The organism is Streptomyces sp. ISL-87 (assembly GCF_018614095.1).
Classification (GTDB): Bacteria; Actinomycetota; Actinomycetes; order Streptomycetales; family Streptomycetaceae; genus Streptomyces.
In genome coordinates this window covers 1-52,689 of record NZ_JAGGOY010000011.1, presented here as the reverse complement: position 1 = coordinate 52,689, position 52,689 = coordinate 1, and the positions used below count along the sequence as shown (strand labels likewise).

General features: G+C 70.1%; 70 protein-coding genes and 2 pseudogenes (1 of these 72 only partly in view). 29 read left to right on the top strand and 43 right to left on the bottom strand.

The window, feature by feature from the left end; translation table 11 throughout:
- From J7I97_RS03845 to J7I97_RS03800, 10 genes are all read right to left on the bottom strand, one after another.
- On the bottom strand, positions 1–89 hold the beginning of the coding sequence (locus tag J7I97_RS03845; protein ID WP_214930944.1) for an RNase adapter RapZ. Its footprint begins 331 nt before the window's first position; 89 of the gene's 420 nt are visible here — the first part of the coding sequence; it begins with the start codon at positions 87–89; its stop codon lies beyond the left edge, outside the window.
- An 86-nt stretch (positions 90–175) separates the two neighbouring features.
- Positions 176–349 (bottom strand): hypothetical protein, encoded by a 174-nt coding sequence (locus J7I97_RS03840; protein WP_214930943.1) that lies wholly within the window; start codon positions 347–349, stop codon positions 176–178.
- A complete protein-coding gene (locus J7I97_RS03835) occupies positions 349–819 on the bottom strand; it encodes a hypothetical protein (RefSeq protein ID WP_214930942.1) in 471 nt (156 codons plus the stop codon). The genes J7I97_RS03840 and J7I97_RS03835 overlap by 1 nt, the downstream gene beginning before the upstream one ends.
- On the bottom strand, positions 819–1,634 hold the full coding sequence (locus tag J7I97_RS03830) for an Lsr2 family protein (protein WP_214930941.1): 816 nt from the start codon (positions 1,632–1,634) through the stop codon (positions 819–821). Before J7I97_RS03830 ends, J7I97_RS03835 begins: the two co-directional genes overlap by 1 nt.
- Before the next feature lie 11 nt (positions 1,635–1,645).
- A complete protein-coding gene (locus tag J7I97_RS03825) occupies positions 1,646–1,822 on the bottom strand; it encodes a hypothetical protein (protein WP_214930940.1) in 177 nt (58 codons plus the stop codon).
- Positions 1,823–1,862: 40 nt separating this feature from the next.
- The gene (locus tag J7I97_RS03820; protein WP_214930939.1) at positions 1,863–2,537 is read right to left on the bottom strand and encodes a GGDEF domain-containing protein; all 675 of its coding nucleotides are present in this window, start codon (positions 2,535–2,537) and stop codon (positions 1,863–1,865) included.
- A gap of 91 nt (positions 2,538–2,628) precedes the next feature.
- The gene (locus J7I97_RS03815) at positions 2,629–2,925 is read right to left on the bottom strand and encodes a hypothetical protein (protein ID WP_374195433.1); all 297 of its coding nucleotides are present in this window, start codon (positions 2,923–2,925) and stop codon (positions 2,629–2,631) included.
- A gap of 99 nt (positions 2,926–3,024) precedes the next feature.
- Positions 3,025–3,327, bottom strand: a complete 303-nt coding sequence (locus J7I97_RS03810) for a hypothetical protein (RefSeq protein WP_214930937.1) — start codon at positions 3,325–3,327, stop codon at positions 3,025–3,027.
- 36 nt (positions 3,328–3,363) lie between these two features.
- The gene (locus J7I97_RS03805) at positions 3,364–3,573 is read right to left on the bottom strand and encodes a hypothetical protein (RefSeq protein WP_214930936.1); all 210 of its coding nucleotides are present in this window, start codon (positions 3,571–3,573) and stop codon (positions 3,364–3,366) included.
- Positions 3,570–4,022: an ATP-binding protein gene (locus tag J7I97_RS03800; protein WP_215076788.1), complete on the bottom strand. Its 453-nt coding sequence runs from the start codon at positions 4,020–4,022 to the stop codon at positions 3,570–3,572. Before J7I97_RS03800 ends, J7I97_RS03805 begins: the two co-directional genes overlap by 4 nt.
- A gap of 132 nt (positions 4,023–4,154) precedes the next feature.
- On the opposite strand from J7I97_RS03800, the gene J7I97_RS03795 reads away from it, so the two are divergent.
- A complete protein-coding gene (locus tag J7I97_RS03795) occupies positions 4,155–5,438 on the top strand; it encodes a hypothetical protein (protein ID WP_214930934.1) in 1,284 nt (427 codons plus the stop codon).
- A 205-nt stretch (positions 5,439–5,643) separates the two neighbouring features.
- On the opposite strand, the gene J7I97_RS03790 is transcribed toward J7I97_RS03795, so the two are convergent.
- The 24 genes from J7I97_RS03790 to J7I97_RS03675 all read right to left on the bottom strand — a co-directional run bounded on the left by J7I97_RS03790 (position 5,644) and on the right by J7I97_RS03675 (position 21,774).
- Positions 5,644–6,321 (bottom strand): hypothetical protein, encoded by a 678-nt coding sequence (locus tag J7I97_RS03790; RefSeq protein ID WP_214930933.1) that lies wholly within the window; start codon positions 6,319–6,321, stop codon positions 5,644–5,646.
- Between the two features lie 96 nt (positions 6,322–6,417).
- Positions 6,418–6,798 carry a hypothetical protein gene (locus J7I97_RS03785; RefSeq protein WP_214930932.1) on the bottom strand — a complete coding sequence of 127 codons (381 nt, stop codon included), beginning with the start codon at positions 6,796–6,798 and terminating at the stop codon, positions 6,418–6,420.
- A gap of 107 nt (positions 6,799–6,905) precedes the next feature.
- Positions 6,906–7,565 (bottom strand): hypothetical protein, encoded by a 660-nt coding sequence (locus tag J7I97_RS03780; protein ID WP_251058449.1) that lies wholly within the window; start codon positions 7,563–7,565, stop codon positions 6,906–6,908.
- Positions 7,562–8,044 carry a Pycsar system effector family protein gene (locus J7I97_RS03775; RefSeq protein ID WP_214930931.1) on the bottom strand — a complete coding sequence of 161 codons (483 nt, stop codon included), beginning with the start codon at positions 8,042–8,044 and terminating at the stop codon, positions 7,562–7,564. The genes J7I97_RS03780 and J7I97_RS03775 overlap by 4 nt, the downstream gene beginning before the upstream one ends.
- Before the next feature lie 93 nt (positions 8,045–8,137).
- Positions 8,138–8,524, bottom strand: coding sequence for a hypothetical protein (locus J7I97_RS03770; RefSeq protein WP_214930930.1), 387 nt, complete (start codon positions 8,522–8,524; stop codon positions 8,138–8,140).
- Between the two features lie 112 nt (positions 8,525–8,636).
- On the bottom strand, positions 8,637–9,089 hold the full coding sequence (locus J7I97_RS03765; RefSeq protein ID WP_308369314.1) for an RRQRL motif-containing zinc-binding protein: 453 nt from the start codon (positions 9,087–9,089) through the stop codon (positions 8,637–8,639).
- A gap of 260 nt (positions 9,090–9,349) precedes the next feature.
- Positions 9,350–9,691 carry a hypothetical protein gene (locus tag J7I97_RS03760; RefSeq protein ID WP_214930929.1) on the bottom strand — a complete coding sequence of 114 codons (342 nt, stop codon included), beginning with the start codon at positions 9,689–9,691 and terminating at the stop codon, positions 9,350–9,352.
- 217 nt (positions 9,692–9,908) lie between these two features.
- Positions 9,909–10,073, bottom strand: coding sequence for a hypothetical protein (locus tag J7I97_RS03755; RefSeq protein WP_214930928.1), 165 nt, complete (start codon positions 10,071–10,073; stop codon positions 9,909–9,911).
- A 17-nt stretch (positions 10,074–10,090) separates the two neighbouring features.
- Positions 10,091–10,549, bottom strand: coding sequence for a hypothetical protein (locus J7I97_RS03750; protein WP_251058448.1), 459 nt, complete (start codon positions 10,547–10,549; stop codon positions 10,091–10,093).
- Complete coding sequence (locus J7I97_RS03745) at positions 10,546–12,723, bottom strand: type IV secretory system conjugative DNA transfer family protein (protein ID WP_214930926.1); 2,178 nt, start codon at positions 12,721–12,723, stop codon at positions 10,546–10,548. The genes J7I97_RS03750 and J7I97_RS03745 overlap by 4 nt, the downstream gene beginning before the upstream one ends.
- Positions 12,724–12,733: 10 nt before the next feature.
- A complete protein-coding gene (locus J7I97_RS03740; protein ID WP_214930925.1) occupies positions 12,734–13,126 on the bottom strand; it encodes a hypothetical protein in 393 nt (130 codons plus the stop codon).
- 11 nt (positions 13,127–13,137) lie between these two features.
- The gene (locus J7I97_RS03735; RefSeq protein WP_214930924.1) at positions 13,138–13,608 is read right to left on the bottom strand and encodes a hypothetical protein; all 471 of its coding nucleotides are present in this window, start codon (positions 13,606–13,608) and stop codon (positions 13,138–13,140) included.
- Positions 13,609–14,332: 724 nt separating this feature from the next.
- Positions 14,333–14,548: a hypothetical protein gene (locus tag J7I97_RS03730; RefSeq protein WP_251058447.1), complete on the bottom strand. Its 216-nt coding sequence runs from the start codon at positions 14,546–14,548 to the stop codon at positions 14,333–14,335.
- A gap of 1 nt (position 14,549) precedes the next feature.
- The gene (locus tag J7I97_RS03725; protein WP_214930922.1) at positions 14,550–15,182 is read right to left on the bottom strand and encodes a hypothetical protein; all 633 of its coding nucleotides are present in this window, start codon (positions 15,180–15,182) and stop codon (positions 14,550–14,552) included.
- 248 nt (positions 15,183–15,430) lie between these two features.
- Positions 15,431–15,595, bottom strand: a complete 165-nt coding sequence (locus J7I97_RS03720; RefSeq protein ID WP_214930921.1) for a hypothetical protein — start codon at positions 15,593–15,595, stop codon at positions 15,431–15,433.
- Positions 15,596–15,654: 59 nt separating this feature from the next.
- The gene (locus tag J7I97_RS03715; protein WP_214930920.1) at positions 15,655–17,679 is read right to left on the bottom strand and encodes a hypothetical protein; all 2,025 of its coding nucleotides are present in this window, start codon (positions 17,677–17,679) and stop codon (positions 15,655–15,657) included.
- An 89-nt stretch (positions 17,680–17,768) separates the two neighbouring features.
- The gene (locus J7I97_RS03710; RefSeq protein WP_214930919.1) at positions 17,769–18,134 is read right to left on the bottom strand and encodes a hypothetical protein; all 366 of its coding nucleotides are present in this window, start codon (positions 18,132–18,134) and stop codon (positions 17,769–17,771) included.
- Between the two features lie 102 nt (positions 18,135–18,236).
- Entirely contained in the window at positions 18,237–18,425 is a 189-nt protein-coding gene (locus J7I97_RS03705) for a DUF5999 family protein (protein WP_308369320.1), read from the bottom strand.
- A 215-nt stretch (positions 18,426–18,640) separates the two neighbouring features.
- A complete protein-coding gene (locus J7I97_RS03700; RefSeq protein WP_214930955.1) occupies positions 18,641–18,820 on the bottom strand; it encodes a hypothetical protein in 180 nt (59 codons plus the stop codon).
- 143 nt (positions 18,821–18,963) lie between these two features.
- Positions 18,964–19,308 (bottom strand): hypothetical protein, encoded by a 345-nt coding sequence (locus tag J7I97_RS03695; protein WP_214930917.1) that lies wholly within the window; start codon positions 19,306–19,308, stop codon positions 18,964–18,966.
- The gene (locus tag J7I97_RS03690) at positions 19,305–19,814 is read right to left on the bottom strand and encodes a WhiB family transcriptional regulator (protein WP_251058446.1); all 510 of its coding nucleotides are present in this window, start codon (positions 19,812–19,814) and stop codon (positions 19,305–19,307) included. The genes J7I97_RS03695 and J7I97_RS03690 overlap by 4 nt, the downstream gene beginning before the upstream one ends.
- Before the next feature lie 223 nt (positions 19,815–20,037).
- Positions 20,038–20,955, bottom strand: a complete 918-nt coding sequence (locus J7I97_RS03685) for a hypothetical protein (protein WP_214930915.1) — start codon at positions 20,953–20,955, stop codon at positions 20,038–20,040.
- 287 nt (positions 20,956–21,242) lie between these two features.
- Positions 21,243–21,524 carry a hypothetical protein gene (locus tag J7I97_RS03680; protein ID WP_214930914.1) on the bottom strand — a complete coding sequence of 94 codons (282 nt, stop codon included), beginning with the start codon at positions 21,522–21,524 and terminating at the stop codon, positions 21,243–21,245.
- Between the two features lie 46 nt (positions 21,525–21,570).
- Positions 21,571–21,774, bottom strand: a complete 204-nt coding sequence (locus J7I97_RS03675) for a helix-turn-helix domain-containing protein (protein ID WP_308369315.1) — start codon at positions 21,772–21,774, stop codon at positions 21,571–21,573.
- Positions 21,775–21,933: 159 nt separating this feature from the next.
- Here J7I97_RS03675 and J7I97_RS03670 point away from each other — a divergent pair, with 159 nt between their 5' ends.
- From J7I97_RS03670 to J7I97_RS03655, 4 genes are all read left to right on the top strand, one after another.
- On the top strand, positions 21,934–22,473 hold the full coding sequence (locus J7I97_RS03670; RefSeq protein ID WP_214930912.1) for a GntR family transcriptional regulator: 540 nt from the start codon (positions 21,934–21,936) through the stop codon (positions 22,471–22,473).
- Positions 22,474–23,238, top strand: coding sequence for a GntR family transcriptional regulator (locus J7I97_RS03665; RefSeq protein WP_214930911.1), 765 nt, complete (start codon positions 22,474–22,476; stop codon positions 23,236–23,238).
- A gap of 166 nt (positions 23,239–23,404) precedes the next feature.
- The gene (locus tag J7I97_RS03660) at positions 23,405–24,442 is read left to right on the top strand and encodes an AAA family ATPase (protein ID WP_214930910.1); all 1,038 of its coding nucleotides are present in this window, start codon (positions 23,405–23,407) and stop codon (positions 24,440–24,442) included.
- A complete protein-coding gene (locus tag J7I97_RS03655; RefSeq protein WP_214930909.1) occupies positions 24,439–25,008 on the top strand; it encodes a guanylate kinase in 570 nt (189 codons plus the stop codon). Before J7I97_RS03660 ends, J7I97_RS03655 begins: the two co-directional genes overlap by 4 nt.
- Positions 25,009–25,015: 7 nt before the next feature.
- Here J7I97_RS03655 and J7I97_RS03650 read toward each other — a convergent pair whose 3' ends face one another.
- Both J7I97_RS03650 and J7I97_RS03645 read right to left on the bottom strand, forming a co-directional pair.
- Positions 25,016–25,855 (bottom strand): NAD(P)-dependent oxidoreductase, encoded by an 840-nt coding sequence (locus J7I97_RS03650; RefSeq protein ID WP_214930908.1) that lies wholly within the window; start codon positions 25,853–25,855, stop codon positions 25,016–25,018.
- Between the two features lie 7 nt (positions 25,856–25,862).
- Positions 25,863–26,513, bottom strand: a complete 651-nt coding sequence (locus J7I97_RS03645; protein WP_308369316.1) for an HAD family hydrolase — start codon at positions 26,511–26,513, stop codon at positions 25,863–25,865.
- Positions 26,514–26,841: 328 nt separating this feature from the next.
- Here J7I97_RS03645 and J7I97_RS03640 point away from each other — a divergent pair, with 328 nt between their 5' ends.
- The 5 genes and pseudogenes from J7I97_RS03640 (at position 26,842) to J7I97_RS03625 (ending at position 31,911) form a co-directional block, all read left to right on the top strand.
- Complete coding sequence (locus J7I97_RS03640) at positions 26,842–27,105, top strand: DNA-binding transcriptional regulator (RefSeq protein ID WP_214930906.1); 264 nt, start codon at positions 26,842–26,844, stop codon at positions 27,103–27,105.
- A 1,139-nt stretch (positions 27,106–28,244) separates the two neighbouring features.
- Positions 28,245–30,329: a hypothetical protein gene (locus J7I97_RS03635; protein ID WP_308369317.1), complete on the top strand. Its 2,085-nt coding sequence runs from the start codon at positions 28,245–28,247 to the stop codon at positions 30,327–30,329.
- Positions 30,326–30,655, top strand: a pseudogene (locus J7I97_RS39790) (DUF721 domain-containing protein); the annotation flags it as partial. The gene J7I97_RS03635 and the pseudogene J7I97_RS39790, both read left to right, overlap by 4 nt.
- A gap of 70 nt (positions 30,656–30,725) precedes the next feature.
- On the top strand, positions 30,726–30,959 hold the full coding sequence (locus J7I97_RS38090) for a hypothetical protein (RefSeq protein ID WP_251058463.1): 234 nt from the start codon (positions 30,726–30,728) through the stop codon (positions 30,957–30,959).
- 118 nt (positions 30,960–31,077) lie between these two features.
- Positions 31,078–31,911: a PIG-L family deacetylase gene (locus tag J7I97_RS03625; RefSeq protein WP_214930905.1), complete on the top strand. Its 834-nt coding sequence runs from the start codon at positions 31,078–31,080 to the stop codon at positions 31,909–31,911.
- Positions 31,912–32,060: 149 nt separating this feature from the next.
- On the opposite strand, the gene J7I97_RS03620 is transcribed toward J7I97_RS03625, so the two are convergent.
- The 5 genes from J7I97_RS03620 to J7I97_RS03600 all read right to left on the bottom strand — a co-directional run bounded on the left by J7I97_RS03620 (position 32,061) and on the right by J7I97_RS03600 (position 35,871).
- A complete protein-coding gene (locus J7I97_RS03620; protein WP_214930904.1) occupies positions 32,061–32,204 on the bottom strand; it encodes a hypothetical protein in 144 nt (47 codons plus the stop codon).
- A gap of 123 nt (positions 32,205–32,327) precedes the next feature.
- On the bottom strand, positions 32,328–33,335 hold the full coding sequence (locus J7I97_RS03615) for a hypothetical protein (protein WP_214930903.1): 1,008 nt from the start codon (positions 33,333–33,335) through the stop codon (positions 32,328–32,330).
- 77 nt (positions 33,336–33,412) lie between these two features.
- A complete protein-coding gene (locus J7I97_RS03610) occupies positions 33,413–33,811 on the bottom strand; it encodes a hypothetical protein (protein WP_214930902.1) in 399 nt (132 codons plus the stop codon).
- Entirely contained in the window at positions 33,808–34,662 is an 855-nt protein-coding gene (locus tag J7I97_RS03605) for an IS5 family transposase (RefSeq protein WP_308378339.1), read from the bottom strand. Before J7I97_RS03605 ends, J7I97_RS03610 begins: the two co-directional genes overlap by 4 nt.
- A gap of 645 nt (positions 34,663–35,307) precedes the next feature.
- Positions 35,308–35,871 carry a dihydrofolate reductase family protein gene (locus J7I97_RS03600; protein ID WP_214930900.1) on the bottom strand — a complete coding sequence of 188 codons (564 nt, stop codon included), beginning with the start codon at positions 35,869–35,871 and terminating at the stop codon, positions 35,308–35,310.
- A 281-nt stretch (positions 35,872–36,152) separates the two neighbouring features.
- Between J7I97_RS03600 and J7I97_RS03595 the strand changes: the two are divergent.
- A pseudogene (locus J7I97_RS03595) lies at positions 36,153–36,712 on the top strand (XRE family transcriptional regulator).
- Positions 36,713–37,362: 650 nt separating this feature from the next.
- Entirely contained in the window at positions 37,363–38,022 is a 660-nt protein-coding gene (locus tag J7I97_RS03590) for a GPP34 family phosphoprotein (protein WP_214930899.1), read from the top strand.
- 43 nt (positions 38,023–38,065) lie between these two features.
- On the opposite strand, the gene J7I97_RS03585 is transcribed toward J7I97_RS03590, so the two are convergent.
- Together J7I97_RS03585 and J7I97_RS03580 are read right to left on the bottom strand one after the other, a co-directional pair.
- Positions 38,066–38,251, bottom strand: coding sequence for a hypothetical protein (locus tag J7I97_RS03585; RefSeq protein ID WP_214930898.1), 186 nt, complete (start codon positions 38,249–38,251; stop codon positions 38,066–38,068).
- A 276-nt stretch (positions 38,252–38,527) separates the two neighbouring features.
- Positions 38,528–39,052 carry a SigE family RNA polymerase sigma factor gene (locus tag J7I97_RS03580; protein ID WP_214930897.1) on the bottom strand — a complete coding sequence of 175 codons (525 nt, stop codon included), beginning with the start codon at positions 39,050–39,052 and terminating at the stop codon, positions 38,528–38,530.
- A 310-nt stretch (positions 39,053–39,362) separates the two neighbouring features.
- On the opposite strand from J7I97_RS03580, the gene J7I97_RS03575 reads away from it, so the two are divergent.
- The 17 genes from J7I97_RS03575 (at position 39,363) to J7I97_RS03495 (ending at position 52,544) form a co-directional block, all read left to right on the top strand.
- Complete coding sequence (locus tag J7I97_RS03575) at positions 39,363–40,718, top strand: YcaO-like family protein (RefSeq protein ID WP_214930896.1); 1,356 nt, start codon at positions 39,363–39,365, stop codon at positions 40,716–40,718.
- A gap of 8 nt (positions 40,719–40,726) precedes the next feature.
- The gene (locus J7I97_RS03570) at positions 40,727–41,356 is read left to right on the top strand and encodes a TOMM precursor leader peptide-binding protein (protein WP_214930895.1); all 630 of its coding nucleotides are present in this window, start codon (positions 40,727–40,729) and stop codon (positions 41,354–41,356) included.
- Complete coding sequence (locus J7I97_RS03565) at positions 41,353–42,990, top strand: tpaE (RefSeq protein WP_214930894.1); 1,638 nt, start codon at positions 41,353–41,355, stop codon at positions 42,988–42,990. The genes J7I97_RS03570 and J7I97_RS03565 overlap by 4 nt, the downstream gene beginning before the upstream one ends.
- Positions 42,987–43,760: a nitroreductase family protein gene (locus J7I97_RS03560; RefSeq protein WP_214930893.1), complete on the top strand. Its 774-nt coding sequence runs from the start codon at positions 42,987–42,989 to the stop codon at positions 43,758–43,760. The genes J7I97_RS03565 and J7I97_RS03560 overlap by 4 nt, the downstream gene beginning before the upstream one ends.
- Positions 43,761–43,795: 35 nt before the next feature.
- On the top strand, positions 43,796–43,981 hold the full coding sequence (locus tag J7I97_RS03555; RefSeq protein WP_214930892.1) for a thiocillin family RiPP: 186 nt from the start codon (positions 43,796–43,798) through the stop codon (positions 43,979–43,981).
- Positions 43,982–44,019: 38 nt separating this feature from the next.
- Complete coding sequence (locus tag J7I97_RS03550) at positions 44,020–44,193, top strand: thiocillin family RiPP (RefSeq protein WP_214930891.1); 174 nt, start codon at positions 44,020–44,022, stop codon at positions 44,191–44,193.
- A gap of 75 nt (positions 44,194–44,268) precedes the next feature.
- Positions 44,269–44,442, top strand: a complete 174-nt coding sequence (locus tag J7I97_RS03545) for a thiocillin family RiPP (protein WP_214930890.1) — start codon at positions 44,269–44,271, stop codon at positions 44,440–44,442.
- A gap of 43 nt (positions 44,443–44,485) precedes the next feature.
- Positions 44,486–44,665 carry a thiocillin family RiPP gene (locus tag J7I97_RS03540; protein WP_214930889.1) on the top strand — a complete coding sequence of 60 codons (180 nt, stop codon included), beginning with the start codon at positions 44,486–44,488 and terminating at the stop codon, positions 44,663–44,665.
- Positions 44,666–44,732: 67 nt separating this feature from the next.
- Complete coding sequence (locus J7I97_RS03535; RefSeq protein WP_214930888.1) at positions 44,733–44,918, top strand: thiocillin family RiPP; 186 nt, start codon at positions 44,733–44,735, stop codon at positions 44,916–44,918.
- Between the two features lie 204 nt (positions 44,919–45,122).
- Positions 45,123–46,223 (top strand): PqqD family protein, encoded by a 1,101-nt coding sequence (locus J7I97_RS03530; RefSeq protein WP_214930887.1) that lies wholly within the window; start codon positions 45,123–45,125, stop codon positions 46,221–46,223.
- Positions 46,220–48,703, top strand: a complete 2,484-nt coding sequence (locus J7I97_RS03525) for a lantibiotic dehydratase family protein (protein WP_214930886.1) — start codon at positions 46,220–46,222, stop codon at positions 48,701–48,703. Before J7I97_RS03530 ends, J7I97_RS03525 begins: the two co-directional genes overlap by 4 nt.
- Complete coding sequence (locus J7I97_RS03520; protein WP_214930885.1) at positions 48,700–49,584, top strand: thiopeptide-type bacteriocin biosynthesis protein; 885 nt, start codon at positions 48,700–48,702, stop codon at positions 49,582–49,584. Before J7I97_RS03525 ends, J7I97_RS03520 begins: the two co-directional genes overlap by 4 nt.
- 125 nt (positions 49,585–49,709) lie before the next feature.
- Entirely contained in the window at positions 49,710–50,702 is a 993-nt protein-coding gene (locus J7I97_RS03515; protein WP_214930884.1) for an ABC transporter ATP-binding protein, read from the top strand.
- The gene (locus J7I97_RS03510; RefSeq protein WP_214930883.1) at positions 50,699–51,460 is read left to right on the top strand and encodes an ABC transporter permease; all 762 of its coding nucleotides are present in this window, start codon (positions 50,699–50,701) and stop codon (positions 51,458–51,460) included. Before J7I97_RS03515 ends, J7I97_RS03510 begins: the two co-directional genes overlap by 4 nt.
- Before the next feature lie 40 nt (positions 51,461–51,500).
- The gene (locus J7I97_RS03505) at positions 51,501–51,935 is read left to right on the top strand and encodes a hypothetical protein (protein ID WP_214930882.1); all 435 of its coding nucleotides are present in this window, start codon (positions 51,501–51,503) and stop codon (positions 51,933–51,935) included.
- A complete protein-coding gene (locus tag J7I97_RS03500) occupies positions 51,932–52,249 on the top strand; it encodes a transcriptional regulator (RefSeq protein ID WP_214930881.1) in 318 nt (105 codons plus the stop codon). Before J7I97_RS03505 ends, J7I97_RS03500 begins: the two co-directional genes overlap by 4 nt.
- A gap of 31 nt (positions 52,250–52,280) precedes the next feature.
- The gene (locus J7I97_RS03495) at positions 52,281–52,544 is read left to right on the top strand and encodes a hypothetical protein (RefSeq protein ID WP_214930880.1); all 264 of its coding nucleotides are present in this window, start codon (positions 52,281–52,283) and stop codon (positions 52,542–52,544) included.
- The last annotated feature ends 145 nt before the right edge of the window (positions 52,545–52,689 follow it).

The window sequence follows — 52,689 nt, the reverse complement described above, 5'->3', positions numbered from 1 at the left end:
ATCCGGTCGGCGGCGGGTGGGACGGGGGAGCCGTCCGGGCCGGTGGGCAGGTGCAGGTAGCCGAACGAGATCAAACGGATCGGGTGCAACGAAATCTCCTGCAGGGTGAGTGGGTACGTGCGGGGCGCCGCGCCCGACCGGGAGAGGCCGGGCGCGGCCATGCGGGGTGGTGCTACTAGGTGGTGGTGTCGGTGACCACGAGGAACTGGTCGCTGCCGAGGTCCATCACGACCTGGGCGTCAATGCCCTGGGCGTGCTGGGCGGCGGCGTCGGCGGCCCAGGAGCCACGGGGGTGGCCAGCGGGGAACCGCTCCAGGACGATGCGGGCCTGCGGGGCGGTCGTCGCCATCAGGCGTCACCGCCGTTTACGCGCTCGTGGATGTCGATCAGGGTGGTGATGGTGTCGGGGTTGTCCGCCATGCCGACCCACTGTCCTTGCGCGGTGAAGACGGGCACCGTGTCGGTGTCGGCGTCGAACACCACGACGTAGTCGCCGTACCGGTCGAGGACCATCTCCCGCAGCGCCCGTGCCGGTGCGGCGGCCAGGACGTCCAGGGCGTCGACGGTGAGCTGCGCGGTCTCGCCGGTGGTGGCGGGCCGAGCCAGGGTTCCGGAGACGTGCAGCAGGTCGCCGGGCTGTATCTCGGTGAGCAGCGCGTCCGCGATGCGGGACTTTCCGGTGGTGCAGGAGAACACGATGTCGTCTGCGGGGTCGTCGGTGGGGGAGGAGATCAGCTCGAAGTGGGCGGTGCCCGGCCGGGTACCGGGGGTGGGGACGGTGGAGAGGAAGCCGTCGACGGTGAGGGGCTTGGTGTCCATCAGCTCGCCTCCGCCAGGATGGTGGTGCGGTGGGCGGTGTCGTACGCGTCCAGGACGGCCTTGGCCGGGAGGCCCATGGCGGCGACCTGGTGGCCGTGGGCGCGCGCCCACGTCCGGATTGCGGCCAGCTGGTCCTTGCTGCGCTTGGTGCTGGTCGGCGCGGACGGTACGGCGGGCGCCAGGGGGCGGCCGCCGGCCTTCACGGTGCGCAGCGTCTCCTGGGCCTGTTCCAGTTCCGCCTTGAGCTTGGCGACGCGCTCTTCGGCCTGGCGCTGGGCGTCGTCGCTCTCGCGCCGCGCGGTGAGCTCGGCGAGGTCGCTGCGGATGCGGGCGACCTTGTTGCGGATGACGGCGGCCGGGTGGTCCTTCGCCCAGGAGAGCAGGGCCTCGATCCCGGTCCTGTCCACCGGCTTGTCGGCCGCGGGGCTGGCCGTCTGCGGGGCGTTGGTGGCGGTGTCCGGCGTGTGGTTGTGCTGGAGGGCTTCGGCCAGTTCGCTCTCCGACAGGCCGAGGGTCTCGCGGACGTGGGCGGGGCTGTCGCCGTTCTTCAGCATGGAGATGGCGGTGGCGGTGAAGGCGTTGACGGGCATCGGAACTCCGGTCGTCGGATCGTCGGTGGCGGTGAGGTGGGGGAGCAGGCGCACGAGGTCGTCTTCGGCGCAGGGCAGGCCGAGCGCGCCCAGCAGGTCGGCGAGGTCGTCCTTGTCGTGGGCCTGGTGGGCGACCACCCGGGAGGCGGCGGCGCTCTGGGTACTGCCGAGCGGGGTGAGTTCGAGGGCCTCCGCTTCGAGGGCCTCTTTCATGTCGGTGAACACACACGGCTCCTCTACGCGGCGGTGGAGCGGGGCTTGCGCTGGGCGAGCACCAGGAGCTCGCAGTTGCGCTTCTTCTGGGCGTCGGTGAGGGGCCGGGCCTGCACGCCGCCGTGGCGGTGCCAGAGCGGGGAGGCCGGCGGCTCGGGGTAGGCGAGAGCGTGGCCGACGTCGCGGTCGGTGCTGCTCATGAGGGCCTCCGAGGGGAGCCCTCGGGCAGGGTCGCGGTGCTCATGCTGCTCGCCCCCACACGGCTGTCCCCGGCCTGCCCGCCCGGCGCCCGTTGATGGACGGCACCGTGGCGTGCCGCCTGGTCGCGAGGATCGCCCGGCCGGAGTGCTTGCCGTCGTAGAGGGCGGCGTCGGCGGCCCGCTGCAACAGGCTCAGGTCGTGGGAGCCGACCGCGTGCGGGGTTGCAGCGCCGATCGAGGCGCCAACATCGACGGTGCGGCCGTCGTCCAGGACGACCGGGGTGTGCAGCGTGCGGACCAGCTGCGCGAGGTGCTGCTCCAGGCGCCCGGCTGGCAGCTGGACGACGACGGCGAACTCGTCGCCTCCGAGCCGGCCGACGGCTGCGCACGGGCCCGCCCAGGCGGTGAGCCGGGCGGCGGTCTCCGCCAGGACGGCGTCCCCGGCCGCGTGGCCCATCGTGTCGTTCACGGCCTTGAAGTGGTCCTGGTCGACCAGGACCACGGCCACGTCGTCGTGCCGGGCCAGGAGTCGGCGGGCGCGGGCGGTGTAGGAGTCGCGGCGCAGCAGGCCGGTCAGCGGATCGCGGCGGGTTGCGGCGAGCTGTTTGTGCAGCGCGACCGCGTGGACCGCCCAGCCGGTCAACGGCACGACGGCGGTCGTCAGTAAGAGGGCGCGCTGGCCGATCCGGCCCTGAACGCGCAGGAGGAACGACATACTTGGGGTCTCCGTCTCGTCTCGTACGGGATGGATGGGCCCGGGACAGGCGTCTGGATTGGACACCGTGTGCGTCTGTCCCGGGGCAGAGCTACAGCTCGAAGGCGCTGGAGTTGGTCCAGCTGTACGGGCTCTTCCAGGGGCCGGCCTTCGCCGCGGGCCAGTCGAGCTCCCAGCCGGGCCGGTAGCCGCAGGCACCCCAGCCGTCCGGCCGCCCGTGGGGAATCTCCAGCCCGGCCTCCCTCGCGGCGCGCGCCACGTCGTAGACCTCGTGCGCGGCCTGGACGGCGGCGTTCTCGTTGTCGGCCCGGCCGGTGAAGACGTGCACGCCGCGCAGGCCGGGTGTCTCGGTGCTGTGTATGGGGACGTCAACCTCGAAGTACTTCATGACGCCCATCTCCCTTCTGCTGTGAGGGGCCACCGCGACCGCCCCGGCACCCGGCGGTCCGGGGTCGGGGCGGCACGGAGGGCTCTCAGAGCGGGGAGATCAGCTGGCGGTCTCAATGGCGTCCCGCAGGTGCGTGCGCGCCTTGGCCAGCAGCACCTTCTTGTCGGCCGGGTCGCTCTCCAGGGCGTCGGTCAGGTAGGTGACGGCGGCGTCCAGATCCTCGCTGGCGTCGGTCAGGTTGCCGAGGCTGGAGCTGGCGAGGATGTCGCGGGTGCGCTCGACCAGGTCGATGAAGTCGGTCGCGGACGGAGTGCGCGGCGTCGTCTCCTCCAGGAGGTGAGCGAGGTCCGAGACGAAGCAGCTGATGAGGGCGGGGAAGGTGTCGACGGTCTGGACGGGCATGGAGTTCTCCTCTTGGTGTGGGTGGTCCGCGGCCGGTCAGAACTCGAGCTGGATGGTGATGCGGGTGCGGCGGTCGCCGTAGTCGCGGCGGGCGTCGTGGACGGTGCGGCGGTGCGCGGCCAGGCCGGCGGCGCCGCCCTGGATAGGCAGGCAACATTCGTCGCAGCCGTGCACCCACTCGTCACCTGCGGAAAGCTCCACCGGGGTGAGCAGGTGGGGGTGCGTGCCGGGGGCCGCCCGACTCATTGCGGAGCTCCGGTCGGGCCGAGGTCGGAGATCCGGTGCACCGCGGTGAAGCCCTCGTCGTACAGGCGGGCCGGGGTGGGGAGCAGCTGGTGGTGCTCGCGCACGATGCGTACGGGCACCGCACGGTCGCGGCCCGCGTTCTGCGCCTCGACCGTGGCCAGCGGTACGTCGAACAGGACCGCCACGATCGGGCGCTGCCAGGACCGGGCGCGGGCGAGCAGCCCGTTCCTGACGTGTACGTGCACGTTGGTGGAGTCCACGATCGTGGTGAGCCCGCGGGCGAGGCGAGCGTCCAGGAGGAGGTTCTGGATCTCCACGGCGACGGGGGTGGCGGACTGGTCGGTCTCGGAGTCGGTGGCCAGGCGGCGGTAGAGGTCCAGGGAGACGCGCCAGGTGTCGGGGTAGCGGGCGGCGAAGGTGGACTTGCCGGAGCCCGGCGGCCCCACCATCACGCACACAGCGCCGAACCCCGGGGAAGTGGTGTCACACCCATCATGACAGGTCAGAGGGTGTTTTCGTAGGACGAACGGCACAGGTGACCGGCCTTGTTCGGCCTCTCAGGGGCACCCAGAATCTCCGTTATGAATCACTCGGGGAAGGTCGATCAGGACGACATCGTGCGGGCGCGGAATGTGCTGCTCGCGTCGGGACACCGCACGCCGCGCGAGGAAGTCGACGCCTACCGGGTGCTCGCCCAGGTCAGCCCCGCCTCGTACTTGCCGCTCCTGGCCAGGGCGCTGCAACGTCTGAGTTACGACACCAGCACCGGTAAGAAGCATGTAGCCAGTCTCGCGCTGTGCGAGGAGGCGGTGGCCGTGGCGCGGTCCATCGATCCGACCGAACCTTCCCGTGCAGATGCTCTGTACAGGGCCCTCGACAGCTGCCAAAGCGAGCTGTACGGCCTGGGTCGACGTGCCGAAGGGCTCGCCATGCGCGCCGAGATGCTCGACATTGGCCGTGCTCAGGCCGAACTCTCCGGAGACCCCGTGGTCAAGGGGCTGCACGAGTGGGCTGCCGGTCTTTCCGAGGCAGGCCGATACGCCGAGGCTGCCGATGCCATGACCGAGTTGGTCGCGGCGATCCTGCCCAACGGGCCCGGCAGTGGGGGTCTCGCCTGGACACTCATGGAGTGGATCGCCGCTCTCCATGACGCCGGCCGGTCCGGCGAAACACTCGCCGCCTTCGAGACACTCGTCAGCATGGAAGCTGACGAAGCCGCGAACGACCGCGGCTCGATGGCCTGCCATCTCTACTCGCTCATCGGGTACGCGCTCATGCTCGATACCTACGGCCGAGGGGAGCAGGCGGCCCTCGTACGGCAAGAGGCACTCGCCTTGCTGACGGAGTTGGCCGATACCGGTGAGCGGAAGTCCTGGAGTGGCTATCAGGCGACGTTCTGGGCCGTGCAGCTGTCCTTTTCCGGCGCCGAAAGCGATCGGCCTGCGCCCGATGGACCGCGTCCGCCTTCAGGGGCGGCGCCCATGCCGTGGTCGCCCGTTGGCAAGCGGCGCTACTTCGACAGCCGTCATGCCCTCCGTGAAGAGGCGGACGCCATGGCTCCACGAGCCGCCGAGGATCCGGACCAGCACCTGGCCGAACTGGTTCGGCTGCACCGGGCCCTGACCGTCCGCTCCGCCGTCTACTGGGAGCACCGCACCCATCTGTTCCCGGAGCAAGTGCGCTCCCTGTTCGACGACGGAGTGAACCTGGCCCGCCGACTGGCTCAGCACGACCCGGCAGAGGGAACGCGAACACTGGCCAGAATCCTGATCGACCGATCGACCTTCCACACCGCCGCGCGCGAGTTCAGGCCCGCCCTCGATGACTTCCGCCAAGCCCTCAGCTACCTGGGGGAGGCCAACTAACCCGAGCCGGCCAAAGTCCGCCCCAGGACTCGTACACACGAGCAGCTCGCGCCAGGCTGCGGAAGATCGGCCATTCCGCAACTTCCGATAGCCCGGGTTACCAGAGGTTCAGCAGGTCCGGGATCACGGGGCCTCCTTGCAGGGCGGAGCTGACGGGGCACCGCGCCGCCCCGGCCGCGAAGGCCGGGGCGGAACGGGCAGTCCGTCAGACCGTGTGGACGCCGGTGAGGTCGTCGTCCAGGACCTCAGCCACGTCGCTGTAGGCGGTCGCCGGGACGGCGGGGAGGCCGGCGGCGCGGGCGGCGAGGTGGTGGCGGATCTGCTCCATGCCGGTGATGGCCACCGGCTGCTCGCCGTCGCCGGTCAGCAGCGTGAAGTGGTGCTCGCGGCCGTACTTGCCCATCTCAGCGCGGTGGTGGAGCCAGACGCCGGGGGCGAGGTAGAAGGACGCCTCGCCGTCCTCGTAGCCGCGCCACCGGTCCTCGTCACGCAGGAAGTTCTCGCCCTGGTCGATGCGGAAGGCAGCACCGGCGGCGCGGTGTGCGGCGTCGGCCTCGGTCGCCGTGGCGACCTGGGCGAGGGCCTCGTCCAGGGTGTTGGCCGGGGCCGGGGCCGATGCGCGGGTGGAGCTGAGCGGGGTGCGCCGCATCAGCCGGCGCATCGGGGCGAGGACGAGTTCGGCGAGTCCGTCGATGGCGACGGCGCCGACGACGGCGACCGCGCCGACGAACGCGATGCGGGCTCCGTCGGACCAGTCGGCGGGGGCGAGCTGGTAGCCGAGGTAGGCACCAGCGGCACCGCCGATCAGCGCGGACGCCATGCTCGCGCCTTCGATCATCGAGTTGGCGACGGTGTTGGCCGTCTGGCGCAGGGTTGCGGTCATGATGTTGGGGCTCCTTCTTCTGTCAGTGCGCTCTGGGAGGGGAGGGGGCGTTGCTCCGGGGCGGCCGGGTTCGATGCCTGCGGCCGCCCCGGGCGTTCAGCTGGCCGCGTGGAGAGCGGCGGTGGTGCGGACGGTGTCCGCGAGCAGCACGGTCAGCTCGTGGCCGTGGTCGACGGCGTCCTCCAGGCGCTCGATGAGCTCCGGGGGCAGGCCGCGGTTGCGGGCGCCGGTCAGGACGCCCTCGAGGTAGAGGACGTCGGCCAGGACGCGGCCGCGGACGTCCAGGACGCCGGGCTGCACGGCGAGGACGTCGGTGTTCTTGGCGGTGGCCAGGGCCGCGTGGTCGGCGGCCTCGGTGTATGCGGTCTCGGTCTGCTCGGTCAGCAGCGCGTCGACCTGGGTGGTGTCGCCGTAGGCGCGGCGCCAGCCGAAGCGGGCGGCGGCGGCGTCCATGAGGGAGCGGCGGGCGAGGGACACGGTGACCTCCGGGGAGGGCCGGTCGCCTGGTCTCGGCTGACCGGGCGGACACCGCCCGGCCCCGGCCGCCGACGCGCGGCGGGCGGGACCGTACGGAGAGCGGCCGGTCAGCTCTCGGGGAGCTTCTGCAGGTAGAACTCCGTGCCCCACTTGTAGACCGAGACCTTCAGGACCTCGGGTTCGTCGTGGGCCAGACGCTCCAGCTCGCTCACGAGCCACTCGTTGGTCCGCTGGAGGGCCAGGCGGTGGGTGTCGAGGTGGTACAGGCACAGGCGCAGGCCCTCGTCCCGGCAGCGCAGGCCGCGCACGATGGTGCGCAGCAGGTCGCGGGCGGCCTCGTCGTCGCGGCGGGCGGGGATTTCGCGGGGCAGCGCCCGGCAGTCGGCCGCGTGGGCGTTGGCGAGTTCGGCCGCCTGCTCCAGGGTGAGTGGGCTGATGTGGCGCTTCCGGTACGCGGTCGCCTGGTAGTGGCAGCCGAGGCATGACACCACGTGGTAGCCGCTGGCAAGGAAGACGAGCACGACCGCGTGGCCGAGGTTGTAGTACCGCTCGACGACGGTGACGCCCTCGGGCTTCCAGGTCTCGCCGATCTCCGGCCACGGCTCGGGGGCCGGCGCTTCGACGGGCTCGGGACGGCGGGCGAACAGGGTGAGGGCCATGGGGTACTGCTCCTTGTCGGTGCCGGGACGGGCGGGGTGGGTGTGCCGGGCGGCGACGGCGGCCACGGCGGTGAGGACCAGGGTGAGCGCGTACGGCCAGCTGCTCATCCGGTGACCGCGAGGACGGCGGCGACCAGGAGCAGGGCGAGCGCGGTGAGGATCGTGTCGACTGCGAGGGCGAGGCGCGCGTACTTGGCAACTGCGATGGTGGCCAGGGCCTTGATGCGGGCGGCGCGGGTGTCGGTGTCCGTGGAGGCCCGGATGGCGTCCGCGTCCAGCCGCGCCCAGTGCGGGAACGACCCGGGGGCCGGGGTGCGGCCTCCGAGGTTGGGCCGGACGACCAGGAGCAGCAGCACGGCGGCGGTCGCGAGCGCGAGGCCGGCGGCGCCGCCGATGAGCTGGGCGGGCAGTGGCAGCTTCTTGTCGGCGAGGCTGGCGAGTCCGGCGAGGACCGCGCCGTCGAAGGCCAGTAACAGCGATGCCTTGCTGTCGGTGCGGGCGATCTCGCTGGTGACCGTGGTGCAGGCAGCGTCCAGGTTCTTGCCCGGCTCGCTGGTGAGCGGTGCGGTGTCGGTGCCGAGGGTCATGTCGGGTTCCCTTCCGGCCGGGCTGTCCGGCTCCCCGCCGCCCTGCCCGAGCCGGTGGCGGCGCGGGCAGGAGGAGGCAGTCGGCAGACCAGATCAGCGGACCCAGCGGCCGTCCCGGATGGCGACGGTGCCGTCCTTGAGGGTGAGGTCCGTGATGAAGCACAACAGCGTGGTGCCGTCCAGGGCGCGCCGGGTGTAGTCGGTCGCCCATACGTCCTCGCCGTCCCGGTTGCCGAAGAGGTAGACGCGGGTGGTGAAGGCCGGCTCCAGTGCCGCCGCTGCGTTCTCGGCCCGGGACTGGTCGGGCAGGACGATCGTGCCGCAGGAGTCGTTGAAGCCGATCAGGAACAGGTCGCGGACCTCGAAGCCGCGTACGTCCAGCACGCTCAGGACCGGTTCCATGGAGCCGTGGGTGTAGACGCCGTCCGGGTGGGTCTTCACCCAGCGGCTCTCGCCGAACTGGCTCATGTCGTACGCCATCGTGCACTCCGTTCGTCGGGGGTTCGCCTGGCCGGGCTGTCCGGCTCCCCGTCACCGCCCGGCCCGCGCGGTGGCGGGGCGGGCGGATCAGGCAGCCGTCAGGGGTGAACGGTCAGGCGGCGGCCAGGTGGCCGACGCTGTGGTGCAGGTAGTTGTCGGGCGCGGCCGGGGTGCCGTCGTAGCACTCCAGGCACGAGCCGAGGGTGCGTAAAGGAAGGCAGTGGTAGTAGCGCCGCGAGCACTTCGGGCAGGTCTGGCGGGCGGCCATCGCCTTGTCGAGCGCGACTTCCATGGCGAAGGTCATCGGCCGAATCGGCTTGGCCTTCTTGATCTCGTACAGGAAGGCCATGCGCTTGCCGCCCCGGCACTCGATGACCGCGACCGGGTCCTGGCCGCCGGGTCGTAAGCGCCGCTCCCGTAGTTGCCGCCTGGTCGCGAGCCCCTTGGGGGCCTGCCTCCAGCGGTGTACGGGGATCGTCGTCTCGGGTTCGGCAGGCGCGTAGGGGTCGACGTCGACCAGGTCCTGGCCGTCCATCACCGGCTCCAGGTACCAGGTAGGCGGCACTGGGACAGCGGGTAACGGGAGCCGGGGATGGTCGGACGCGGGCGGCCGATCCTGCCGCGCGACCGGGGGATGAGCACGATGAACCCTCCAAGTCGAAGCAGTGGCTGGGCACGTACAGGGGCGCCCGCCGTCCCCAGGTCGGGGTGGCGGGCGCGGGGGTTGTGTCGAGGCCGGTCGGCCTGCCCGGGTCACCGGGACCGGCCGCCCCGGTGCGGGACGGCGGCGGTGCCGGTGGCCAGGCGGAGCGACCGGAGCTTTGGTCAGCGGCTGAGTGCGGCGGAGAGGACGGCGAGGACGAGGGCGGCCGCGGCGGCGATGGTGAGGGTGGCTGCAGCGGAGGCTCCCAGCGGGCGCCCCGTGCCCTTGGGGTCGCGCAGATCGGCGAGGTTGTCGGCGATCCGCGAGTGCAGGGCCGTAAGCGGGCCCAGGGAGGCGTACCAGCGGCCGAGTCTGTCTATCTCGCCGGCGCTCTCGCCGTCGGGGAAGTGGCCGCCGTGGAGGGCCTGGCGGTGGGCCACGGCCTCGGCGGCGACTTCGTCGAGGTGATGGACCGTCGGGGAAGTGGTCGAACAGACGGGGCACCTGTAACGGTAGCGATGCACGGGTCTTGGTCTCCTGTTGGTTGGGGCGAATCTGGGCAGGACAGTGCGACGCCCCGCCGGGAAGGGTTCTCCGGGCGGGGCGCGGGGCTGGGCTATGCGGGTTGGGGCGTCTGCGGCCTTCGGCCGACATCTCCGAAAGGGGCTTGTGGCTGAGGTTGGTGAGGACGCGGATCTCGTCCTCACCAATCTCCAGGCCGGGCGGCCTGGGGCGGGCTGCTCAGTTGCTGATCTGCCTGCGCACGTCGGCGACCAGGCGGAGGATTTCGTGCGCCATGTCGCTGATCGTCTGGAGCTGCTGTTCCACGTCTGCCTGGTTCGGCCCGGTGAAGGAGAACGACCGGTCGTCGTTGTTCGGCTTGGGGTCGGTGAACGAGAACGACACGGGCAGCTCCAGCCGGTTCAGATGTTCATGTGGTGTGCGCGCCGGATGGCGGCCTCCCACACGCTACGCACCTGCGCTCCGGTGTGGGAGTCGTTCCAGGAGGGGATCGACTCCCAGCGCTTGCCGTGCTGGCGGCGGGCCTCGTCCAGGAGGAGATTCCCGGCGTCGCAGTAGGCGGCGTTGCGGGCGCCGGCCGCAGCGCGCAGCGCGCCGATGGAGCAGCGTGCACCGTCGGGGTGGATCAGGCGGTGCTTGGCCCAGCCGTGGGTGTCGAGGAAGGTGAGGGCGTCGGTGAGGGTCTTCTCGACGGCGCCGGTCAGGCGTACCGGCGGGGCGGCGGGGGTGAAGGGGCCCGGTGCGGGAGCGGCGGGAGCCGCGGGGGCGATGGGTTCCGGGGTGGGGTCGAGGAGTTGGAACGCCTTCGCGTACAAGTCGGGGTCGATGTGGGTGAAGTCGGCTTCGGTACGAGTGTTCATGCTGCCCTCCACAATCCGTTCTCGTTGGTGACCTCGTCCCGCTTCTTCAGCTCGGACAGGCGCGGCTTGATGTTCTTCGCGGACGTGCCCAGCTTCCGAGCGATCGTCTCGGCGGTCATGGGGATGGATTCATCCCGAAGGAGTTCGAGGATGCGCGGCTTGATCAGCTCCTGTCCGTCCGAGGGGCCGGCGGGGTCCGCCTGGGCCCGCTGCAGTCCGGCGGGCTGTCCCTGCTGGGCCGTGGGGGGTCCTTGCTGTGCTGCGGTGAGGAGGTCGGTGAGGCTGCCGATCAGGTTCTTGCCGCGCTGGTCGACCATCGGGGTCTGCGTGATCGCCTCCCGGTGACGCCAGGCTTCGCAGTCCTCGACCGCGACGGGCGGCATGTTCCCGGCGAGGGAGGCGGGCGGCACGTCCAGGTGCAGGGAGCGGAACTGGACGGCCTGCGATCCGGGGGTCAGGAGGTAGCCGAGGCCGAAGGTGGCGTCCTCCGGGCTGGCGGAGACCTCGGTATCCAGGCCGCTCATGTCCCGGTCGGCGACCTTGGCGTACTGGCCGGGCCACGACGAGGGGATCATCGACAGGTCCAGGCCCTCCGCCCCCTCGACCGCGTTCGCTCCGACCAGGGAGCCCTGGCCCTTAGCGCAGCGCAGGAACACCGCGCCGCCGCCGATCAGGAGCTGGGAGCGGATGATCGTGGAGTTGCCGAGGTCTTCGGCGAGCGGGGTCTGGGTGGCCAGGACCACGCCGATACCTCTCTTGAGGGATCGGCGGGTCAGCTGCTCGACGATCGCTTTGGCCTCGAGGTGGTACTGGGAGGAGGCCGACAGCAGCATGTGTGCTTCGTCGATGACGATCAGGATCAGCGGGTCGGTGAAGGGGAAGGCGGGGGAGCGGTAGCGGGCTTCGCGGTCGAGCATCATCGCGTAGGCCAGGCGCAGGGCGCCCATCGCTTCGTCCAGGCCGTCTCCGCAGTACGCGGCCAGGCCGGCTCCGGCGATGGTTCCGGCCTGGGGGGAGGCCAGGATCACGCCGATGCGCGAGCGGTGGGCGGAGAGCAGGATCTGTTCGAGGCATCCGGACTTTCCGGAGCGGGAGCCGCCGACGAGGTAGAGGTGGCGGGCGCCGGACCCGGGCTGGGCCAGGGGGACGAGGGCGGCTTGGGTGTCGATGTAGGTGCCCAGGCGGATGTATCCGCGCGAGTCCATGGACAGCTCGTCCACCACCTGGGAGAGCATCGTGCCGTGCATCAGCGCGTGTTCCTTCATCACGCGCACCCCCATCTGTGAGGGCTTGTCGGTGGGGGCGAGAGCGATCTGGATGCTCGACAGGTTGAGGTTGCCCGCGAGGTCCTGGATGTTGACGGTTCCGATCGCCTTGCGGTTGCGGGTGGCGATCCCTTCCCAGTCCAGGGGCCCGTCGTAGCGGGTGAGGGCCAGGGTGGTGCCGGGCATCGCGCCGTCCGGGATGCCGACGTGCGCGGCCCACACCTGCTCGGGAGTCGTGGGGGCGCCGGCCGCGATCTGCGGCTGCTCCGCCGGCTTCGTGAGGTGCACGGTGACGGGCAGCGCGTTCGGCGCGTAGTGCTTCGGGTCGCCCATGTCGACCTGGGAGACGGGGATCTGGTAGACGGAAGCGATGTCCGCGGCCTTCACACGGACCTGCTGGCCCTGGGGCAGCGTGATGATCCCGGTGAACGACACGTGGTCGTCCCCGACATCGAGGGCGAGGTGCGCGAGGACGGCCCCGGCCTGGATCAGCTTGCGGCCCTCGGTCTGGGTCGGACCGGAGATGAACTCCATCCACCAGGCCGTGATGACCTGCGCCTGCGAGCTCTGCCCCGCCGTGGCCGTGGCCGTGGTGGCGAGCTCCGGGAGGAGTTCGCCTGCGGTGTTGCGGTGGTGGGCCAGGGCGGCCGCTCCGGCCGGTACCGCGAGCCCGAGGGCGAACAGCGGGTTCATGCCGCTCGCCAGGACCTGGTGGGCGGCGATGCCGCAGCCGGTGGCGGTGATCCCGCAGGCGATCAGGGAGCGCAGGGCGGGGGCGGAGGCGTTGATGGCCCACGCCCCCGCTCCGGCCGCTCCGGCGGCGATAGCGGACCAGGGGCCGGCGGTGAGGGATGCCACCGCGAGAGCGGCGGGCGCGTACTGGATGAACTGTGCTCGGGTCGGCCCCATGTCCTGCTCCTTACTGCTGGGTGTAGAAGGCGGCTTCGGCCATGTCGACGGGGGAGGAGTCCACCGCGTCGGCGATGCCCCCGTGGTCGCTCTCGACGGTCGTCTTGGCGTCGTCGGCGGCCGCGGCCGCGCTGTCCGCCGCGGCCGTGTATTCGCCCGCCGCTTCCTTGGCGCCCGTCATGACCAGGGCGGCGTCCGCGAACTCGGCGGTGGTGGCCGCGTCCACGGCCAGGGCCTTCATCGTCTCGGAGGCGTCCTGCATCTGCTCGGCCGCGTCGTCGACATCGGAGGCGAGCTTGGTGACGGTCTCGCCGTGGACGTGGACCTGGTGGGTGAGCCAGGCGAGCTTGGTACGCAGGGCCGCGTAGGTCGCGGCGTCCTTGAGGGATTCGGTGACAGACATGCGGTCCTCTCCTATCGGGCGTTGTAGAAGTCGCGTTCGGCGGGCTTGGTCAGCGGGGAGTCGGCGACTGCGCGAAAGATCTGGCCGTGGCGGACTTCGGCGTTCGCGGACGCGGTCCTGCAGGCTTCCTCGCCGCCCTGGATCTGGTCGTGGAGCTTCTTGGCGGCGGCGGCCTGGAGGTCGAGCTGCTCCTTGAGGTACTCGCACTTGCCGATCAGGTTCGCGCCGACGCCCTTCTCCGTGATCTCGGCGATCAGCACGTCGCAGTCCGCCGCGAGCTCTCCGGATTCGTCCACGAGCTCCAGGGCGGTCTCGGAACTGGACTGGCACAAGGTGGCCGAACCTTCGGCGAGGTCGATGACCTGCGTGAGGGTGATGACCTCACCGCCGCTGTAGGTGCGGGTCTTCCCGGCGGCCGTGGTGACGTGGACGCCCTTGTCGTCGACGGTCGCGGTGTGCGGGACGGGCGGGTTGGGCTGCATCGCGGGGTCCTTCCTGATGTGGTCGGGGAGCGTGACGGTCGGAGGCGGGGGGACGGTGCCGGGCGGCGGGATGGTCGGACCCGGCGGAGGCGTGGGCGGCGCCGCGGTTGGCGGAGTGGTCGGGGGCGGCGGAGGTGTGGGCGGCGCGGCGGCCGGCGGAGGTGTCGAGGCCGTGGGCGGCGGCGTGGGGGCTGCGGTGGGCTTCGGCGGCGGTGCCGACGCCGTCGGGGGCGTGGTGGGCTTCGGCGGCATGGTGGCCCCCGATACGGGCGCGGAAGTCCCCGCAGGAGGCATAGCGGAAGACGAATCGGAAGGCTTAGTTCCCGGCTTCTTCAGGTAGGCAGAACGCCACCCGTCTCGCAGGCCACCGGCCCAATGGGCACCCGCGAAAAGCCCGTAATGCGCTTTCGCCGCCGCATTATAGGAGGAATTCCGGAAGGTATCCGGAGCCCTGATCGGCGCCCATTTCTCTTTGGGTTTCGGCGGGGGTTTCTTGATTCCCGCCTGCTCGTATTTGTCGTGCGTGTTGTCGACGCCGGTGAGATAGGTGATGGCGAGGAGAATGAGGAGTTCCACGAGCCTCCTTCCGTGACACTGTGTAGTTTTCAGGCGGTTACCGGTTACCGGTTACAGGCCCTGTGGACGCCGGTTCGCGCCGCTCAGACCCGTACGCGGGTGACGTCTCCGGCCTGTAACCGGTAACCAGTAACCGCGCGGGAGTTGCCTAGCGTGACGTTCCGATGTCGGTGACCGTGTTGTTCGCCGTGTTGAAGACCGATTCGAGGGTGCCTCGGATCTCTTCGCTGAACGGCGTGTACGGCAGGAAGATCCCGGAGACGATCAGCAGCAGGCAGATCGCCATCTGCTTTCCCTTTGTCTTCTTGAAGGTGAAGTACAGCGCCCAGCAGAACAGGGCCAGGGCGAAAAACTGGAGCGTCATTTCATGCACCCTTCTCGAAGGTGAATCCCTTGTCGTTCGCGGAGGTGATGGCGTTAGAACCGGACTTGGAACCGGAGGAACCGGAAGGCGCGGAGAGTTTCTTGTAGGCGAGAAGGCCGCCGCCGCCGACGAGAGCCACCCACAGCCAGGGGCTGGAGGTGATGGCGTCGCCGGCACTGCCGGTGGGCTCCTGCGCCTTGGGGGCCGCACCGCCGAGGGTCGGGGCGGCGCAGGCGGGGATCTTCGCAACGTCGTAGGAGGCTGCCTTGGCCACCGCCGCCGCCCGGATCTTCATGCATTCCAGGTAGACGGCCATCTCCCGCTCGTAGAGCGTCTTGGCCGCGGCTTCCTCGGTCTGCGCCCGCTGCTTGTCGGCCTCTACCTCGACCAGGGCGTTCGCGGCCTTCTCCTGGGCCCTGGCACGGTCCTGGGCGGCCTGCTCGCCCTGCATGCTGGTGACGGCGACGACCGTGCCGCACACCGCGAGGACGGCGATCGTGCCGCACACGGCGAGCGCGGCTGTGTTGCGGCGGACCCCGCCGAGCTTGACGGAGAACTTGGACGACGTGCTGGGCTTCTCCGGGGTTGCGGGGTTCATGCGGGTGAACTCCTCGTCCCAGTCGATTCCGGACATGGCGGTTCCTCCTTCCAGTGCTGTGGATGTGGCCGTTGGCCGTTCAAGCCCGCCCCCGGCACCTCCGGGGACGAGGTTCAGCGGTCGACGCCGTGGGCGTGGTCCCGGTAGGGAGACCGGGCCCGCTGGGGGCGGTGGATCTGGTGTACTGGGCGGGCTGTGGCTGCTTCCGGCAGTCGCGGCGAAGGCCAGCCCAGGTCGAATGGGCTGGCCTTCACTGTTGGTGTCGGACGCTGGTGCGGGGCGGGTCAGCGCCGGCTACGCCCGCGCGGGAGGCGCGGGTGGCACAAGTAGCAGGTGGGGCCGTGGTCGTAGGTCGTGCGGGAGTGGACGATCAGCAGCGGCGTGGCCACGAGGGTGGCCAGGGCCACCAGGACGAGGACCATGCCGATCACGTACTGGAGCGTGCTCACAGGACGAGCTCCTCTCGGTCGGGACGGGATGCCGACGCGGCCTGGTTAGCCGCGTCGTCTCACGAGACGTTCTTGTAGCGGGACCGTGCGATCTCAAGGCGGCGGCCGGCGGTGGCGCGTGAGACGCCGAGGATGTCCTTGGCCTCGTCGACTGAGACGGTGTCGATGCCCTGCCGCCGATACATCAGGCTCAGGAGCGAGGTGACCTGTCCTTCGATCTCAGCGTCCCGGGCGAGGACGGGGCGGTTCGTCTCAACGGAGCGCAGCGGCAGGGCGACCGCGCTCCCGGCTCCGGTGTTCGTCTCACGGTCTGACCTGCGGGTCTCACTCGTGTGAGACGCCGTCTCAGTCGTGCTCACCGGGTCGCCGGTCTCATCGTGTGCCGTCTCAAGGGCCCACCGCGTCTCACCCTCACCCGTCTCAGCAGAGGGTGTTGGAGCGGTGCGCGGGTGCGGGACCGTCTCACCGGGGGCGGTGAGATCGGCGGACCGGGCGGTGTCGGTCTCACCGGTGGCCCGGGTGCGGTCCGTCTCAACCGGCCGCGACAGCTTGGCCGTGCCAGTCTCACCGGGGGCCGTCTCACCGGGTTCCTTGGTGATCTGGTGGATCCGCCACATCACCCACGGGGCGATGGCGGCGACTGCGACGATCAGCCACCACAGCGGCTTGTTGCCGTCGGTCTTGTCGACGCCGACGAGCCCGGCGGCCGCGAGGTGGTAGGCGGCGTTCGCGGCGACCATCAGGATGAGCGCGGCCGCGACGTCGCGGTGCCGGCGGAACGCCTGCACGACGTACACGTCGATCGCCAGCGGCAGCGCCCAGGCGACCTGCCAGGGCCAGCCAGTCAGCTGGGCCAGTGCGAACTCGCCGGACGCGGTCAGGACGATCGTCGCGCCGAGAGCCACGCGCGGGCCCCAGGTGTTGACGAGGTTCTTCCTCTGCTCCTGGCGCTCGATGAGCGCCTGCGCCTTGGCGACCTCCTCGCGGGTGGCCGCCAACTCCTGCCACGCGCCCTGCTGCTCGGCCTGCGCGCTGGCGCGCACAGCCACCGCCTGCAGTTCGGCCTCGGCGACCAGGCGGGCGGCTTCCACCTCGGCCGCCGCGATCCGCTCACCGGCCGCGGCCTCCGCCTGAGTGAGGACTCCGGCGGCCTTCGCCTCGGCCATCGAGCGGACCTGGAGGACCTGGTCGTCGGCCTGCTCCTGCGCCGCCTGGAGCGTCTGCTGCGCCTCCGTGCGTCGATCGTCGGCGTCTTCCTCGGCCTCGCGCAGTACCTCGCGGGCTTTGCTCCGGGCGGCGTCGAGGATCTGGGCCGCGTCCTCTTCGGCCGTGGCCATCTCCTCGCGAGCCTGCGTGCGCAGCTGCTCGGAGTCCTTCTCCGCCTGCTCGCGCATCTGGGCGGCGGCCTCACGCCGGGCGTCTGCGTCGGCCTCGGCCGCCGCGACGAGGTCCGCGGCCCGCTCCTTGGCCTCGGCCACCAGGTGCGCGGCGTGCGCGGCGGTGGCGTCGGCCTCGGTCTGGGCGCGGGTCTTGTCCTCCTCGGCCTCGGCGCGGATCTGCTCGGCTCGGGTGCGGGCCGCTTCCACGATCCGGCCGGCCTCGGCCTCGGCTTCCGCCTGGAGCTTCTCGGCGGCCTGGCGGCGGCGGGCCAGGGTCTGCTCGGCGGCGGCCAGGTCGCCGTCGGCGATCGTGCGGGCGCGCTGCACGGTCTCCTCGGCCGCCGTGATCTGCTCGTCGGTGAGCTTGCGCATCCGCTCGGCCTGCGCGGTCGCGGCCTCGAGGATCTCCTCCGCCTCGGTCTGCGCCCGGGAAGCGGCGGCGTCCGCGTCGTTGACCTGCTGCCGGGCCTGGTCCACCAGCGCCTCGGCTTCGGTACGGGCGGCGGCGAGCAGCTGGTCGGCCTCGGCGCGCGCGGCGGTCACCAGCGCCTCGGTGTCCTCCGCCGGGCCGACGGTCGCGGTGGGCTCCTGTGCGGTGGCCACGGTGGTGGCGGTCTCGGTGGTCTCGGCGGGCTGGTCGGTGGTGGTGGTCTTCTTCGTCGTGGTCTTCGTGGCGGGCCGGCGGGCAGGGCGTCGGGTGGTCACTGCGGAGTCCTTTCTGGCGGTGCGCTTCCTCCGTCTGCCGACCGGGGGCCGGGCGGCAGACGGAGGAAGGGGCGGGGACAGTGGCCGGGTCAGCCGCTGTGGGGCGGCAGTTCGGGGCGCCGGGAGGCGGTGGCGGCCTGCTGGGTGAGCCAGGCGACGGCGGCCGGGGTCATGTCGGCGGCCGCCGCGGTGTTGAGCGGGGCGGTGTCGATGTCGCGCATCGCGTCGATGGCCGGCAGCGGCCGCATGTAGTCGGGGCTCGCGGCGTTGATCTGGCGGCCCGACGGCAGCGGGGTCAGGTCGTAGGTGATGCCGCCCACGCAGATCCGCTCGACGCGGCAGACGAAGGTGTGGCCCTCCTGGCCGGTCCAGAACATCTCCGGGTTGCGGTAGAGGACGTACTGACCCCGCTTGTAGGTGATCACGGGGGTGGTGCTCTGGGCGGTGTCGCGCACGGCAACTCCTCGGTCCTGGTGGTCCGGGCTGTCCGGCTCCCCTTCACCGCCCGCACCGGCCGCCAGGAGTTCGGCGGCCGGTGCGGGCGGATCAGGCAGCCGTCAGACCGCGGCGAGGGGGCGGTGCGGGGCGATGATCTGGCCGTCGGGGAGCAGCTCGCCAGTGTCCTCGAACACCAGGACGGAGTTGCAGAGGAGGGACCAGCCCTGTTCGGGGTGGGAGGCGATGGTGTGCGCGGCCTCGCGGTCGGGGCTGTCGGCGGTCGGGCACGTCGGCCGGTGCGTGCACAGGGACTCCGGCAGCCGGTTGCCGGTCGGGGTCGTCGCGATGTCGAGCTTGGTGCTGCGCTGCATGAGGCTCTCCTGGCGAGCGGCGGGCCCGAGACTCTCCCGGACCGAAGGCGTGTGAAAGGGCGGCATCCCTAGGGGCGGGCGGCCGGTACGCGGCGGGCCAGGGCTGCGGTCGAGAAACTGTCTCCCGGGCCCGCCAGGCGGGACACCGGTGATCAGCTCTTGCCGCGCCTGGTGAGGGGCGGGTGGATGTCGGTGACGCAGTGGCCGGCCTCCCAGGCGGCCGCCGCGGTGAGGACGGCGGCCGCCAGAAGCGCCTGGGTGAGGGGGTGGGACAGGCCGCGCGCGGCGATGGCCCGTACCGCGTGATGCTGAGCGGTACGGGCGGCCGGCATGTGCAAGCGGTCCTACTCCTTCTCGGGCTGCGGCTGCGTCTGCGTTCCGCAGGTGCAGGGCTCGTGCCGGATCGACTGGTACGGCTTGCCGTCCGCGCCGACCGAGTTCACGGTGACCAGGGTCGGCGGGTGGCCGCAGCCGCTCACCGGACCATGCCCGTCACGCTCGGCGGCGAGGCCGGGGCGGCGCCGGTCTGGCCGCAGCGGCAGGCCCAGAAGCCGCACAGGCCGCAGGCGTCATCCGCCGCGCGGACCGGCAGGTTGAAGGTGAGCAGCGGGGGCCGGACGTAACCGGGGGCCATCTCCGCGAGGGTGCGCCGGGCCCGGCGCCCGTCGGGGATCCGGGCATCGTCCCGCTCGGCCATCGTGAGCAGCAGGGTGCCGAGCTGGTGGAGGGAGTCGGTCTCGTCCCGCTCGTAGTCGCGGGCGTCGTCTTCGCGGCGGATGTCGTCGATCTTTCCGGCGCACGGGGTCAGGGTGGTGGTCATGCTGCGACCTCCCAGCCGGTGCTGGCGCGGCGGGCGGTACGGATCGCATTGATCTGGGCGACGAGCTTGCGGATCCGCTGGTTCTGCAGTTCCTGCAACTCGGTCTGGCGCGGCATGCCGGAACTCCTGGTCGGCGTCTTTCCGGCCTCACGCTTCAGCTCCACGACGAGGCCGGTCAGCTGCTTCCACTGCATGTCGCTGGCCTCGTCGGCGGCGATCGCGGCGCCGAGGCGCTGGGCCTGGCGCTCGCGGAGCTCGACCAGCTCGCTGCCGGACCTTCCGCCGCGGACCAGGTCGTCGACGCGGTCGTTGCCGTCGCCGTCGCGCAGGGCCAGTTCCTCGCAGGCCGCCCGGACGGGGCAGCCGTGGCAGAAGCGGATCGCCTCGGCGCGCTGCGCCTGCCAGGTGGCCGGCGGCTCGCCGTCGGCCCGGAAGAAGAGGTCGGGGTCGGCCTGGGTGCAGCGGGCGCCGACGTCGATCGCGGCCTGGAGTACCGGGCGCCGCATCCGGCGAGCCTGAGTGGATGTCATCCTGTGCATGTGCGTCTTCCCTTTCTGGAGGGTGACTGCAAAGACGACCCCCGGGCTTAGGCCCCCGGGGGTTCGTCGTTTGTGGCTGCTGTACGAGCAGCCACGGCCGCCGCCACCCGCGAGGTGCGGGTGGCGGCGGCCGTGGTCGATCGTGCGAAGGTCAGCTGCGTCCGGTGTCGCGGGCGTCCAGCTCGTCCATCTACTTCTTGCGCGGCTGCGGGCGGTAGATCGTCGTGGCGAGGCCCGTGATCCGGCTGTCGAGTGCGGCTCGCTCGAAGCGGTCCAGGGCCGGACCGAGCTGCCGCAGCGTTGCCTCCAGCTCGTTACGGAGCCGCTGCGCATCGGTGTTCCCCACCGCGGTGGCGGTCGTCTGCCACTGGTGTACGCGCTGACGTGCGGTGTCGCGGGTGTGGTGCTGCTCGGCGACGGTGGCCTGCTTGTCCTGGTGGCGTCGGGTCTGGCGCAGGTCTGCCACGGTCTGGGTGACGGTGGCCTGGTGGGCGGTGAGCTTCTGGCCGGTGGTGCAGGGGCGGCCGATGCGGCAGGTCGTGCAGGTGTGGCGGTGGGCGGCGAGGGCGCGCTCGGTGCGGTCGAGGGCGGCGGCCGGGCCGGCCAGGTTGGCGCCGGGCCGGGTGGGCGCCGTGGACTGGGCCTGGGCGTTGATGCGGGCGGCGAGGTTGATGGCGTGGTCGCAGGGGACGCCGATCCGGCAGACCTGGCAGCTGGCGCGGTGGGCGCGGAGGCCGTTGCGGAGGCCGTCCGTCGTGTGCGCCAGGCGGCTGATCGCGGTCGGAGGGGTGGGGGCCGGCTTGCGGCGGGTGCCGCCCTGGGCGCGGCGTCCGGTGACCGTCTCCTCCGCGCGGAGGAGGCGCTCGCCCCACTCCTCGATGGAGAGGTCGAAGGTGACGCGGCGGAGGCTGCCCTTGCAGCGGGGGGCCGCGCCGGCGGTGCCGCGCCCGGTGCGGTCGAGGTGGTGGGGCTTGACGATCTTGCGTTCCAGGCGGTGCCAGGTCTGGCAGTCCGGGCAGAGGATCGTGCGGGGTTCGCCGTCGCGGAGGTTGATGTTCTGCGGAGGGACCTTGCTGAGAAGGAGGGGTTCGCGGGTGCTGGGTCGCATGGGGTTCTCCCTGTTCAACGGGCAGGAGGGGGAGAGGCAGGGGTGCGGAGTTGGGTTCTCCGTCCGACACAGACCCGCCGCCCGGAGGTGGCGGTGCTGTGTCGGGCAGGCAGCCAAACGGCCGCGAGAAGGTGGTGCGGAGCGGTGACTGGAGTCACGGGGACCTCATGGCCTAAGGCCCGTCACCCGTTTCCAGTCGCTCTCGGTATGAAGATTTTGGGAGGCCGTCTCCGGCTTCCTTCATCAGGACCGCGTGCGGGACGCGGTCCTGATGAGGGAAGCCGGAATCAGCTGGCGAGCAGGACGGGGGATACGGTGCCCTGCGAACCGGACACCCTCGTGCCGGCGGCGATTCGCCGGGCGAGGGCGTCGGCCGTGTCGAGGTCGACGATCAACTCGGAGCCCTCCGCGTGCACACCGACGACGAAGGTGCCGGTGGCGGCGGCCCGGGCGAAGGCGGGGTTCGCTGCCTCCACCATGTGCTCGTAGCCCTCGATGTCCGCGCTGGACCAGGTGGCGATGTCGCCGGGCTGGGCGCCGAGGCCACCCGGAGTGAAGTCGTTCAACATCGTGGTTCCTCCTCGTTGAGGTGCAGGCAAGTGGTGCGGGGTCGCGCTACTCGTTGACGACGTAGGCCGACTTGGCGAGGTGCTCCTGGAGCGCCTCTTCCGGGATCCGGATCGCTCCGCCGCGGGCACGGGTGCCCTGCTGCCGCGGACGTCCGCTGCGTACGGCCTTGATGTCACTGGACTCGATCAGCCGATAGACCGTGGCGGTGTGCACGTTCAGGACGGCGGCGACTTCTTTCACGCGCAGCACTGACAACCTCCCTCCGTTTCGGGGTGCCCGGCTGAGCACACTCAAACTGTACTGAATTAATGAGCACAGTTGCAATAGCTGCAGCTGCTCCGCGCTGTACTGATCCAGGTAGCAAGGCGATAACCTGGGGGTTCGGATCGAAGGAGGAGGGCGAAACGCATGACGGAGCAGTGGACGAGCGGCTCGTCCGCGTACATCACGCCGCGGGAACCTGGCACTGGTGACGCCTGGGCGGACGAGGCCGCACGCATGGGGCAGACCGGCACGCAGAGACTGGTCGAGGTGACCGAGTGCATCCCACCTGCGCCGATCGCCTCCGCGTTGCGCCTCGCCCCGGACGAGGCCGCCATCGTGCGCCGCCGGGTGATCGAGCTGGACGGCAAGCCCATCGAGCTGGCGGACTCCTACTACCCGCTGCACGTTGCGAACGAGACGGCCCTGGCCCTGCCTCGCAAGATCCCTGGTGGGGCCCCGACCTTGCTGGGCAGGCTCGGGTACATCGCGAACGAGGTCGTCGAGGACGTCTCCGCCCGGGAGGCCACCGCCGACGAGCAGGTTCTGCTGCATCTGAACGAAGGTGCGCCGGTCCTCTTGCTGGTCCGACTCAGCCTTGATCAGGAGGGTCGCCCCATGGAGGCCGTCCACATGACCATGACCGCGCAGGGCCGACACCTGCACTACCGGATGCGGACCAGTTGAATGGCGAGAGAGCACGTCGACTCGAGGCCCCAGCACAAGCAGATCGCTGCCGAGCTGCGAGCGCTGATCCTGTCCGGGGACATGCCACCAGGGAGTAAGTTCCCCTCCGTCCGCGATCTGATGAGCAGGTTCGCCGTCGTCAACCAGACAATTCAGCGCGCCTTGAAGATCCTCAAGGACGAGCAGCTCGTCGTAGGCAAGGCCGGCGCTGGCGTCTTCGTGCGAGGCACCACGCAGCAGATCATCAATCCCGCTTCGTACATGCCCCCTGCGCAGGGAAACTCGCCGTACAGCTGGATCACCGAGGCTGCCAAGCGGCAGCAGATCGGTACGAGCGAGATTCTCGACGTTGCCGAGGTCGAGCCGCCGGTACAGGTGGCCGAAGTACTCGGGCTGGCCAGTGGAGAGACCGCCGTTCTGCGATACCGGCTGATGCTGCTCGACGACGAACCGGCCGAGCTCGTCCACTCGTACTACCCGGCGGAGATTGCCCGCGGAACGGCGCTGGCGCACCGCCGCCGCATCAAGGGCGGGTCCCCAACCTTGCTCGCGGAGATGGGATACCGCCCAGCCGACGCCGTCGATCGAGTCTCCGTGCGCATTCCGACGCCCGAGGAAGTCCGTCTCCTCGAGCTTCCGGAGGATGTTCCGGTGCTCCGCACCTTCCGTGTCGTCTCGACTGACAGCGGGCGCCCCATCGAAGTCTCGGTGATGGCGAAGGCTGGCCACCTCTACGAGCTGCAGTACCAACTGCCGATCCACTGACCTCACCGCCTTCGCTCGATGCCCTGGCTGACGAGGCAAATCACATCGCGGTCAGTGCAGACGGGCCATCACAGCCGCTTGTAGATGTGCGTACGCATCTCCATTCACGGGTTTTCAACATCCACGTACACATGGGTTTTTGGGGCCTGGATCTAGGCTCGCGTGCATGACGACGAAGGAGGGGCAACGGGTGGGGAAGTACCGAGCGGGGTGGGAGCCGGACCGGCTGCGTGAACAGCGGGAGGCGCATGGTCTGACCCTGGAGAAGGCGGGCGATCGTCTGCGGGAGGTTGCCGAGCAGGCGAAGCTGAAGGGCATTCCGGCAGCAAATCCGCAGACGCTGTGGCAGCACGAGCAGGGTGAGGTCTACCCGGGTCCGCACTACCGGCGCGCATACTGCTTGCTCTACCGGGCCACCGAGCCTGACCTTGGGTTCCGCAATGCGTTGCCGGGCGAGGAAAGCTCGTTCAAGCTGACTCCCCTGGACGACCGTCTCAACGGTGCGCATGTCCTGGCTGTCGAGCGGGCGATTCACCGCATCGGGCCCGGCACCGGTGAAGCCGATCATTTCGCGTTGCAGCAGCGCATCATCGACGCGTGGAAGAGGCGGCACACCGGCGGTGATCCTCACCGCCCGGTGCTGATCCTCGTGGGTGGCTATGCCGGCAGCGGGAAGACGGAGCTCGCTCGGTTCTTCGTCCAGCTGACGGGCTGGCCGCTGCTGGACAAGGATCCACTCACCCGCCCGCTCGTGGAGCGCCTGCTGGTCGCGCTGGATGGGGACGCGAACGATCGGCACACCGACCTGTACCGGGAGAAGGTCCGTCCGGTGGAGTACGACTGCCTGATGCAGTCGGCGATGGCGAACATCAAGTGTGGCATCTCTACCGTGTTGACGGCGCCGTTCATCGCCGAGATGACGGACGTGAACTGGATGCAGCGGCTGACCAACCGGTGCAACGCTCTCGGGGTCGATGTCTTCCCGGTCTGGGTTCGTTGTGATGAGGAGTCGATGCGGGAGTACATCGGGTTCCGCTCGGCTGCCCGGGACGCGTGGAAGTTGCAGCGCTGGGAGGAGTACATGGCCACGATCGACCTGGAGCTGCGGCCGGCGGTGCCGCACCTGGTCGTCGACAACAGGATGGGTACCGCGGTGTCGCTCGCGGACCAGGCCCGGCAGGCGATGGGGGCGATGTACGCGTGAGCGGGCGACAAGGTGTGGTCCTCTACGGGCCGCCGGCTGCGGGCAAGGACACTGTGACGCAGGCCCTCGCGGCGCTCGACTCGCGGTACAGGCAGTTCGCCCGACTCAAGGTCGGCTCAGGCAAGAGCACCGGATACCGGATGGGCACGGAGACGCAGCTGGCCGAGCTGGAGAGCGCTGGCGACGTCGTCTACGCGAACCGGCGGTATGGCAACACCTACGTGATTGACCGGCCGGGGGTCGACGCGGCGTTCGCGGCCGGAGTGCCAGTGGTGCACCTCGGGCAGATCGACGGCATCCGCGCGCTGGTCGACGGCTACCCGGCCGACTGGGTGGTCGTCCTCCTGTGGTGCACGCAGGAGGTTACCGCCGCGCGGTCCGAGGGCCGGGGAGACAGCGACACCGCAGCGCGCCTGGCGGCGTGGACAGCGACCCGCGAGGACCTGGACGCGCACCCGGAAACTGCCTGGGACCTCACGGTGGACACCGCAGAGGTGCCGCCGGGGGAGTCCGCCCGGCTCATCGACCAGTTCCTGGTCCAGCGGGCGGGAGCCGGAGCGGCATGATTGCGGGTTACGGCTGGGCGAGCCGGTCGAGTGCGTCGGTGAGCGTGAGCTTGCCGTCGTCCTTGACGTTGTCCCACCGGCCCAGCGTGGACGCGGCCGCGCGCAGCATCTCCGGAGGAAGGCCAGCGGCCGCGAGCATGTCGGCGGCTTCCTCCAGCTCGGGCCCCCACCGCCAAGCGCGCGCAGCCGTTTTCGCGATGTACTCGGGCTCGGACAAGTACGAGTCGGTGCGGCGGGAGGCGATGTCGATGAGCTCCTGGTCCACGCCGTGCTCGCGGGCCAACCCGATCGCGAGTGCCACAAGCACGCGTGAGGCCTTCTGGAAGCTGGCGTACGCCAGCTTCAGTGCGGACGCCTGGCCGACGTCGATGCCCAGTACTTTCGTCCGTACCGCGGTGCCGGCGAAGAGCATCTCCACTCGCGCGGTCGCAGAGGCCGGACCGGACAGGTACAGGGTCGGCGTCTTGCCGTTCACAGGTGGGGAGCCGACGACGCCGCCGTCGACCACGGCCGCTGTCGGACCGAGCAGGTACGCGATCCGTACCGCGCGTTCGGCGTTGATGGCGTTGCCCTCCACGTACAGGCCGGTGAAGCCGTGCGCAGCAACGTCGCGGGCCAGGTCTTCGGCGGCAGCCGGCGGGCACAGGCTGATCACGATCTCCGAGCGGTCCAGCAATTCCTGCAGCGTCGGTACCGCCTCCAGCCCGAGCCGCGCTGCGCGTGTGGCGCTTGCGGGGCTGCGCCCTGCGTCACACCAGAGGACTGCGGACGCGTTGGTCGCGGCGCACGCCGCGACTGCGGCGCCCATGCTGCCGGGGTGGAGGATGCCGACGGTGGGCTGGTCCATGGTGCTGCTACTCCGGGGATTCGTTCAGGAGGATGGTGATGGCGTCGGTGACGTCGTCGACGGCGTGGTGAGGCGGGGCGAGGCTGTCGGGCCATGGGCGTGCGCGCAGCCAGATGGTCCGCAGGCCCGCCCCACGGCCCCCTTCGATGTCGCTGGCTGGGTTATCTCCGGTGATCCAGCCGCCATCGGAGAGTCGCATTCCGGAGCGGGCGGCCGCGAGTTCGAGAAGTCGCCGGTCGGGTTTCCGGACGTCGATGTCGCCGGAAACAGCGACGCCGTCAACGAGTTTGCTGATTCCGGTCGCCGCGAGCTTGGCGCGCTGGATGTCGCTGGGCCCGTTCGTGGCGATGGCGATTGTCCACGCTGCGGCGCGAAGGTGGGCCAGGCCCTCGAGGACGGTCGGTCGACACGTTGTGGAAGTGGCCATGAGGTGGATGTACTCGTGCCAGAGCTCCTCCGCAGACTCGTGCAGGCCGAAGGCCGTACGAAGTCGGGCGAAGTCGGCGGGGTTCGCTCGGTCGGCCAGTTCGGTACGCAGCCACTGCGATACGGCTGGCTCGTAGCCGCGGGCGAGGCAGAGGCTGCCCACGGCACTGCCGACCGCAGACCGCCGGTCGATCAGCGTGTCGTCCAGGTCGAAGATCGCAAGGCGTTGCACGGGCATGGACCCTACCCGTTGGCGCCTCAGAGCTGGTTGGCATCCCGTATGGCGGGACGGGTTACGGTCCACCTTCCCGCCACACGGGAGGGTGGAAATTCCATGCCGAACACCGCTGGCACTACTGCCCGAAATCTGTTGGGATTTGAGAGCACGAAGGCCGTGAGCTGGCCGTTTTCAGGCCAGGCCAGAGAGATCGCCAGCGAAGGGCGGGGAGCTGGGTGAAGTCGGTCGGCATCTCGGGCGTGAACACGCTCGTTTGCGGTTCCGAAGATCGCCAGCCTCATGTATCTTTCACTGCATCAGCGTTGGCTAGGGGAGGTTTCTGATGCCGGATCTAAGCAAGGCCGTTGACGCCTTGGTCGACCGCGACCCAGACCTTCCCCCTCCGCCCGTCCGCCGACGGCTGCGCCTTGCAGATGGCCTGACGCAGCAACAGCTGGCCGATGCACTTCAGGTGAAGCGTCTGACGATCTTGCGCTGGGAGTCGGGCCAGACGGAACCACGGCAGCCTTGGCGTGACGCTTATGCGCGCCTGCTTCGACGGCTGGCCGAGAAGCACCCAGAAGCGGTGGAGGTCTCCGATGGCTGATCTTCCTGCCCGTTCCCCGTCGTGCGGGCATGCTGACGCCAGCCTCCGATTCAGGGGGTTGGGATGACCTAGAGGCCATCGACCGCGCGCCGGGGAGTGGGCTAGCCACCCGCTGCCGACGCTTACGCGGCCCGTCTGCCGCCTGGAGTAACCACCCAGGTCGGCCGCCCAGTCTCCGGTACCACCCGGTTTCTGAGCTCCGGCTCATCGAGCCGTTTCTTCATCTCTGCACTACCCCCGCCTTCCAAGCGGGGCGGCCCCTAGCCAGGGCCACCAAGGGCCCCACCAAGGTCCAGCTGTTTCACCAGGCCCCTAGCCAGGGCCACAAGGGCCCCGCCAAGGTCCAGCTTTCGCTTCACCGCAGTACCGGTCCCTAGCCAGGGCCACAAGGGGCCCCTTCTGGGTCCAGCTCAACAGTTCCACCGCAGGGCCCCCGCCAAGGGGCGTCTGCGTAGCGCCATCAGCTCCAGCACTACCGGCCCCGCCAAGGGCCAACAGCACCAAACGCACAACCAGCCCGAGGGCTGTCTGCACTACCCGGTCACCGAAGGGGTGTCCGGTTTCGCTGATCGAATCCCCAGAAGGAAGGAAGGAGGTCCCGCCCCTGGTTCTTCGTCGGCTGCCCACTCCTCACGGAGGGGGCGGTCCACACACCCAAGGAGAAGTGGTCACGGTCCCGCGTGGCGGGCCGGTCTCAGCATCCATATGGATAGGTGGTCGATCCTCATAGTGCCCGAAGTGGTGTCCCCTGAAAAGCTGGACCCTCGCCGTTTCGCTGGTAAGCGAGCGACCGAGGCGTCGTTTGCTCCTGTTTTGCTCACTTTTCATGCCCCTCGACCGGAAGTCTCGTTTCCTGGACTTCCCGCCGTTCGTGGTGTAGCCGTGGCGGCGCCGGCCGCCGTGATGCTCCGGAGTTCCGTCCCGCTGAGCGGGACGGGGCCCAAGGGTCTCTGCCGCCTGCCGGGAGTGCTCGGGGTTCTCGCTGCTGGGCGTCCCTTGTCCACAGGGGTCCTGAGCAAGGGTGTCGAGATGATCTACATCTCGTACTTCCGGGCGGTCCGGTGAGCGCCGTGACGGCGGTCGCCGCTCCCGTTGTTCGCGTTCCTGGACCGCGGAGCTCGCTGCGGTCGGTTACCCCCGTGGCGGGACTGGTGCCGGACCGCGGTCCGGGCCACCCTCTGGCGCTGGGCCGGGATGCGCGGGCCCGGCTGGGGGGCGCGGTGCGCGCGCTGCTGGACGTGGCCGGCCTAGTCGGTACGTCGGACGCGGTGCGCCTGGCCGTGGTGGTGCTGGCGTCGCGGACGCCGTCGGAGTCCGGGGTGGTGGAGATCCGCACGGGTGAGCTGGGCCGGTGGCTCGGGCTGTCCGCGTCTTACGTCGCCTCAGACGTGCTCCCGGTACTGCGCCGCTCCGGCGTGATCTCCGTTGACACGGCAGAGGGTGAGTATGGCCAGGACACCGGGCTCCGGTGCAAGGTGCTGCCGCTGTGGGCCGCGCAGGACATGGCCGGGCACCCGCTGGCTCTGGTGAAGAAGGAGTACGCAACGTTGCTCCGACTGCTGGAAGCCGTGATGGCGCCGGGCTGGACCCACAAGGACGGCCGGGTGACCCCCGCCGGGCTGCTCGGGGACCGTACTGGACGCGGCGCAGCGAGGGACCGTCTCGCGCTGCTGCTGCTGGTGCTGGAGGCGCGGGACACAGGCCGCGTGCGGCAGTGCGGCGGCGCGGTGGACACCAAGCGGGGCCGGGCGGCCGCGACGGTGGCCCGTCTGCTGGGTTGCACGGCGTCGGCGGGAGAGCGGGTGGTGGAGCGCCTGGAGGACCAGGACCTGGTGCGCCGGGTCCGGCTGCGGACGGCTTCGGGGCTTGCGGCCCGTACGCGGCTGATGGTGCCGGCGGTCGCCGCCGCGCACGGCCGTACCGGTGCCGATGACGTCCGGGAGGACCGTGCGGCGGGCCTGGAGCCCGTGTTTGCAGACCCCGACGTTGCAGCAGGGCCTGTTGAGCCGTCGGGGCCTGTGGCAGGGGCGCAGGTCAGCGGGATGCAGGTGACGGATGGGGTGGATGTTGCAGACCCCGACGTTGCAGCAGCCCTTCACACTGATCACTCTCCTGTGGTTACTCCTGTCTCTCCTCTCTCGCTCGCTGGTGGTTTTTCCGGCGAAGGCCGTGGTGGGTACCACGGTCAGCCGGACCGCGCGTGCGTACGCGAGGACGGCCCGCTGCGCGGGGAACAGCTGAAGAAGTCCCCGTCGATCAGCAGTGAGAAGCCCGGCCGGTGGCCGGTGGCAAATGCTCCGGTGCGGGCCGTGGAGGGTACGGACCAGGGCAGGCCGCAGCGGGAGAGGGCCCCCCTGCCGCCCTTCGAGTTGAGGTCCATCCTGGCTCCGGTCGACCTGGTCTGGGCGCGCCTGGACCGTCCGGCGGCCCGGCGCCTGGTGGAGGCCGCGACCCGCGCTGAGCTGGAGCGGGTAGCCGGCTTCGCCGGTGGCACGGATGCGCCGCAGGTCCTCGCCGACCGGCTCGCCCGGCGCCTGGAGGACCAGATGCGGCTGGGTACCCTGATCACGGACCCGGTGGGCTGGTTGATCGGCCGCGCCCTGCCCCAGCGCCAGCAGTGCGGCGACGTCCGGTGCGACGACCGCGTGCTGCTCGACTCCGGTCAGCAGTGCCCGCGGTGCGAGGACCGGCACGCTGACCGACGCGCCACACGTCACGCCGTCGCAGCCGCCATCGACGCCGCGATGCCCGGAGCCTCCGAGGTGGAGCGCCGTACGGCTACCGACCGGCAGCTGCACGAGACGGTGACTGCCCAGGCGTGGATCCGCGAGCACCGGTGGGCCATGGTCCGCGAGCAGCAGGCCGCCGCCGCCAAGGCCCGTGCCGAAGCCGCAGCTGCCGTGCAGCCGGTCGTCGATGTCCCGGCCTCGCCGGTGGCCCCGGTCGTGGTGCCCGCGCCGCGCCCGGCCGTCGTCGCCCCGGTCCCGGAGCGTGCCGACGTTGACGAGGACCAGGAGCTGGTCCTCGAGGACCTCACGCGGGAGCAGGTCCTGGACTGGCGCGACCGCGCGGCCGCCGATCACCAGGTCGTCCACGACCACATCGCCCGGTACGGCGAGATGTCGGCGCAGCGTCTGTTCACCCGGGCGTTCGTCGCGACCGTGCAGCGCCTGTCTGGCCTCGGGCACCTGGACCTCGGCTACACGCCGTGGGGGCAGGCATGAGCGGCGGCGAGGTGTCCGGCGTCGACCTGGCGCGGGTCGCGCTGCGGGCCGCGATGGAGGCGGCGCGGAAGAACGGCAGCGGCCAGAAGGCGAAGTCGAAGCCGAGGCCAGCCCGTACGGTGCGGCGGGACGGGCGCGAGCCGATGGGCCTCGGTGCCGCGCTCGGTGCGCTGGTCACCGAACGGGCCTGGACACTCCCGGCCGCTGGCGCTTCCCTGTGTGAGCGGTGGGCGGCTATCGCCCCCGACCTCGCCGGGCACGTCGCCGCCGTCGGCTTCGACCCGGAGCCCGGCCAGCCCACCGTGTGCCCGGAGTCGTCGGCCTGGGCGACGAAGGTGCGCCTGGAGCAGGACCGGGTCATCGCGGCCGCCAACGCTGCGGCGGGGCCGTACGGTCGTGCGTTCCCTGCGGATCCTGCTGCCCGGCACCGTGCCCGCGCCCGATCCGGGCGACGTCGTCCCGCCAGCCGGGGCCGACACCCCCACGGGCCCGGTGAAGACGCGGGAGACGGCGTGCGCGGGCTACCGCCGCGCGCTCGCCGCGCACCAACAGGTCGCGGCGCCGGGCCGGGTGGAGCCAAGCGGCCGCGCCGGGAACAGCCGGTCCGGCCGGCACTGTTGCATCGACTGAGGGACCGGCGTCGCACGGGTGGGAACAAGGTCATCCGACCCGACAGGATCCGGGCCCCGGATCACGGAACGCCCGCCGCGCACTCGGACCAAGACGTATTTCTGCAGGAGGACTTTTCATGACTGACCGGCCCTTGACGCTCATGGCAGTGCATGCCCACCCCGACGACGAGGCCACCGGAACCGGAGGGGTCCTCGCGCGATACGCGGCGGAGGGCATCCGCACGGTTCTCGTGACGTGTACCGACGGCGGTTGCGGTGACGGACCGGGGGGTGTCAAGCCGGGCGATCCCGGGCACGATCCGGCGGCCGTCGCCTTGATGCGCCGTCAAGAGCTTGAGGCGAGCTGTGAGGTCCTGAAAGTCAGCGATCTGGAGACGCTGGACTATGCCGACTCCGGGATGATGGGCTGGCCGAGCAACGACGCCCCTGGATCCTTCTGGCAGACCCCCGTGGAGGAGGGCGCCGCCCGACTCGCGGAACTCATGCGGCATTACCAGCCCGATGTGGTCGTCACCTATGACGAGAACGGCTTCTACGGCCACCCCGACCACATCCAGGCCCACCGCATCACGATGGCGGCGCTGGAGATGACCGGGCTGACACCGAAGGTGTACTGGACGACGATGCCCCGCTCGATGATGGAGCGGTTCGGCAAGATCATGCGCGAGTTCCAGGAGGACATGCCGGAGCCGGATCCCGTCGAAGCCGCCGCGCTGGCCGAGATCGGCCTCCCCGACGATGAGATCACCACCTGGGTGGACACCACCGCACTTAGTGGTCAGAAGTTCGACGCACTGGCCGCGCACGCCAGTCAGGGCGAGAACATCTTCTTCCTCAAGATGGGCAAGGAGCGGTTCGGCGAGTTGATGGGCATGGAGACCTTCGTACGTGTCCAGGACGCCACCGGCGCGGCCGTACCCGAGAACGATCTCTTCACCGGCCTGCGCTGATCCGACCATCCGACCCGGGCCTGGGAAAGCTCATCGGCCGTACAGCGCGATCGAGCGCGTCATACACCAGGAGGCGAAGGCGAATGCCGACAAGCCGCCGGTCCAGAGCGGTCGGCGAAGGCGGACGAGGTCCCGGTCGCGCCGTTGTGTCAGGTGACGAGGCCGGTGGTCTGCCAGGTGGGTGCGGGATCCCCGAGTGTCCGGTCGACGAGCAGGCCCTTGAGCAGGTCGGCGGTGACGCGGAGGGTGGCCCAGAGGCCGCCGGAGGGGAGGATGGCCCATCCAGGGTCCACTGGGTCCGTCTGCGTCCGAAGAGTCCCGTGGGGTGCAGGCAGCGCTCCGCCGGTGGGTGGGCGGTGATCTCGCGGATGCCCAGGGGCGTGAGGACGTGGTCGTGGATGACTACTCCTGACGGGTCAGCACCCTCGGTCGTAGATTGCCCGCAGCCACGGTTCCCTGACGGCGGGCATCCGCGCGAGCGTGTACCGGAACGCCTCCCTGGACGGCTGGAACGGGTACCACGGGTGCGGCGGCAACGGGTCGTCCCGCTCCACGCCTGCTGGAAGCCCGCCGACCACCGGCAGTCGGGTCCGGTGTGGCGGGAAGGCGAGCTCGGCCCAGAGCGCGGCATCCATAGGTACCGGCACCGCCCTGGCACGCGGCTGCCACATGTCTCCGGTCTGCGGATGGACCGGCACCAGCACCAGGTCAGTGGCTGGCTCGCCGAACCCCGGTCCCGCCAGGTCCAGCCGCTTGGCACCTTCCCCGGCGGGCAGCAGCGCGCCGAGTGACTGGCCGAGGAGCTCCGCGACCGGCCCGGGCGCCACTTCGACCGGCGCGCCCCTGGCGGCCACCACCACCTGGGCGAGGGCCACGCCCGCCGGGATGTCCCGGTACTCGCTCAGCCGGTGCCACAGCGCGCCGGTGGCCAGCAGCTCCGCCCAATCCATGATCGACCGCTCCGGCGGGCCGGGCAGCCGCATTACAGCCTGCGGGACGAGCCGGACGACCTGCCAGCACCCGCAGTCGTCCATCCTCGTTCCAACCGGCAGATCGCAGCCCAGGCAGGCAAGGTTCGGCCCGTCTCTCCCATCGATCCCCATGCAGTAGCCCCCGGCCCGCTCGAGGATCAGCTTGGTGCCGCGCATATCGCCGGGCGCGAGGAGGACGGTGTCCGACGGTCCGTTGGACACCGCACCAAACGGCGCGAAGCGCCCCCGCTTCGCCGCCTCGCGCGCCCCAACCTCGTCCCACTGCCGCCACGGCGGCCCGTACGGCGCAGGGTCGACGGCGTAGGACCCGGCCTCCAGCACTGGCGGGTGCAGTCTTTCCCAGTGGGTGTCGGCCGGGTGGATCGGCAACGCCACCTCCGACACCGCCGCCGTCAGGACCGCACCGCAGCCTGCACACACGAACACCGCCAAGCTGTCCCCTCCCGCCCTCGAAGCCCCTGCATCCCACCAAGCAGGCGGACCGGCGAGCAAGGGGTTTTCAGTGGGCGTTAAGTCCGTTTCTGGTAGCGGCCTCGTCCGGGTTGGGTGAGGAAGCCTTGGCGGGTGAGTCGTCCGAGGCGGCTGCGTGTGATGTTGACGGATGCTTCGTCGGTGGGCATGTCGAGGAGTTCGTGCAGCTCGCGGGCTCGGAACGCCTGGTTGGGGTGCTGGTTGAAGGCGTCGACGATGGTCTGGTAGGCGGTGCTCGACTCGGGCGGATCGGGTTCGGTCCCGGTAGGTGCGAGTTCGGTGATGATCTTGCGGGTCGTGGCGAGGTCCGCGAGGCGGGCTTCGGTCTCGGTGAGGGCGGCGGTGAAGTGCGCGATCCGGTGCCGTAGTTCGTCCGCCCGGGCCGTGGCCTCGTTCTCCTGGATGTGAAGGTCGACCAGGAGTTCGGTGATGTTCATGCGGCCGCCGCGATCTCGTCGCGCCAGGCCGGGGAAGGGGTGGTGAGGCGGCGGGTCATGTTCGCGGTGGCCGCCCAGTAGACGCGCGAGGCGGCGGTGTCGGGCCGGTGGTCGTACTCACGCGCCAGACGGCGGTGGAGCATCAGGGTGCCGTTGACCTGCTCGACCACCCACCGCTTCGGTTGCGGGACGAACCCTTTGGCCTTGTCCTCGGGGTTGCGGACCACGGTCTCGACGGTGATGCCGAGCAGGGCGCCGTGAACGATGACCGCTTCCTTGAAGCCCTGGTCGACCAGCGCTTTCTCCAGGCGCATCCCGCACCGCTCGGCGGCCTGGTCGAGCAGGGCGGTGCCGGCGGCGTTGTCGTGCGCTGAGGCGGCCACGACGACGACGCCGATGATCAGCCCCAGGACGTCGACCACGAGTCCGCGCTTGCGGCCCGGTGTCTTCTTGTTCGCGTCCAGTCCCGTCGTGGTCTTGGGGACCCCGGCCGCCGCGCGGACGGACTGGGTGTCGATGACCACGAGGGACGGGTCCTCTAATCGCTTGGCTCTCTCCCGCACCTGGCAGCGCAGGAGTTCCTGTATTCGCTGGTCAAGGCCGTCCTGGCGCCACAGCGTGAAGTAGTAGAACACCGCCGACCAGGCGGGCAGGTCGTGCGGTAACATGCGCCACTGACAGCCCGTCCGGTTCTGATAGAAGATCGCGTTCACGACCTCTCTCAGGTCGCAGGACCCGGGATCCCCGGTCGCCGACCGCGCCACCCGGCTCTGCTTCCAGGCCGTGATCATCGGCTCGATCAACGCCCACTGCCCATCCGACAAATCGCTGAGATACGGCTCTCTCATCACGCCCCGCATCTCAACATGGACATGCCCATCAGACGGCCCCGACAGCGACCAGTCCCACGATCGAGCGATCACGAACGAAGAGAAGTCGGACTTAACGACCACTGAGAACTGCGAGCCTCGGCGTTCTCAAGCCGCCTGGCACCCCAGCAGGTCAGTAACCCCCTCATCCGCCAGATGCACTGCGACAGGACAGCTGGTCGGGGTTCTCACCCTTTCGGGTGGCGGGGTTCCGGCCCGCTCCGCCCGTCAGTGCCTGGCTGACACCCTTGGCTGTACGGGTCGTTGCCCGTGGGGCGGGGGTACGCGATGAACAGTGTCACGGCGACGGTGAGTATCCGTCAGCAGCGTGGTGCTCTTGTGGAGGTCCGGGACTGGGGTACGGCACCTGTCGACCTTCTGCAGTCGGCTTGTCCGTAGCGGACATTCCGCGACTTCGATCCGTCCGTACGCGGCATCGTGGCCCAGCCTTTCCTGCTGAAGGCCGTTGTGGAGGGGCAGGCCCGCAAGCACATCCCGGATTACATCTTGACCACTGAGCAGGGTCCGGTAGTGGTGGATGTGAAGCCGCACTGCCGGCTGTCCACCCCAGTGGTGGCGGTCACGTTCGCGTGGACCCGGCAGGCGGTCGAGTCGCGTGACGGGCGCTCAGCGCCTCGTCTCGTACCTGGTCAGGATCACGCCGCAGGGAAGCGTCCGCGTCTCCACCAGGTTCAGGTTCACCCAGCTGTCCAGCGCGGTGAAGAACGGCGTGCCGCCGCCCACCAGGACCGGCGCGGTGGCCAGCACGTACTCGTCAATCAGCCCGGCCCGCATGGCCGCCCCGCCGAGCGTCGCGCCGCCGATGTCCATCGGGCCGCCGTCCTCGGCCTTGAGCCGGGTGATCTCGGCGACCGCGTCGCCGGTGACCAGGCGGGTGTTCCAGTCGACCTTGTCGATCGTCGAGGAGAACACCACCTTCGACATGTCCCGCCAGCGGCGCGCGAACTCGATCTCCGCCGGGGTGGCGTTGGGCTGCTGGTCGCCGGTCGGCCAGTAGGAGCTCATCGTCTGCCACAGCTTGCGCCCGTACAGCGACAGGTCGGTCGCCTGCAACTGGTCGGACCAAAACTGGAACAGCTCGTCGCTCGGCACGCTCCAGCCGATGTCGTCGCCGGGCGCGGCGATGTAGCCGTCCAGGGTCAGGTTCATGCCGTAGATCAGTTTCCGCATGGCGCCAGCCTTCCGTGAGTCGGTCTCACGCGTACAGACCGGCGCGGCGCGGGAAACTCATCGGTGCGCGATCTGAGCTCGCATGTAGTCCTCGTGCTCGGTGGCTCAGCCGCAGACTCATCGTTCCGCCGAGGAAATGGCATCGATCTGAGACTGATCTTGGGTGACATCGCGGTGAGACAACAGAGAACCAGCAGGTCACAGAAGATCGACATGTCATCGGCGGCGAGACCCTACACAAGAACGGCGGCCGCGCGGCCGACGACGACGGGGAGTAGAAGATGACCGGCTCGCTCGGGGACAGCCTGGACCGCGCCCTGGAGAAGGTGTTCACCCGCCCCGCCCCCAAGAGCGCCCAGGCGCAAATGAAGTACCTGGTCAAGCAGCTCAAGGGGACCAAGGCGGCCGCCGCCGCGCTCGGGGTGCACAGCGGACCGTGGAACGGTACGTCAAGGGGCAGCTGAAGCATCCCCGCCACGACCTGGCCGCTCGCATAGAGCGCGAGGTCAAGAAGCGGTGGCAGCCGCAGCTGAGGGCCAAGGCCAAGAAGAAGGCCGCCTCCACGGACGGCCTGATCCTGACCACCACGGCCCGCTTCGGCTACACCGCCGACGACAACACCACCGACGAGGCCCGCCTGCGCGCCCTGCCCTCCCAGGCGCTGCCCCCGCAGTACGCCGAGGCGCTGTTCACCGCCAGGGAGAACGGCGCCAGCGAGCAGGACCTCCTGAAGATCGCCGCCGAGGCCCTGGGCCAGGTGTACTTCCGCGACGGCGGCCGCCGCGCCCACGGCCTGAAGGTCGAGTTCACCGACGTACAGGACATCCGGATCGACCTCTAGCCGAAGGACGACACCAGCCCCGCCTACGCCCAGATAAGACTGATTCCCAATGACCGTTGTCAAGCGTTGAGGTGCCTACTCGACGCCTACCTGAAGTTCGGTTCCTACGGGGCAACGGCCGACGGTCTCACGATCGACTGCGGCCGTGGGCAGGATTCCTACGGCGCGATCGGACGGTTCTTCGACGAGAGCGGCACCCACTTCGGGCGGGCCGACTCGCTGGGTGGGTATCTGGCAGGGCTGGCCGACCAGCTTGAGAGCGGTCAGGACGGAGCGCCGTCACGGTCAACGGCCGACTGCTCTGGGAGTGGGCCGGGCCTCCGGCCCCGACTGGGGCAGTGCGGACGATCCTATTCCCGGCCCGGACGAGCAACTGCCGGAGCTGGACCTGTCCTGCAGCCCCACCGAAGTCCTCCACGTGGGCCTCTTGGGCGGGCTTGAGGAACTCGGCGCGCTGCTCGCGGTGGCCACTTCGGCCGCAGCAAGACCATCCCCTCCTCCCACCTCATCAGCCACTTGCCATAAAACGCTGATATCTAGGACAAAACCAGGCGAAACTCCCTCTAAGTACGCCTGCCACCCGGCGGAACGGGAACTGATTCCCCGCCCCGTACGTCTCACAAGGTGTAGCGAGCGACTGGGGGACCGGCGTGACCGTGACACTGGCCGAGGAGATCATGCTCCTGTCGTTGGACGACGCGTCCGGGGCGGTGCGGGAGCGGCAGGCCTGCCAGTGGGCGGTCGCGGGCGGGATCGTCCTCGATCTGGTGCTGGCCGGTCGGGTGTCCGTGGATCGCGGCCGGATCATCGTGGTCGACACGGCCCCGACGGGGGTCGGACTGCTCGATGGCCGGCTCGGGATGATCGGTACCTGGGCGGCGGCGGGGCGGAGCCGACCGGCGAAAGTGACGGCGTGGCTGACCAAGGACAACCGCAAGGCTTTGGACGCCACCGTCGCATCCCTCGCGGAGCGCGGCTTGGTCGCCGAGGAAGAGCGCAAGGTGATGGGCGTGTTCCCGGTGCGGCGGTTTCCCGAGGTGGACGGCACAGTCGAGAGGGAACTGCGCGCGCGGCTCGAGGGAGTGGTCCTGCGGCATGCCGAGCCCGACGACCGCACGGCCGGCCTCGTCGCACTGCTGCACGGTGCCAAGCTGTACCGCCTGACCTTTCCCGACCTGCCGCCGCGAGAGGTCATGCCGCGGATGCGGGAGATATCCGAGGGGCAATGGGTCGGTGCGAGCGTCAGCAAGGCGATCCGGGAGATGCAATCGGCGATGACGGCAGTCGCCCTGGTCACCATGAGGAGCTGACCACAGGGAGTCGCAGACGGCGATATCCGTTCGGCGATACCCGCTACTCGAAGTCTTTTTCTGGCGGGGAGTTCTCGGCGGATGCGCGGATTTTCGCGATGAGTTCTTCGTCGTTCAAAGCAGGGGGCGGAGCTGACGCCGAGCCGAGGAGCGTGTGCAGGGTTTCGCGGAGTGTCTCGGACACGTCTCGCTCGTATTCCGGTGCCTGATCTCGCATGTTCTCACTCATGGCTCAACCCTATGGTAATAGAGGGCAGAATAGATTGGCCTACCGGCGTACATCCGCTCCCCAGAGTGCCGGGCCGCCGCACCCTTGGCAAGGGACCCGTCCTCGGCGGACCGGCCCCGTGGCGGGGAGCCGGTCCGCGTCGGGTTTGCTTACCACGCACCGGAGAAGTGCCCGGCGCCGGATGCGGAGTGGACACTCGCGTCCACTCCCTGCGGGCCGGGACATCTTCCCTGCTACCGGGCAGTCAGATCCCCCCATCTCTCGGCATGTCCGTGGTCAGCGCTCGTGTCGGCGGGCCTCCAGCTCGCCGAGTCGCTCGCGCAGGATCCGCAGCGTCCGGGAGGTCGAGCTGCGAACCGTGGCGGAGGAGCAGTCCATGATCTGCGCGACCTCTTCGATCCCGAGATCCTCCCAGTAGCGCAGGTAGACGAGGCCGCGCTGCCGGGGGGTCAGGGTGGACAGTGCCTTGAGTAGAACCAGCCTGTCCCCGATCCGAGTCAACTCCTCGGGTGCCGGCTCGGGCTCGGGTAACGAGTCCCGCAGCAACTCGCGGGTCCAGCGGTGCTTGCGTCGTTCGTCGATGAAGAGCCGAACCATCACGGTGCGGGTGTAGGCGGAGAGCGCGTGTTGATGGTCCAGCCCCGCCCAGGAACGGTACACGGCGATCAGCGTCTGCTGGACGAGATCATCGGCGTCGAACCAGTCCCCCACCAGTACGAAGGCGTTGCGTCTGAGTGCTGATCGGGCGCCCACGACGTGTCGTTCGAAGTCCTCCTCGTGCGCCTTGTCCAATCTGTTCATCCCCGTTTCAAGATTCTTTGTCTTGGCGAACAGCGTCCCGACCTGTCCACCACGTGTAGAAGCTGGGGCCGTTCGCAGCAGATCGTGAACTCGAGCCGCGCACGTCGCCCACCGGAGTCAAACATGTCTTCTACTCTCCCGCTAGTGACCAAAAGAGACAACATGTCTGACAATGCGTCGGCCTCATAGTGCGAAGCGGACTTGCACGTGCCAGGAACGAGGGAATCAATTTGCGGCTTCAGCGAATGCGAATGGGACGAGATATCGGCTGCGGCTCAGTTGGATTACAGGCGACCCAGGAGGATGGGGAATGAGGACGCTCCAGGCGACACCACAAGGTGCCGCGGTACCCGAGTCGCTGCGCCGGATCGGCAGGCTGGTGTCGCCGTACGGGCTCGTGTCGAGGCTCACCTGGCTGCCCGTCACCGAGGGCGAGCCTGACTTCGCGGTCTTCTCCGGATCCCTGGGTGACCCGGGCGCGGTTCTCGCGGCGCAGTCGGAGTGGACGCACGACGCCTCGTCCGGCAACTTCGACGGGGCCGGCGGAGCGCTGGACCGCGACACGGCGGCGCACCTCGCGGCCGCTGAATCCCTAGAGCGGTACTCTTCGTGCGCCTGGTCGCCGCAGGACATGATTTGGGCGACCGCCGAGGAACTCGGCGAGGACGCTATCCCGCCCTGGGAGTGGCCGAACCTCGCACCGGCCGAACTGGCGGACCCCCGCTGCGGTCTGGTCCCCACAGACCGGCGGATGCCGCTGCGCTGGGTCAAGGGGTGGTCCCTCGCCCGCGGCCGGAAGGTGTATGTCCCTGCCGTCCAGGTCTATCTGAAGTGCTCACCGGAATCGGCCGCCGAACGCTACGTCCACCCCGTCTCCACGGGCTGCGCCACCCACTCCGACCCGCTGGCCGCGATAGCCAACGGCCTGATGGAAGTCGTCGAACGGGACTCCATCGCCCTGACCTGGCTCCAGCGCCTGCGGCTGCCCCGGCTGGAGTTCGACCTCGACGACCTGGCCCCGGAACACCGGGCGTTCGTCGAACGGGCGGCTAACGAGAACATCCGCACCCTGCTCTTCGACGCCACCACCGACCTCGGCATCCCGGTCATCTACGGGGTGCAGCTCGCCGACCACGACCCCGATCTCGCCCAACTCGTCGTCGCCACCTGCGACACCGACCCCGGCAAGGCCATCGCCAAACTGCACCGCGAGGCCGCCTCCCTGCGCATCGCACTCCGCTCCCACGCAGGCCGACACACGAACCCGGACGACCCACAGGACATCGTCAGTGTGATCGGCGGCGCACTCCTCGCCGGAAAGCCCAACCAGCGTCACCGCTTCGACTTCCTCCTGGAGGGCGAGCGCCCCGTGCGGGCTTTCGCCGACCTACCGCGCCCCGCGAAGGGAGGGGAAGAGCTGCCGTGGCTGCTGGAGCGGTTGTCCCGGGCCGGCTGCGAGGTCGTGGTCGTCGACATCACGACCGACGAGGCCCGCCAGGTAGGTGCGACCGCAGTACGGGTCATGGTGCCGCAACTGATGCCGCTCTCCTTCGCCCACCGGGCCCGCTACCTCGCCCATCCACGCCTGTACGAGGCCCCGCGCACCATGGGACACCCCGTGCATGACCTAGACGGCATCAATCCCGATCCGCAGCCCTTCGCATGAGGTGGGTCATGAATCGTCACCTGCTCGTACTCGCCTCGGGGGCCTTCGGCAAGGACGTCGCACGACGCCTGCGGCACGCCCCCCGGGAGCACGGACACGACATCACCCTGATGGAGATCGACGAGGGCACCCATCCGAGTCTGTGGCCCCGCGCCGACCTCATCGTGCTGGCCACCTCCCACGAACGGCCCCGTATCGACGAGGCGACGGACCGGGCGGCCTTCGCCTGGGGCACCCCCTGGTTCGGGGTGCACACCACCGCCACCGAGGTGCTGTGCGGCCCCGTGGTGGTCCCCGGCCGCACGGCCTGCCACCAGTGCTACGTACGCCGCCGCCACCAGCACCGGCGGCCCGAGCACGGCACCGCCGATACGGGTGACCGCTACCCGACCGGCTATCCGGTCCACCACGTCGGCATCGCCGCCGCGTTCGCCCGGCAGGCCATCGAGGAGGCACTGGGCACACCGGGTGACGCGCAGGCGATCGGCGGCACCGTCCGGAAGTTCGACCAGATCACCGGCGCCACCAGCAAGGCCTCCGTCATCGCGGTGGACCGCTGCGAGCGCTGCCGCACCGCCGCCGACGGCGAGGAGCTGTGGCGCCGGCTGACCTCCATCACCGAAGGGCGGACAGCGTGAGCGACCGATCCATGATGACGGCCGAAACCGTGGGCTCCGCCGCCCGGTTCGACCCGCAGCTGCGCATCCCCCGGCGGCCGCGACTACGCCGGGGCCTCGCGGTCGGCATCGAGGCCGATCAGGTGGTGGTGACCGGGCCGCCTAAGAAGCAACTCTTCCGCGGCCGGTCCGCGACCGAGATGCTGCCCGGGCTGCTCGCCCTGCTCGACGGCAAGCGCACGCACGACCGGCTCGCGGCGGAGCTGGGACTGCCCGAAGAGGTCGTGTTCAAGGCACTCTCCCTGCTGTGGACCTGTGGCGTCGTCGAAGAGGGCCCACCGCTGGGCACCGCAGGCGAAGCGGTCCCGGACGTTGACGACCAACTCGCCGACTACCTGTCCCGGGTTGGCAGCGCCACCGAGGTGAACCCCTGCTGGGAGGAGGCCGCGACCCGCCTGCGCACGGCCGAGATCGAGGTCTTCGGCGACCCGGCCCTCGCCGCGCTCCTGCGGGACGAGCTCACCGGCTCCATGAGGGTCACCCTGGGGATCGGCGACACTCCCTCCGAGGGGACGACCCTGGCGGTCCGGGCCGACACCAGTGCCGGCGCCGGCCGAGACGTCCTCGCCGAGCACTGCTGGGACAAGGGCATCCCGCTGCTGCGCCTGCGCGTGCGCGGCCGCTGTGCGGCCCTAGGCCCGCTGGTTGACCCCCGTACGACGCCGTGTTTGGACTGCCTGACCGCCGACGACGAGGAGGACGACCGTACGGCCGGCGTCGGCGACCACGAACTCGCCGCAGCCATGTTCGCCCGCGATGTGTTCGCCGCGGTCTCCCGGACCACCCCCACGCCACTGCCGATGCGCTGGCGTCTGGTGGACCTGGAGACCCTCGGCCAGCGTGACACCGCCTCCGCGACCCGACCCGGCTGTCCGCGCTGTTCCGCAGCCGAGGGGCCGGTCGTGGAACGCGCCGCGCCAGCCACCCGCTTCGAGGCGTCCGTGGCCATGCCGCCGAAGGAGTTCGCCGACCTCAAGGCCCATCAGATGCACTACAAGCCCTCCAACCTGGCTCTGCAGCGCGTCTCCCGGACCTGGCCGGTCGCCCCGGCCGTCGAGCTCCCGCCGCCCGACCACGCCCGGCTCGACCGCTCGGACCCGCCCCGGGACGCTGCACGTCCCGGGCCGGACACGCTGTCGCTGCTGCTCTCCGTCACGGCGGGGATCAGAGCAGACAACCCCGATAAGGTGGCCCGCTGGACGGCGAGCGGCGGCAACATCGGCTCGGTGACCGCTTACGCCGTCGTCCGCGACGTCCCGGGCATCACTCCTGGCGTCTATGGCTACGTCACCTCCGGGCACCGCCTCGCCCGGCTGTCCTCCCGCGCCGACGCCCTGCCGGGCGACCAGCCGTTCAGCATCGTTCTGACCGGCGACTTCCCCAAGGTCGCCCGCAAGTACTCCGCCTTCGCCCTGCGGATCGTCCTGCTCGACAGCGGCTGTGCCCAGGCCACTGCCCGGGAGGCGGCCCACACCCTCGGCATCGGCTTCGCCCTGCGCCCCCGCTGGGACGACGAAGCCATCGCGGCGACCCTCGGGATCAACCCCGACATGGAACCGGTCACGGCCGTCATCGATCTGGGAGGCACCGCATGAGCAGCCCGCACGACCTCGCGGCGGAGCTCCTCACCGCCTTCCGGACCCCCGCAGCAGCGGCCGCAGGCACCGCTTCCGGGTCGTCCTTCGAACGGCCGGTGGCCCAGCCGCCCGTACCCCTCGGACCGCCCATCCGCTTCACCGGCCGGCAACGGGACAGGTCTTCCCTGCTCACCGTGTTGGAGAAGCGCCGCTCCATACGGTTCTTCGGACCGCAGCCCGTCGACGCCTCACTCATCGCCGACGTGGCCGCCCGGGGCATCGAGACGGATCTCGCGTCCTGGCCGCAGCAGGCGGAGCGGGTACCGCTACAGATCAACGTCGTCGCCTTCCGGCTCAGTGGCCTGGAACCCGGCATGTACGGTCTCGACACGGGCCTCGGGACGGGCAGCGGCACGAAGGAGCGGTCCTACGTCCCCGTCGCCCCGCTGCCGGACGGCGAGGCCCTCTACGACCTCACGATCCAGCGGGAGTTCTGCGACTCCGCCGCCATCATCTCCCTCGCCGCGGACCTCGACCTGGCGAGCCAGCTCGACGGCGCCCACGGCTACCGGACCCTCATGACCCGCGCCGCGGCGGCCGCCTACACGATGTGGCTCGACGCCGTGGCTGTCGGACTCGTCGGCACCGTCTTCGCCGGGTTCATCCCGGCCTCCGTACGGCTGCCGCTGCGCAGCGACGGCGCCAGTCGGCACCAGCTCTTCGCCCTGGCCCTCGGCGGCGTGCTCGCGCCGCCCTCCATACCCCCGGGGCCCACCAGCCACCGGTGATCCGAGAACCGACATGAAGAGAAGGAAGTGATCCGATGAACGACGCCACCACGTGGGAGCTCGACCTCCACAGCGTCGACCTGGGCGACGACGCCCTGTCCATCGAGCAGATTCCCGAGGGCGTGGCGCTGGGCACCTTCAGCACCGCCTCCAGCGCGACCACGGCCAGCTGCCCGGTCAGCAGCGCCGGAAGCATCATGACCGCCAACTGCACGGGCTGAACTGAGCCCGCCTCACCCCGGAGAAAGGGAAAGACACCATGTCCGAACTGGAACTCTACGTCCTCGACGACATCCTCGAGGACTCCCTCGAGATGGAGACGCTGGCCGACGGCAATGCGCTCGCGTCGGTCTCCACCGCGGGATCGGCCAGCTCCGCCTCCTGCCCGGCGACCACCGCCTCCTCCTTCACCTCCTTCTCCAGCTACACCTGACCGGCCCGGAGGTGCCACCGGCGCCTCCCCTCCACGCACGTCCCACAGAGAGCCCCTCCGAAGGGAAAACGATCAGTGGACATCAACGAGGACGGATTCGACCTGTACGCCCTGGACGGCGAGCTGTCGGTCGAGGAGCTGCCGCAGGGCAACGCGCTCGGCTGCTGGTTCTCCGCCGCATCGGCGTCGTCCGCGTCCTGCCCGGCAACCTCGGCCTCCAGCGTCGGCAGCGCGTCGACGTTCGGCTGACCGCTCTCCTGCGGTCGCGCCATTCTCAGAAGGGACATCCCCTGTGAACGAGCACAGCACGGACAAGCTCATCGACCTCTACGCGATGGACGAGGAGCTCTTCGTCGAGGAGCTGCCGCAGGGCAACGCCCTGGGCTCCTTCTCCAGCGCCACCTCGGCGAGCTCCTTCTCCTGCCCCGCCAGCTCGGCCAGCAGCGCCACCACGGCCTCCTGCGTCGGCTGAACCGTTCCCGTCGGCCGTCCGAAGCCGCAACCCGAGAACCAAAGAACCAGAGAAGAGGTGACACCCCATGAAGAACGAGCAGCACAGCACGGACAAGCTCATCGACCTCTACGCGATGGACGAGGAGCTCTTCGTCGAGGAGCTGCCGCAGGGCAACGCCCTGGGCTCCTTCTCCAGCGCGACGTCCGCCGCGTGCGCGTCGTGTCCGGTCAGCTCGGCCAGCAGCGCCACCACGGCATCGTCGTACGGGTGACCGGTCCCGGCAGGCGGTGCCTCACTGGCTGACACCGTTTCAGCACCTGCCCGCCGGGCTCGGCTCCTCCCTTCCAGCGGCGTCGTCACCGGCGCCGCTGGAAGGCGGCTTCCTCATTTCGCAGCATCCTGCAACGCAGGGCCCGGGGTCAACGGGTCGCGGCCCGTCGGCCCCGGGCGTCCAGGAGTACAGGAGAGGTAGACAGTGATCAGTTCGCCACCGAAGCTCCGAGACGAGCTGGAGGTCATCCGCGGGATGGACGACATCCCGCTGATCTTCGATCCGGTCACCGGCAACTACCACCGCATCACCCGCGCCGGCGAAGTGGTGCTCACCTATCTGGACGGCACCCGCACCCGCGACGACCTCGTCGCCTTCCTCTCACGCGCCGACCAGGAGCGCGCCGCGGCCCTCTCCCGGCAGATCGACACCTTCCTGGCCGCCCTGGACCGGAGCGGGCTCCTCGAAGGCTCCGAGCTGCCCGACAAGGCCCAGGGCGGCGGCCGTGTGCGCACCTCCATGCTGATGCCGCGGATCATCCTGACCCGCTCCCTGCCCCGCGTGCTCGAACCCGTAGCCGCCGTACTGCGCGCCGTACCGGCGACCCTACTGGTGCTGATCGCGGCACTGGGCGCGCTCGCCGGGTACACGTTCGGCCTGCACACCCTCTTCACGGCGATGCCGCCCGCCCAAGACCTGGCGGGCCCCGCGTTCCTGATCGCCACAGGCGTGATGCTGCTGTACGTACTGATGCACGAGACCTCCCACGCCCTGGTCGCCCAGATGCTCGGAACGCCGGTCCGCGGACTGGGAGTCGCGCTGCTGTTCTACTTCATGCCGGTCGCCTACGTGGACCGCACCGACGCCTACCGCTTCCGGGGACGCGGCGGCCGGGTCGTCCTGGCCATGGCCGGCATCATCAGCGACGGCTGGTTCTGCGCTCTGTCGGGCGTGGTCGCCCTGAACTCCACCGGACTGCTCAGGGACACGGCCGCGCTGCTGCTGGGGATGCAGCTCCTGATGCTGATCATCAATCTCAATCCGCTCATGCCCAGCGACGGCTACACGGCCCTCGAAGCGGCGACCGGACTCACCAACGCCCGGGGGCGAGCGTTCGCGCTGCTGCGCCACACCGCCCGGCGCGAGGAACTCCCCCCGCATCTCGCCAATCTCAGCAAGGGGGCCCGGCGCGGCCACATGGCGTACGGACTGTTCTCCGTGGCCTATGTCTGCCTCCTGGCCTACACCATGTTCCACGCCGTCCCGGTCACCGTCGACCTCGCCCTCTCGGCGGTGGGCCGATGACCTCCTTCGTCATATCCCCGGTCATGCTGACCCGGGTGGCGGGTCTGCCCGCCGACGCACTCGACCTGGTCGCCCCGGCCACGCGCAAGCTGCTGGCCGAACACGCCGCCGCCGCAAGACGCCTGAGCTCCCTGGCGCCCGGACTCACCGACGCCCTGTTCGCGCTCGTCCCCCACCTTGACGACGACGTACCGCTGCGCCGCAGAGTCCTGGCCGCCAAGCGGTCGGTGAACCGTCTGGACCCGCTGTCCTGGGACGAAGACGTACAGAGCCGCCTCGCCGAGCGCCTTCCGCCCGACGCGGCCCTCCTCCTGGCCGACTGGGTGCGCCTCGTCGGCGAACGGCAAGCACTGCTCGAGCAGTTGACCATCCAGCTCGCCGAGGACCGGGAGCTGTCCGTCGAAGCCCTGCACCACACCCTCGAACGGGGCGGGGACATCGACGACGGCACGGGGGAGTGCGGCTTCGCCGCGTCCCTGGCGATTGCCGCACCCGACTGGATCCGCCATCGCGGCCACAAGGCCCGCTCGGCGAAGAAGCTGAAGACGCTGTACTCGTACGCCGCCCGTGCCGCCGTCAAGACGAGCCCCTTCTCCGGACTGACCACCGTCGGCGAGGCCGGAGCGGAAGGACAGGGCCGCGGGCGCAGCCGCACCTCCGCGACCATGGCCTACCTGGCGCTGCGTCGGCTGGCGCGTGACCCCTCGACGGCAGGCTTGCTGCGCTACCGCGTCGCGCCCGTGCGCCCCGGCACCGCCACCGAACCTAAGGGCCTGCTGCTGCACAGCGAGGTGGTCATAACCGAGGGCGTCGTGTGGCGCCACGACCGGGCGGTCGAGGCCGACTACGCCCTGCCCGCGCAGGCCGGCCTGCGCTCCGGTGCCACGTACACCGAACTCCTCGCCACCGTCGGCGGGGCCCGGCCCTTCGCCCGGTTCGTCCGCCTGATCGACACCGGCGTCCTGCAGCCCGTCCCACCCTGGGACCGGGGTGAGGCGCCGTTCCCCGTCCTTGCCGCACTACTGGCAGAGGGCGACACCACCGCCCCGATCGGACGCCACGACCTGGCACGGGCCCACAGCCTGGGCGACGGCGTCTGGCGGGAGGATACCGAGGGGCGGATCGCCGCCGCCGCGGAGCTGCGGGACCTCACCGGCGGCTGGAACGAGCACAGCGACCGAAGCGAACGCAAACCCAGCGGGCTGGTCTACGAGGACCGGGAGACGGACCTGGCTCTCCCCGACCCGCTGGACGTCCCCGAGATCCGGGCCGACCTCACGGCGTTGGGCGAGCGGATGCGTCCGTACATCTTCCGGTCACACCTCTACGACTTCCTCCTGGAGAGCTTCACCGCAGAGTTCGGCGCCGGCGGTGTTTGCCGGGACCCGCTCGGCTTCCTGATGCGCCTCACCATCGACCGGGACGCCAATCCGCCGCTCGAACGCGCCCTGTTCGCCGACATGGCCAGCCGACGCGACCCGGCGGACCGCGCCTGGCTCCCGGTCGGGCCGACCAGCGCCCCGCCGAACGCCGGAGTCTTCTTCCAGCTGGAGGCGGCGAACCATGCCGACATCGAGGCGGGCCGTTACCGTCTCGTGGTCAACCAGTACGGGGCCGGCACCGGAGGGCTGTTCAGCCGCTTCGGCAGGCTCCTCGGCGACGGATTCCGCGAACGCCTCGCCGCGCACATCGAACGCTGCTGGCCCGGAGTTCCCTGCCGCGAGCTGGTCGTATGGACCGACTGCAACACCGTGCAGTCCGAATGCGGCGGCCTCCTGCCACCGTTGGTCCTGCCGGGCGAGGTCGAGGACGCGAACGGGATCACCCTGGACGACACGGTGCTCGCCCACGACTCCCACACCGACACGCTGTCCCTCTTCGATCGCGACGGCGACCCCGTCGGGCTGGCCTACCTAGGACTCATTCCCCAGCATCTGCTCCAGTCCTACGTCCGGCTGCTGGCCATCCTCGCCGATCCCTGGGTCAATGGCTCGCCCCACTCCGACTACACGATGACCAAGGCCCACGAGCTGAGCCCTCTCTGCGGCGACGGCGTCGTGGAACTGCCCCGCGTCACCGACGGCCCCGGCAACCGCCTCGTCACCCGCCGCGCCTCGTGGATTGTCCCGGCCTCCGCGATCCCCCGCCCGGAGGGCGGCGAGCACGACGAGACCGCCCTCGCCGTGCGGCTCGACGCCTTCCGGCGTACGCACGGCATTCCCGAGGAGGTCTTCGTGCACCAGCTCGGCGGCGCGGGCAACGCCCTCGGCATGAGCGCCGACCGCAAACCGATGTGGGTGTCCCTGGCCTCTCCGCTGTCCGTCGGGGTCCTGCAGCACTGGCTGAGCCCCCAGACCAGCCACCTCCGGCTCGTGGAGGCACTTCCCGGGCGTTCCCTGCATGCCCAGCGCGATGCCCTCGGCCGGACCAGGGTCACGGAGCACGTAGCCCTGCTGGCCTGGCCCGAGGAGAACCGATGATCACCGCACCGCACCGTACCGACCGGGCGGACCCGGGCACGGAGATGGACTGGTGGTACGTCCGCGCCTACCCGGGGCACCCGGACGCCATGGACGAGGCGACCCGGGTACTGATCCCCTGGCTGGCCGCGCGGGCGTCCGAGGAGGCGGCATCCGCCTGGTTCTTCACTCGCTACTGGGACATGAGCGGTCATCACCTGCGGCTGCGCCTGCGGTGCTCCGCCGACGGGATCGACCGCATTTACGATCGTCTGCCCGAACTCGTCGGGCTGCTGCACACGCTCGACAGACCCACCTCCTCGGACCGTCTCGTGCCGGGCTCCGTGCCGCAGGGACTGCCGATGGTCAAACAGGCCCGGTGCTGCATATACGCGCCGGAACTCGCCAAGTACGGAGGGGCACGCGGGGTGGCCAGGGCGGAGGAGCTCTTCACGGCCTCCTGCCGGTGGTACGCCGACCAGCAAATCGGCGCCCTGGCCCCGCTCTTCGACCGGGCGGCCCTAGCCGTCTCGTACATGAGCACGCTCGTACGGGAGGCGCTCCCCGACCCCCAGGCGCGGACGGCATTCTGGACCGCCCACCGCCGCCAATGGGGCCGGCAACTGCGGATGGCTGCGCCAGGCCAGGCGGAGCTGCGCGGCCTTCTCACCCGCGCGGCGCAGGGCACGGGCGAGGCTGCGGCGCGCCTCGACGCCCCCCTCCGGGAGAGCGCGGAGCGGCAGGCCGGGACCGTCGTGCGCACCCTCGATGCGGCGGCCGCCGACGAGAACCCCGTAGCGCGGGAGGGGTTGCTCCTGCACTACCTGCACATGGACCTCAACCGCTGGGGCTTCGTTCCGGCCGAGGAGAGCCTCCTCGGCGTCCTGGCATCCGCCAACTAGCCATGCAAGCAATTCACTTACCCGCCGCACATCCACTTGCCAGATTGGAAAGTGGATGCCAGGCTGGCGGGGCAGCGGTACGCACGGCAAGACCTCGGTGGAATCCGATGAGAGGCAGATGCGGAATGGCTGAACGAAGCCCGTCCCACGACGCGGTAATCCTGCTGGAGAACGTCACCAGGCGGTACCCGGGTCCTCATGGGGACGTCGTTGCCCTGGCCCGCATCGACCTCTCGGTACGGCAGGGCGAGATCTTCGGTCTGCTCGGCCCGAACGGAGCCGGTAAGACCACTATGATCGAGACCCTCGTCGGCCTGCGCCGCCCCACCAGCGGCACCGTCCGGGTCCTCGGATACGACCCCGTGGCGCAGCGGGACGAGATCCGTAAGTACGTCGCGATCCAACCGCAGCACGCCGCCGTGTTCGAGCAGCAGACGGTGGCGGAACTCCTGCGCGTCTGGGCATCCCTATACCCCGACCCCGAAACCCCCGACGCCATCATCGACAGAATGGGCCTGACGGCCTCGCGCGACGTCCGGATCTCGAAGCTCTCCGGCGGACAGCACCAGCGCCTCCTCGTCGGCACGGCCCTGATCTCCCGCCCCCGACTGCTCGTGCTCGACGAGCCATCGACAGGCATGGACCCCAACGCGCGGCAGGAACTGTGGGACGCGATCCGCGCGCACCGCGGGGTCGGCGGAACCGTACTGCTGTCGACGCACTCCATGGAGGAGGCCGAAACGCTCTGCGACCGCGTCGCCGTGCTCCACAAGGGCCGGCTCGCCGCATGCGGCACCCCGCAGGACCTGATCAGCACCCACGCACCCGAACGCGAGGTGCACTTCACCGTCCCGGCCAGCACCGACCTCGCACCTCTGCGCACCACGCCGGGGGTGTCCCGTATCGAGAGCCACGACTCCGGCGGCGACACCCGGGTCATCCTGCGGACCAGTGACTCCGACGCGGCATTCGGCCTGCTCGCCGGCCCGCTCGGAGCCCGGCACATCCAGATCAAGGAGGCCGGCCTGGAAGCGGTCTTCCGCCTCCTGACGGGTGTCTCCTTCCACGAAGCCGGCGGCGACACGCAGCCCACGGAGCCGAAAGCGGTGATGGCATGATGTTCTCCTCCTCGCGTGAGCTGGCCCTCATGCACGCCCGCGAACTCGTACGCGACGGGAAGTACTTCTACTTCGCGCTGTTCTTCCCCTTCGGGATGCTGGCCATCTTCCTCGGCCTCGGCTTCGCCATGCCGAAGGACTCCGGTGCCCCGGACTTCCTGCAACTCGTCTTCCCCATGGCGATCTTCCTCGCCGTGACCAGTGCGGCCCTGACCGTCACCGCCGGACCGCTGGCCGGGCTGCGTACCAAGGGAACCCTCCGGCTCCTGGGCACCACCCCTGTAGGGCGGGCCCGCCTCGTCTTCACCCACATGATCGCCAGGGTCATCATGGTCACCGTCCAGGCGGCGGTCCTGCTCGCGCTGGCGGTCGCCCTCGGCAAGGTGGAACCGGCCCGACTCCCCGCGCTCTTCGGCATCGCCCTGCTCGGCCTCGCCATGTTCGGGGGCATCGGGTACCTGATCGGTGGCCGGCTGTCCTCGCCGGACGCCGCGACCAACGTCGGTACGCTCGTCCAGTTGGCGGCGCTGTTCCTGAGCGGTCTGGCGTTCCCGCTGGAACTCATGCCCGACGCCGTCCGCACCACGCTGGGTCTGCTGCCCACGTCCTTCTTCGCAGACCTCATGCTCACACAGATGTCACAGGGCGAACCGGCCCACCCGGTGTGGCTGTCCGTCCTGGTCGTCACCGTCACCACCGCCGTGGCAGTCGTCATCGCCGTCCGCACCTTCAAGTGGGACCAGGGCGAGGCCGCGTAGGTGCAGGTTGCGACCGAACCCTCCAGCGAAAGGCGCAGAGATGGACAAGAAGGAAGCGAGCGAGGCCCTCTCCTCCGCGGACGCAATTGCCTCCCGGATGCAGGGAAAGAACCGGCGGCCCGGCCCCCTGGTGTTCCTCCTGGGCCTGGCGATGACGCTGATGACAGCCGCCTACGGACTCCTGATCGAGCCTTCCACCCCACACTCCCTCCCGATCCTCCTGCTCATTCCCTTCTTCGCCCTCGTGATCTACACCGCGACCCGGCCGGTACTGCCCCGCCACTACCGGACCCTGTACGCACTCACGACCACGACAGGCGCGGCCGTCTACTCACTCGCCGTCACACTCGGCACGGTGTACTTCTCCGGCGAGCCGCTCTGGTGGGTACCCGCGGCCGTCCTTTGTGGCCTGCCCTTCTTCGTGATCGGCGTCCTCGACCGCAAGGCGGCCCGCACCCCCGGGACCAGGCCGTGACGCATCCCCGCAAGTCCCTCGACGCAGTGATCCACGCACCGGTGCGGTTCTCCATCGCCGCCGCGCTGGCCTCGGTCGACGAGGCCGATTTCCGAACGCTCCGCGACACCATCGAGATCACGGACTCGGCCCTCTCCAAGCAGATCACGCTCCTTGAGCAGGCCGAGTACGTGAAGGTCCACAAGTCCTTCGTCGGCAAGCGGGCCCGCACCCGGCTCTCTCTGACGGCCACGGGACGCGAGGCCTTCACCCGCCACCTGGCGGCCCTCCGCGACATCGCAGAGTGGGAGCCGGACCAGGGCAGCGGCAAGTAGTCCGAAACCAACGAAAGGAACGACCCCCGATATGAACCGCTCGATACGACGGCTCCTGCAGGGCGCCGTCTTCGCCACCGCGCTCGCCGCGTCGGCCCCCCAGGCGTTCGCCGCCACCGCCCCGGGCATCGGGACACCCCCCGCGGGCTACGTCCACGAGCCGTCCTTCCACGGCACGGCCACGGCCTGCAGGGCAGCGGGCGCGGAGGGCATCGCGGACGGCAAATGGACCGCGTACTTCTGCTACCAGGAGCTCCCCTTCACACCGTTCCAGAAGCTCTACGTCAAGAAGTAGCCTGCGAACGGCAAGGACTCCCGCACAGCTTTTGTGCGGGAGTCCGCCCCGTCTCAGCGGGCCGCTCATACCAAGCTGGGCACTGCGGCGGTAACTTTGATGCCTACCTGGCCAGTGGAAGACACCTGAGAGGACGCTAAGTCCC

What these genes read in the sequence shown, in the direction of transcription:
- J7I97_RS03670 (WP_214930912.1), top strand. Translation starts at nt 21,934, where the DNA reads ATGACGGAGCAGTGGACGAGCGGCTCGTCCGCGTACATCACGCCGCGG.
- J7I97_RS03840 (WP_214930943.1), bottom strand. Translation starts at nt 349, where the DNA reads ATGGCGACGACCGCCCCGCAGGCCCGCATCGTCCTGGAGCGGTTCCCC.
- J7I97_RS03685 (WP_214930915.1), bottom strand. Translation starts at nt 20,955, where the DNA reads ATGCGACCCAGCACCCGCGAACCCCTCCTTCTCAGCAAGGTCCCTCCG.
- J7I97_RS03780 (WP_251058449.1), bottom strand. Translation starts at nt 7,565, where the DNA reads ATGAGCAGCTGGCCGTACGCGCTCACCCTGGTCCTCACCGCCGTGGCC.
- J7I97_RS03650 (WP_214930908.1), bottom strand. Translation starts at nt 25,855, where the DNA reads ATGGACCAGCCCACCGTCGGCATCCTCCACCCCGGCAGCATGGGCGCC.
- J7I97_RS03835 (WP_214930942.1), bottom strand. Translation starts at nt 819, where the DNA reads ATGGACACCAAGCCCCTCACCGTCGACGGCTTCCTCTCCACCGTCCCC.
- J7I97_RS03580 (WP_214930897.1), bottom strand. Translation starts at nt 39,052, where the DNA reads ATGAACAGATTGGACAAGGCGCACGAGGAGGACTTCGAACGACACGTC.
- J7I97_RS03505 (WP_214930882.1), top strand. Translation starts at nt 51,501, where the DNA reads ATGGACAAGAAGGAAGCGAGCGAGGCCCTCTCCTCCGCGGACGCAATT.
- J7I97_RS03740 (WP_214930925.1), bottom strand. Translation starts at nt 13,126, where the DNA reads ATGTCTGTCACCGAATCCCTCAAGGACGCCGCGACCTACGCGGCCCTG.
- J7I97_RS03555 (WP_214930892.1), top strand. Translation starts at nt 43,796, where the DNA reads ATGAACGACGCCACCACGTGGGAGCTCGACCTCCACAGCGTCGACCTG.
- J7I97_RS03665 (WP_214930911.1), top strand. Translation starts at nt 22,474, where the DNA reads ATGGCGAGAGAGCACGTCGACTCGAGGCCCCAGCACAAGCAGATCGCT.
- J7I97_RS03795 (WP_214930934.1), top strand. Translation starts at nt 4,155, where the DNA reads ATGAATCACTCGGGGAAGGTCGATCAGGACGACATCGTGCGGGCGCGG.
- J7I97_RS03640 (WP_214930906.1), top strand. Translation starts at nt 26,842, where the DNA reads ATGCCGGATCTAAGCAAGGCCGTTGACGCCTTGGTCGACCGCGACCCA.
- J7I97_RS03575 (WP_214930896.1), top strand. Translation starts at nt 39,363, where the DNA reads ATGAGGACGCTCCAGGCGACACCACAAGGTGCCGCGGTACCCGAGTCG.
- J7I97_RS03570 (WP_214930895.1), top strand. Translation starts at nt 40,727, where the DNA reads ATGAATCGTCACCTGCTCGTACTCGCCTCGGGGGCCTTCGGCAAGGAC.
- J7I97_RS03725 (WP_214930922.1), bottom strand. Translation starts at nt 15,182, where the DNA reads ATGTCCGGAATCGACTGGGACGAGGAGTTCACCCGCATGAACCCCGCA.
- J7I97_RS03520 (WP_214930885.1), top strand. Translation starts at nt 48,700, where the DNA reads ATGATCACCGCACCGCACCGTACCGACCGGGCGGACCCGGGCACGGAG.
- J7I97_RS03660 (WP_214930910.1), top strand. Translation starts at nt 23,405, where the DNA reads ATGACGACGAAGGAGGGGCAACGGGTGGGGAAGTACCGAGCGGGGTGG.
- J7I97_RS03775 (WP_214930931.1), bottom strand. Translation starts at nt 8,044, where the DNA reads ATGACCCTCGGCACCGACACCGCACCGCTCACCAGCGAGCCGGGCAAG.
- J7I97_RS03805 (WP_214930936.1), bottom strand. Translation starts at nt 3,573, where the DNA reads ATGAGTCGGGCGGCCCCCGGCACGCACCCCCACCTGCTCACCCCGGTG.
- J7I97_RS03770 (WP_214930930.1), bottom strand. Translation starts at nt 8,524, where the DNA reads ATGGCGTACGACATGAGCCAGTTCGGCGAGAGCCGCTGGGTGAAGACC.
- J7I97_RS03735 (WP_214930924.1), bottom strand. Translation starts at nt 13,608, where the DNA reads ATGCAGCCCAACCCGCCCGTCCCGCACACCGCGACCGTCGACGACAAG.
- J7I97_RS03535 (WP_214930888.1), top strand. Translation starts at nt 44,733, where the DNA reads ATGAAGAACGAGCAGCACAGCACGGACAAGCTCATCGACCTCTACGCG.
- J7I97_RS03800 (WP_215076788.1), bottom strand. Translation starts at nt 4,022, where the DNA reads ATGGTGGGGCCGCCGGGCTCCGGCAAGTCCACCTTCGCCGCCCGCTAC.
- J7I97_RS03495 (WP_214930880.1), top strand. Translation starts at nt 52,281, where the DNA reads ATGAACCGCTCGATACGACGGCTCCTGCAGGGCGCCGTCTTCGCCACC.
- J7I97_RS03825 (WP_214930940.1), bottom strand. Translation starts at nt 1,822, where the DNA reads ATGAGCAGCACCGACCGCGACGTCGGCCACGCTCTCGCCTACCCCGAG.
- J7I97_RS03515 (WP_214930884.1), top strand. Translation starts at nt 49,710, where the DNA reads ATGGCTGAACGAAGCCCGTCCCACGACGCGGTAATCCTGCTGGAGAAC.
- J7I97_RS03680 (WP_214930914.1), bottom strand. Translation starts at nt 21,524, where the DNA reads ATGTTGAACGACTTCACTCCGGGTGGCCTCGGCGCCCAGCCCGGCGAC.
- J7I97_RS03790 (WP_214930933.1), bottom strand. Translation starts at nt 6,321, where the DNA reads ATGACCGCAACCCTGCGCCAGACGGCCAACACCGTCGCCAACTCGATG.
- J7I97_RS03550 (WP_214930891.1), top strand. Translation starts at nt 44,020, where the DNA reads ATGTCCGAACTGGAACTCTACGTCCTCGACGACATCCTCGAGGACTCC.
- J7I97_RS03750 (WP_251058448.1), bottom strand. Translation starts at nt 10,549, where the DNA reads ATGAACACTCGTACCGAAGCCGACTTCACCCACATCGACCCCGACTTG.
- J7I97_RS03625 (WP_214930905.1), top strand. Translation starts at nt 31,078, where the DNA reads ATGACTGACCGGCCCTTGACGCTCATGGCAGTGCATGCCCACCCCGAC.
- J7I97_RS03585 (WP_214930898.1), bottom strand. Translation starts at nt 38,251, where the DNA reads ATGAGTGAGAACATGCGAGATCAGGCACCGGAATACGAGCGAGACGTG.
- J7I97_RS03525 (WP_214930886.1), top strand. Translation starts at nt 46,220, where the DNA reads ATGACCTCCTTCGTCATATCCCCGGTCATGCTGACCCGGGTGGCGGGT.
- J7I97_RS03610 (WP_214930902.1), bottom strand. Translation starts at nt 33,811, where the DNA reads ATGAACATCACCGAACTCCTGGTCGACCTTCACATCCAGGAGAACGAG.
- J7I97_RS03510 (WP_214930883.1), top strand. Translation starts at nt 50,699, where the DNA reads ATGATGTTCTCCTCCTCGCGTGAGCTGGCCCTCATGCACGCCCGCGAA.
- J7I97_RS03745 (WP_214930926.1), bottom strand. Translation starts at nt 12,723, where the DNA reads ATGGGGCCGACCCGAGCACAGTTCATCCAGTACGCGCCCGCCGCTCTC.
- J7I97_RS03600 (WP_214930900.1), bottom strand. Translation starts at nt 35,871, where the DNA reads ATGCGGAAACTGATCTACGGCATGAACCTGACCCTGGACGGCTACATC.
- J7I97_RS03815 (WP_374195433.1), bottom strand. Translation starts at nt 2,925, where the DNA reads ATGAAGTACTTCGAGGTTGACGTCCCCATACACAGCACCGAGACACCC.
- J7I97_RS03820 (WP_214930939.1), bottom strand. Translation starts at nt 2,537, where the DNA reads ATGTCGTTCCTCCTGCGCGTTCAGGGCCGGATCGGCCAGCGCGCCCTC.
- J7I97_RS03700 (WP_214930955.1), bottom strand. Translation starts at nt 18,820, where the DNA reads ATGCCGGCCGCCCGTACCGCTCAGCATCACGCGGTACGGGCCATCGCC.
- J7I97_RS03730 (WP_251058447.1), bottom strand. Translation starts at nt 14,548, where the DNA reads ATGACGCTCCAGTTTTTCGCCCTGGCCCTGTTCTGCTGGGCGCTGTAC.
- J7I97_RS03810 (WP_214930937.1), bottom strand. Translation starts at nt 3,327, where the DNA reads ATGCCCGTCCAGACCGTCGACACCTTCCCCGCCCTCATCAGCTGCTTC.
- J7I97_RS03560 (WP_214930893.1), top strand. Translation starts at nt 42,987, where the DNA reads ATGAGCAGCCCGCACGACCTCGCGGCGGAGCTCCTCACCGCCTTCCGG.
- J7I97_RS03695 (WP_214930917.1), bottom strand. Translation starts at nt 19,308, where the DNA reads ATGACCACCACCCTGACCCCGTGCGCCGGAAAGATCGACGACATCCGC.
- J7I97_RS03690 (WP_251058446.1), bottom strand. Translation starts at nt 19,814, where the DNA reads ATGCGGCGCCCGGTACTCCAGGCCGCGATCGACGTCGGCGCCCGCTGC.